General features: G+C 47.7%; 43 protein-coding genes and 1 tRNA gene (1 of these 44 only partly in view). 34 read left to right on the top strand and 10 right to left on the bottom strand.

Annotation, left to right across the window (positions count from 1 at the left end; translation table 11 throughout):
• Positions 1-357 precede the first annotated feature (357 nt).
• The 7 genes from DW896_RS15965 (at position 358) to DW896_RS15935 (ending at position 6,462) form a co-directional block, all read left to right on the top strand.
• Positions 358-804, top strand: a complete 447-nt coding sequence (locus DW896_RS15965; RefSeq protein ID WP_005828652.1) for a hypothetical protein — start codon at positions 358-360, stop codon at positions 802-804.
• Between the two features lie 199 nt (positions 805-1,003).
• Positions 1,004-1,816 (top strand): MotA/TolQ/ExbB proton channel family protein, encoded by an 813-nt coding sequence (locus tag DW896_RS15960; RefSeq protein WP_005828650.1) that lies wholly within the window; start codon positions 1,004-1,006, stop codon positions 1,814-1,816.
• 93 nt (positions 1,817-1,909) lie between these two features.
• Complete coding sequence (locus tag DW896_RS15955; RefSeq protein WP_005828648.1) at positions 1,910-2,515, top strand: biopolymer transporter ExbD; 606 nt, start codon at positions 1,910-1,912, stop codon at positions 2,513-2,515.
• A gap of 39 nt (positions 2,516-2,554) precedes the next feature.
• Positions 2,555-3,205 carry a biopolymer transporter ExbD gene (locus DW896_RS15950; protein ID WP_005828642.1) on the top strand — a complete coding sequence of 217 codons (651 nt, stop codon included), beginning with the start codon at positions 2,555-2,557 and terminating at the stop codon, positions 3,203-3,205.
• A gap of 28 nt (positions 3,206-3,233) precedes the next feature.
• Complete coding sequence (locus DW896_RS15945) at positions 3,234-4,049, top strand: energy transducer TonB (protein WP_005828639.1); 816 nt, start codon at positions 3,234-3,236, stop codon at positions 4,047-4,049.
• An 11-nt stretch (positions 4,050-4,060) separates the two neighbouring features.
• Positions 4,061-5,011, top strand: coding sequence for a PstS family phosphate ABC transporter substrate-binding protein (locus DW896_RS15940; RefSeq protein ID WP_005828635.1), 951 nt, complete (start codon positions 4,061-4,063; stop codon positions 5,009-5,011).
• Positions 5,012-5,016: 5 nt separating this feature from the next.
• On the top strand, positions 5,017-6,462 hold the full coding sequence (locus DW896_RS15935) for a lipopolysaccharide assembly protein LapB (RefSeq protein WP_009037282.1): 1,446 nt from the start codon (positions 5,017-5,019) through the stop codon (positions 6,460-6,462).
• Positions 6,463-6,509: 47 nt separating this feature from the next.
• Here DW896_RS15935 and DW896_RS15930 read toward each other — a convergent pair whose 3' ends face one another.
• Positions 6,510-7,433 (bottom strand): AraC family transcriptional regulator, encoded by a 924-nt coding sequence (locus DW896_RS15930; protein WP_119993546.1) that lies wholly within the window; start codon positions 7,431-7,433, stop codon positions 6,510-6,512.
• Between the two features lie 246 nt (positions 7,434-7,679).
• Between DW896_RS15930 and DW896_RS15925 the strand changes: the two genes are divergently transcribed.
• Genes DW896_RS15925 through DW896_RS15905 form a run of 5 tightly spaced genes read left to right on the top strand, consistent with a single transcriptional unit; the run spans position 7,680 to position 11,941 of the window.
• Positions 7,680-8,531 (top strand): ATP-binding cassette domain-containing protein, encoded by an 852-nt coding sequence (locus DW896_RS15925; RefSeq protein ID WP_005828621.1) that lies wholly within the window; start codon positions 7,680-7,682, stop codon positions 8,529-8,531.
• Positions 8,531-9,361 (top strand): hypothetical protein, encoded by an 831-nt coding sequence (locus tag DW896_RS15920; RefSeq protein ID WP_117713902.1) that lies wholly within the window; start codon positions 8,531-8,533, stop codon positions 9,359-9,361. Before DW896_RS15925 ends, DW896_RS15920 begins: the two co-directional genes overlap by 1 nt.
• A 2-nt stretch (positions 9,362-9,363) precedes the next feature.
• Complete coding sequence (locus DW896_RS15915) at positions 9,364-9,732, top strand: GntR family transcriptional regulator (RefSeq protein WP_005828614.1); 369 nt, start codon at positions 9,364-9,366, stop codon at positions 9,730-9,732.
• Between the two features lie 12 nt (positions 9,733-9,744).
• Positions 9,745-10,578: a hypothetical protein gene (locus DW896_RS15910; RefSeq protein WP_005828612.1), complete on the top strand. Its 834-nt coding sequence runs from the start codon at positions 9,745-9,747 to the stop codon at positions 10,576-10,578.
• Between the two features lie 52 nt (positions 10,579-10,630).
• Complete coding sequence (locus DW896_RS15905) at positions 10,631-11,941, top strand: anaerobic C4-dicarboxylate transporter family protein (protein WP_008665936.1); 1,311 nt, start codon at positions 10,631-10,633, stop codon at positions 11,939-11,941.
• Between the two features lie 641 nt (positions 11,942-12,582).
• On the opposite strand, the gene DW896_RS15900 is transcribed toward DW896_RS15905, so the two are convergent.
• A tRNA-Met gene (locus tag DW896_RS15900) sits at positions 12,583-12,655 on the bottom strand.
• Between the two features lie 238 nt (positions 12,656-12,893).
• Here DW896_RS15900 and DW896_RS15895 point away from each other — a divergent pair.
• From DW896_RS15895 to DW896_RS15880, 4 genes are all read left to right on the top strand, one after another.
• Positions 12,894-13,478: a TetR/AcrR family transcriptional regulator gene (locus DW896_RS15895; protein ID WP_005828604.1), complete on the top strand. Its 585-nt coding sequence runs from the start codon at positions 12,894-12,896 to the stop codon at positions 13,476-13,478.
• A gap of 31 nt (positions 13,479-13,509) precedes the next feature.
• Entirely contained in the window at positions 13,510-14,256 is a 747-nt protein-coding gene (gene fabG, locus DW896_RS15890) for a 3-oxoacyl-[acyl-carrier-protein] reductase (RefSeq protein WP_005828602.1), read from the top strand.
• 92 nt (positions 14,257-14,348) lie between these two features.
• Positions 14,349-15,020 carry an RluA family pseudouridine synthase gene (locus DW896_RS15885; RefSeq protein WP_005828600.1) on the top strand — a complete coding sequence of 224 codons (672 nt, stop codon included), beginning with the start codon at positions 14,349-14,351 and terminating at the stop codon, positions 15,018-15,020.
• A 10-nt stretch (positions 15,021-15,030) separates the two neighbouring features.
• The gene (locus DW896_RS15880) at positions 15,031-17,568 is read left to right on the top strand and encodes a prolyl oligopeptidase family serine peptidase (RefSeq protein ID WP_057253232.1); all 2,538 of its coding nucleotides are present in this window, start codon (positions 15,031-15,033) and stop codon (positions 17,566-17,568) included.
• Between the two features lie 93 nt (positions 17,569-17,661).
• On the opposite strand, the gene DW896_RS15875 is transcribed toward DW896_RS15880, so the two are convergent.
• Positions 17,662-17,844, bottom strand: a complete 183-nt coding sequence (locus DW896_RS15875; RefSeq protein WP_005828596.1) for a hypothetical protein — start codon at positions 17,842-17,844, stop codon at positions 17,662-17,664.
• A 222-nt stretch (positions 17,845-18,066) separates the two neighbouring features.
• A complete protein-coding gene (locus DW896_RS15870; RefSeq protein WP_117599216.1) occupies positions 18,067-19,494 on the bottom strand; it encodes a sigma-54 dependent transcriptional regulator in 1,428 nt (475 codons plus the stop codon).
• A gap of 93 nt (positions 19,495-19,587) precedes the next feature.
• Here DW896_RS15870 and DW896_RS15865 point away from each other — a divergent pair, with 93 nt between their 5' ends.
• The 9 genes from DW896_RS15865 to DW896_RS15820 all read left to right on the top strand — a co-directional run bounded on the left by DW896_RS15865 (position 19,588) and on the right by DW896_RS15820 (position 35,192).
• The gene (locus DW896_RS15865; RefSeq protein ID WP_117966295.1) at positions 19,588-20,427 is read left to right on the top strand and encodes a peptidylprolyl isomerase; all 840 of its coding nucleotides are present in this window, start codon (positions 19,588-19,590) and stop codon (positions 20,425-20,427) included.
• A gap of 24 nt (positions 20,428-20,451) precedes the next feature.
• Entirely contained in the window at positions 20,452-21,690 is a 1,239-nt protein-coding gene (locus tag DW896_RS15860; RefSeq protein ID WP_119993544.1) for a pitrilysin family protein, read from the top strand.
• Between the two features lies 1 nt (position 21,691).
• A complete protein-coding gene (locus DW896_RS15855; protein WP_119993541.1) occupies positions 21,692-23,035 on the top strand; it encodes an MATE family efflux transporter in 1,344 nt (447 codons plus the stop codon).
• Positions 23,036-23,039: 4 nt separating this feature from the next.
• On the top strand, positions 23,040-25,334 hold the full coding sequence (locus DW896_RS15850) for a hybrid sensor histidine kinase/response regulator (RefSeq protein ID WP_118264520.1): 2,295 nt from the start codon (positions 23,040-23,042) through the stop codon (positions 25,332-25,334).
• 107 nt (positions 25,335-25,441) lie between these two features.
• Positions 25,442-29,992 carry a translocation/assembly module TamB domain-containing protein gene (locus DW896_RS15845; protein ID WP_117588695.1) on the top strand — a complete coding sequence of 1,517 codons (4,551 nt, stop codon included), beginning with the start codon at positions 25,442-25,444 and terminating at the stop codon, positions 29,990-29,992.
• Positions 29,993-30,001: 9 nt separating this feature from the next.
• Positions 30,002-32,356, top strand: a complete 2,355-nt coding sequence (locus DW896_RS15840) for a BamA/TamA family outer membrane protein (protein WP_009037264.1) — start codon at positions 30,002-30,004, stop codon at positions 32,354-32,356.
• A gap of 126 nt (positions 32,357-32,482) precedes the next feature.
• A complete protein-coding gene (locus DW896_RS15835; protein ID WP_005828584.1) occupies positions 32,483-33,394 on the top strand; it encodes a nucleotidyltransferase in 912 nt (303 codons plus the stop codon).
• A gap of 453 nt (positions 33,395-33,847) precedes the next feature.
• Positions 33,848-34,180 carry a DUF3795 domain-containing protein gene (locus DW896_RS15825; RefSeq protein ID WP_034528899.1) on the top strand — a complete coding sequence of 111 codons (333 nt, stop codon included), beginning with the start codon at positions 33,848-33,850 and terminating at the stop codon, positions 34,178-34,180.
• Between the two features lie 235 nt (positions 34,181-34,415).
• Positions 34,416-35,192 carry a class I SAM-dependent methyltransferase gene (locus DW896_RS15820; RefSeq protein WP_034528898.1) on the top strand — a complete coding sequence of 259 codons (777 nt, stop codon included), beginning with the start codon at positions 34,416-34,418 and terminating at the stop codon, positions 35,190-35,192.
• Between the two features lie 74 nt (positions 35,193-35,266).
• Here DW896_RS15820 and DW896_RS15815 read toward each other — a convergent pair whose 3' ends face one another.
• Positions 35,267-36,115, bottom strand: a complete 849-nt coding sequence (locus DW896_RS15815; RefSeq protein WP_005828555.1) for an AraC family transcriptional regulator — start codon at positions 36,113-36,115, stop codon at positions 35,267-35,269.
• A gap of 220 nt (positions 36,116-36,335) precedes the next feature.
• Here DW896_RS15815 and DW896_RS15810 point away from each other — a divergent pair, with 220 nt between their 5' ends.
• The 9 genes from DW896_RS15810 to rodA all read left to right on the top strand — a co-directional run bounded on the left by DW896_RS15810 (position 36,336) and on the right by rodA (position 49,673).
• Positions 36,336-37,829 (top strand): ATP-binding protein, encoded by a 1,494-nt coding sequence (locus tag DW896_RS15810; protein ID WP_005828554.1) that lies wholly within the window; start codon positions 36,336-36,338, stop codon positions 37,827-37,829.
• A 104-nt stretch (positions 37,830-37,933) separates the two neighbouring features.
• Positions 37,934-39,895 carry a ribosomal protection-like ABC-F family protein gene (abc-f, locus tag DW896_RS15805; protein ID WP_009037260.1) on the top strand — a complete coding sequence of 654 codons (1,962 nt, stop codon included), beginning with the start codon at positions 37,934-37,936 and terminating at the stop codon, positions 39,893-39,895.
• Between the two features lie 20 nt (positions 39,896-39,915).
• Positions 39,916-41,952, top strand: coding sequence for a M13 family metallopeptidase (locus DW896_RS15800; RefSeq protein WP_009037259.1), 2,037 nt, complete (start codon positions 39,916-39,918; stop codon positions 41,950-41,952).
• Positions 41,953-42,112: 160 nt separating this feature from the next.
• Positions 42,113-43,636, top strand: coding sequence for a bifunctional phosphoribosylaminoimidazolecarboxamide formyltransferase/IMP cyclohydrolase (purH, locus tag DW896_RS15795; protein WP_009037258.1), 1,524 nt, complete (start codon positions 42,113-42,115; stop codon positions 43,634-43,636).
• A gap of 122 nt (positions 43,637-43,758) precedes the next feature.
• Positions 43,759-44,781: a rod shape-determining protein gene (locus tag DW896_RS15790; RefSeq protein WP_005828544.1), complete on the top strand. Its 1,023-nt coding sequence runs from the start codon at positions 43,759-43,761 to the stop codon at positions 44,779-44,781.
• Positions 44,781-45,626, top strand: coding sequence for a rod shape-determining protein MreC (gene mreC, locus DW896_RS15785; RefSeq protein WP_005828542.1), 846 nt, complete (start codon positions 44,781-44,783; stop codon positions 45,624-45,626). The genes DW896_RS15790 and mreC overlap by 1 nt, the downstream gene beginning before the upstream one ends.
• 106 nt (positions 45,627-45,732) lie before the next feature.
• Positions 45,733-46,236, top strand: a complete 504-nt coding sequence (gene mreD / locus DW896_RS15780; RefSeq protein WP_005828540.1) for a rod shape-determining protein MreD — start codon at positions 45,733-45,735, stop codon at positions 46,234-46,236.
• Positions 46,237-46,255: 19 nt separating this feature from the next.
• A complete protein-coding gene (gene mrdA, locus DW896_RS15775) occupies positions 46,256-48,124 on the top strand; it encodes a penicillin-binding protein 2 (protein ID WP_034525656.1) in 1,869 nt (622 codons plus the stop codon).
• Between the two features lie 91 nt (positions 48,125-48,215).
• A complete protein-coding gene (rodA, locus tag DW896_RS15770) occupies positions 48,216-49,673 on the top strand; it encodes a rod shape-determining protein RodA (protein WP_009037257.1) in 1,458 nt (485 codons plus the stop codon).
• 317 nt (positions 49,674-49,990) lie between these two features.
• Here the strand turns inward: rodA and DW896_RS15765 are convergent, their stop codons facing one another.
• From DW896_RS15765 to DW896_RS15745, 5 genes are all read right to left on the bottom strand, one after another.
• Positions 49,991-50,476 carry a gliding motility lipoprotein GldH gene (locus tag DW896_RS15765; protein WP_009037256.1) on the bottom strand — a complete coding sequence of 162 codons (486 nt, stop codon included), beginning with the start codon at positions 50,474-50,476 and terminating at the stop codon, positions 49,991-49,993.
• A complete protein-coding gene (ricT, locus tag DW896_RS15760) occupies positions 50,454-51,830 on the bottom strand; it encodes a regulatory iron-sulfur-containing complex subunit RicT (RefSeq protein ID WP_009037255.1) in 1,377 nt (458 codons plus the stop codon). Before ricT ends, DW896_RS15765 begins: the two co-directional genes overlap by 23 nt.
• Before the next feature lie 65 nt (positions 51,831-51,895).
• Positions 51,896-53,023: a DNA polymerase III subunit delta' gene (gene holB, locus DW896_RS15755; RefSeq protein WP_009037254.1), complete on the bottom strand. Its 1,128-nt coding sequence runs from the start codon at positions 53,021-53,023 to the stop codon at positions 51,896-51,898.
• Positions 53,024-53,095: 72 nt separating this feature from the next.
• Entirely contained in the window at positions 53,096-54,049 is a 954-nt protein-coding gene (metF, locus tag DW896_RS15750; protein WP_016274213.1) for a methylenetetrahydrofolate reductase [NAD(P)H], read from the bottom strand.
• 91 nt (positions 54,050-54,140) lie between these two features.
• Positions 54,141-54,869, bottom strand: the 3' end of a protein-coding gene (locus DW896_RS15745; RefSeq protein ID WP_034525653.1) for a fimbrillin family protein. Its footprint extends 1,179 nt past the window's final position; 729 of the gene's 1,908 nt are visible here — the last part of the coding sequence; the start codon falls outside the window, past its right edge; it ends in the stop codon at positions 54,141-54,143.

Raw genomic sequence — 54,869 nt, 5'->3', positions numbered from 1 at the left:
AAGCCTCCGTGTCTGATAAGGATACGGAGGCTTTGTTCGTTTTATATACCTCTCCTCTAACATTCCGTTTCTACCGCTAATCACTATACCTTATTATATATAATTATTCATCATATATTCATCAGATTAATTCCCGAATTAAGGTGCTAAATGAATGATTAAAAACTTTTAAATCAGTATTTTATATCCTATTTCCACTTTCGTATTTCATATATTCTTCGTACCTTTACAGTGTATTAAAAGGTATAGTAAATCCTTTAATCAGTGAACAATTTAATCTTTTTACAAAAGAAAGTAACATAGCTGTAAAACAAATAAGAGAGACATCTGTTATTTATTGTAGAATCATTAGACGACATGAAAACAACTGTAAAGACATTCTGGATATGCATGCTACTGATGTTGACTTGCAGCATTAGCGGTAAAGCCATTGACCTGGTGCAGGTGGATGACAGAATGGCCGGAACTGCTGAAGTTTCCGCTTCTTTATCTTCATGTTCTTCTACTTCCGACAATAGTATTGACAAGAAGAATTCATTGTTCACGAATACCAAGTTCGCATGGACTACGGATGTCGAACTGGGAAACAAACCGGTTTCCGAAACTTACTCTTCTCATCAACAGCGTTTGCGCAGGGTGATTGAAGACAATCTTTTCCTCAGAAACATTCTTTTGATGTTATCCAACCACGAGAATCTACTCGTGCAAGGCCGCTCTAAATTATACTACTCAGATAAAGACCCGTACTATGCATTGACGGGCAGTGATTACTATATTTATACGCTTCGGCGGATTTTGATTTAGCCAACTTTTCTTCTTATTGATTTCCCCCTTTTTCTCCTTATTGTCTTGAAGAGACTGAAGGCAGGTGACCTTTAGTGTACATATATGTTAGTTAAGGTTGCAAGGATGATTACGCCCTGTCGGTTCGTAAGCGGGAAGTCGTATCCCTATGCTTTATTTTCAAAACTCTATTTAAATACCAACAATTAAACTTTTCATCATGGAAACTACTCAAAAAAAAGCAGCCTCTTTTAAAGGCATCAGATCCGCCGGTTGGGTAATCGTAATCTGTTTTATCATCGCCGTGCTTATTTTTCACTTTGTGTTGGGAAATCCCTCCAACTTTATGAACAACGACCCGAACAACCATCCGTTGCCGGGTAACTTCCTCGGTACCATCTATAAAGGTGGATTCATTGTTCCTGTAATTCAAACGCTTTTGCTGACTGTCATCGCACTGAGTATTGAACGTTATATTGCCATTGGCGCTGCCTTTGGTAAGGGGTCATTGGTGAAATTCGTAGCTAACATCAAAGCAGCCTTGGCTGAAGGTGATATGAAGAAGGCACAACAAATCTGCGATTCACAACGTGGTTCTGTAGCCAATGTGGTAAATGCCACTTTGAAGAAGTATGCCGAGATGGAGAATGACACAGAGCTGTCCAAAGACCAGAAACTGCTTGCCATCCAGAAGGAATTGGAAGAAGCCACTGCGCTGGAACTGCCGATGATGGAGCAGAATCTTCCTATTATTGGTACCATCACGACTTTAGGTACATTGATGGGATTGCTCGGTACAGTTATCGGTATGATCCGTTCATTTGCCGCCCTTGCAGCCGGAGGTTCAGCCGACTCCATGGCTCTGTCGCAAGGTATTTCTGAGGCTTTGATTAATACTGCCTTCGGTATCTTGACCGGTGCATTGGCCGTTATCTCCTACAACTATTATACAAACAAGATTGACAAGTTGACTTACAGCCTCGATGAGGTTGGTTTCTCCATCGTGCAGACTTTTGCAGCTACCCATAAATAGTTGACTGCTGATAGTTGGAGCTGCGCTGTGACGTAGGCTTCTATTATCTATTCAACGAATGAATTCTCAATTTTAATTTTCAATGAAACGATTATGGGCAGAGCGAAAATAAAAAAGAAAAGTACGTTCATCGATATGACGGCGATGAGTGACGTAACTGTACTGCTGCTGACCTTCTTCATGCTGACTTCTACGTTCGTGAAGAAAGAGCCGGTACAAGTAACGACTCCCGCCTCTGTATCCGAGATTAAGATTCCGGAGACAAATGTACTCCAGATATTGGTCGATCCGAGCGGAAAAGTATTTATGAGTCTGGACAAGCAGTCCGACTTGCGCGAAGTGCTGGAAGCTATGGGGCAGGAGTATGGAGTGACTTTCACTCCGGAGGAAACTAAAAAATTCATGCTGGCGTCTACCTTTGGTGTGCCGATGAAGAGTATGAAGAAATACCTCGACTTGCCGCAAGACCAGCAAGATGCTGTATTGAAGAATGAGGGGATACCGACAGACAGTATTGACAATCAGTTCAAGGCCTGGGTACGCAACGCCCGTGCAGTGAACAGTGATTTGCGCATTGCCATCAAGGCAGATGCCAATACTCCTTATTCCGTAATAAAAAATGTGATGAACTCACTTCAGGACCTCAGAGAGAACCGGTACAACCTGATTACTTCTCTGAAGACCACAAGTGAGGAGTGACAAGCTACGAGTTACAAGTAGAACAAGAAAGGAAACATTATGGCTGAAATACAAGAAAGCGGCAACAAGAAAGGTGGAAAAAGCAAGCAGAAGAAAATGACTGTCAGGGTGGACTTTACACCTATGGTGGACATGAACATGTTGCTGATTACCTTCTTTATGCTTTGTACCTCACTGAGCAAACCTCAGACCATGGAGATAAGCATGCCGAGCAATGACAAGACCATCACCGAGGAGCAGCAGACCAAAGTCAAGGCTTCCCAAGCCATCACGCTGTTGCTGGGGGATGACAACAAGTTGTATTATTACGAAGGGGAACCTAACTACAAGGACTATACTTCACTGAAGGAAACTACCTATCAGGCGGATGGTCTGCGGGCAATGCTTCTGCAACGTAATAGAGTTGCTGTGAACGAGGTGAACAGACTGAAGCAGCAGAAACTGGATCTTAAGATATCAGAGGATGACTACCGGAAACAGCTTTCCGAGATAAAAAGCGGAAAGGATACGCCGACAGTCATCATCAAGGCTACCGATAAGTCTTCGTACAAGAATCTGATTGATGCTCTCGATGAAATGCAGATATGTAATATAGGTAAGTATGTGATAACGGATATTGCCGAAGCCGACGAGTTCTTGATGAAGAACTACGAAAGCAAGGGCGAATTGTCCCAGAACATTGCTGAATGATGTGTAACACCCAAAGAAAGGAAAGAATATGGCTAAAGTAGATTTAAGCTCCCAAGCATGGTGTGACCTCGTGTTCAGTGGTAAGAACAAAGCATATGGAGCCTATAAGATGCGTGAGACCTCTCCCAGACGGCACAACATTGCCGTGATACTGGTAATTGTAATTGCATTGATAGGTTTCAGTATCCCTACGCTGATAAAGATGGCTACCCCCAAACAGAAAGAGGTGATGACCGAAGTGACTACCCTTTCGCAGCTGGAAGAACCGGAAGTGAAGCAGGAAGAGATGAAGCGGATAGAGCCCGTGGCCCCACCGCCGCCTGCATTGAAAAGCTCCATTAAGTTTACCGCTCCCGTCATCAAAAAGGATGAGGAAGTGAGGGACGAGGATGAAATAAAAAGCCAGACAGAACTGACGGAAACGAAAGTTGCCATCTCCATTGCCGACGTGAAAGGTAATGACGAGGAACACGGCAAGGACATCGCCGACTTGAAACAAGTGGTGACGCAGGCCGAACCGGAACCTGAAAAGGTTTTCGATATGGTAGAGCAGATGCCCCAGTTCCCCGGTGGTCAGGCCGAGATGATGCAGTTCATCAGCAAGAATATGAAGTATCCGACCATTGCCCAGGAAAACGGTACGCAAGGGCGTGTAACCTGCCAGTTTGTGGTAGGTGCCGACGGCAAGGTGCGTGATGTGAAAGTGCTGAGAGGTGTAGACCCCTATCTGGATAAAGAAGCTGTCCGTGTGATTATGTCCATGCCCAAATGGATTCCCGGCAAGCAGAATGGTAAGGCCGTATCGGTGAAATATACGATACCGGTGATGTTTAGATTACAATAAGTGTGTGTGTTATGAAAACGGTGAAACAACTTCAGCTTTCAGGCTTGCTGGTGCTGCTGACTCTGCTGTCTGCCTGCCAAAGCAAGCCCAAGGACGGACAAACGGATACGTATACCTCCGGTGTGATTGCAATTGCTGCGGACGAAAGTTTCCAGCCTATTGTGCAGGAAGAAATTGACGTGTTCGAAGGACTGTTCCCCTTGGCAGGAATTGTGCCCCGTTATGTGACGGAAGTCGATGCCGTCAACCTCTTGCTCAAGGACAGTCTGCGGTTGGCAATAACCAGTCGCAGACTGACTCCCGAAGAGATGAATTCCTTCAATAGCCGGAAGTTTTTTCCGCAGGAGATAAAGATTGCTACGGACGGGCTGGCATTGATAACCCATCTTGGCAATCCGGATTCATTGATTAGTGTGAAGGACATCCGCCGCATCCTGACGGGTGATGCGAAGCAGTGGAAAGATATCTATCCGGCTTCCCGTCTGGGGGATATCAGTCTTGTGTTTGACAACAAGAACTCCAGTACCGTACGTTTTGCTGTCGATTCCATCTGTAAGGGTGTACCGCTTTCCAGTCAGTTGAAAGCGTTGAAAACCAATAGGGAGGTGATTGACTACGTGGCCCGCACGCCTGATGCCATCGGTATTATCGGCGTGAACTGGCTGAGCGACCGGAATGACAGTACGGGGCTCTCTTTCAGTAAAGAGGTGCGGCTGATGTCCGTCAGTGCTGCTGACAAGGCCATGCCGGACAACAGTTACAAACCCTATCAGGCGTATTTGTATTACGGTGATTATCCGTTGGCACGCAGCATCTATGCCTTGTTGAATGATCCGCGGAGCGCACTTCCGTGGGGATTTGCCTCTTTCCTCGCTTCCGACCGGGGACAGCGGATTATATTGAAGTCGGGATTGGTCCCCGCCACCCAACCGGTGCGCGTGGTGAACGTCAAGGATGAATAACTAAAATGAATGCTAACATGAAACGTAGATTTGTATTTTGTTTGGGAGCGATGCTGTTTGCAGGTACGCTCGCCGCACAAACGCCGGTGCCCGAATGGCAGGCGGGGGTGGATAAAGTAAAAAGTCTGATAAAGACGAATCCGGAGCAGGCTTCCGACGCAGCCGGAGAACTGCTGAAGGGCAAGAACAAGAAAAATGTGGAGCTTGTGACTTCCGTGGCCCGTGCCTATCTGGATGTAGGACAGCTGAAAGAGGCGGAAACCTATCTGGAGATGGCAAGAAAGGCCGACAACAAGGCTCCGGCAGTTTCTGTACTCGAGGGTGACATCGCTTTTGCCCGGAAAGATATCGGAAAGGCATGCCAGCTTTATGAGCAAGCCATCTATTTTGATTCGAATTATAAGGATGCGTATCTGAAATATGCGCAGGCATACAAGTCTGCCAGTCCTTCGCAGGCCATAGAGAAGCTGAACCAGCTGAAGGCCATAGCTCCGGATTGCCTGGAAGCAGACAAGGAGCTGGCGGAAGTGTATTACGCCACCAACCGTTTTGGCAAGGCTGCCGACACCTATGCCAAGTTCATCGATACTCCCGTGGCTACGGAAGATGACATCCTGAAATATGCTTTTGCACTATTCCTGAACCACGACTTCGAGAAATCCTTGGCGGTGGCGCAGAAAGGTTTGCAGAAGAATGCCCGCCATGCCGCATTCAACCGGCTTGTGATGTACAACAATGTCGACCTCAAGCGTTATGACGAGGCAGAGAAGGCTGCCGATGCTTTCTTCAATGCTTCGGATAATGCCGATTATTCATGCTTGGATTACCGCTATCACGGTGCTCTGTTGAGTGCTCTGAAGAAATATGACCAGGCCATTGAGGAATATGGTAAGGCATTGGAGAAGGATGAGAGTCAGGTGGATTTGTGGCGTGAGATTGCCGATGCTTATGAATTGAAAAACGACTATACCCAAGCCATTGCTGCTTATAAAAAGTACTATGACTCGCTGGCACAAGATAAAAAGACGTCCGAAAACTTATTCCAGTTAGGGCGTCTGTACTACGGAGAGGGTACGTCCTCGGACACTCTCTCCGTTCAGTCTGCCGACCGCATGGCGGCATTGCAGGCTGCCGACTCTGTGTTCGCACTTGTTGCCGAACAAGCTCCCGACAGTTATTTGGGAGATATGTGGCGCGCCCGCACACACTCTGCCATGGACCCCGAAACTACAGAGGGATTGGCGAAACCTTATTACGAGAAGGTGGTGGACGTACTGCTTGCCAAAAACGAACCGAGGTACAACTCTGCATTGATAGAGTGTTACAGTTATCTGGGCTACTACTATCTGTTGAAGAGTGACTATGCTACTTCGAAAGAGTACTGGAATAAAATTCTGGCTATCGACCCCACCAATGCCACAGCAAACAAGGCATTGGACGGCATCAAATAGCAATAATTTTAGTTGTTTGTCGTGTCGGGAGGAGTGGAGAGTGATTCTTAGCTCCTCCTTTTTTGTTGCAGGGTCCCCCTTGGAGGCAGTGATTGCTTGCGGTAGTCCGTGGGTGAAGTGCCTAAGTGTGTCTTCACATACTTCCCGAAAAAGGAGATGTTGGGGAAATCCTGATGCTCGGAAATCTCCTTGATAGACTTATTGGAATACTTCAGAAAATATTTGATGTCTTCGACCACATAATCGTTTATCCACTCGAAGGCTGTCTTTCCGCTGACCTTTTTGCAGACGGTGGAAAGATATTTGGGAGTAACACACAGCTTACCCGCATAATAGGAAATAGAACGTTTTTTCACCTCGGTGCAGGCCAGCAGGTCGAGGAATCTCTTGAATAGAATGTTGCTCCGCTTCACCATTTGGCTTTCGGGAGGGGTGCTCAACTGGTTTAAATCTGCCAGCAGCTCATACAGCATGGTGCGTATCAGCGACCTGATGACTTCTTTGTAGTAGGACTGCTCCGCTTGTTTCATTCGGGCACGTATCACCTTATAGTATAAATCGAACAGTTGCACTCTGTCCTTGTCAATGCGTACTACCGGATTCTGGCTGATATAGAAAGCCTTGTTCCATATGTCACTACTTTTATGAAGGTACTTCTGTGTAATCTGGGTCGACAGACAGAACATGGCGCCCTTGAAGTCGGAACTGGTTGTGCAATTGCTCAGAATCATATTGGGCATACAAATCAGCATCTCACCGGGGTAGATAGCATATTTTTGGGTATTGATGTTTATCTGCAGTCTTCCTTTTACACAGACCACATAGATGTTTGCATTCAACTTGAAATACTTGTTGAAAAGCAAGTTCTTGAAATCTCCAAGTATAGCAATATCGTTGTCGGTATAGTCCGTACTTGTATATTCTGCTATATTGTATGTGTTAAGTTGGTAAATCTTTTCTTCGTTTTTCATATTCATGTCTTTAGCTCCTTTGCAAATGTAAAGCAAGTGGCAGGAAATATAGAGTCCTAAATGGATACAGAAGTGTCCTAATCTTCTTGCGTGTGAGGCTAATTTCGAACCAAAGAATAGAATTGTTCCTTTTTCTGAGCATTTTTTTTCTTGAAACGCTTGTCGTATTGAAAAGAATGTCTACTTTTGCGGTGTACTATTATACTAATACACATAAACAATAAGATATTTAATTCATCCAAGCGTATGTTACAAGTAGAAAACATTTCATTTAGTTATCGCAAGGGGCGGAAAGAAGTCCTGAGCGATTTTTCACTTTCGCTGGAAGCCGGCCGGGTTTACGGTCTGTTGGGTAAGAACGGAGCCGGCAAGTCTACGTTGCTCTATCTGATGAGCGGTTTGTTGGCTCCCAAACGTGGGAGAGTGATGTATCATGATACCGACATGCGCCGCCGGTTGCCCGTCACGTTGCAGGACATGTTTCTGGTACCCGAGGAGTTCGAGCTGCCTCCTATTTCCTTGGTCAGCTATATTGAACTGAACAGTAAGTTCTATCCCCGTTTCAGCAAGGAAGACATGGTGAAGTACCTACATTTCTTCGAGATGGATATGGATGCTGATTTGGGAGCCTTGTCCATGGGGCAGAAAAAGAAAATCTTCATGAGTTTTGCGCTGGCCACCAATACTTCCCTGCTGCTGATGGATGAGCCTACCAATGGACTGGATATTCCGGGAAAGAGCCAGTTCCGCAAATTTCTGGCTTCGGGTATGTCGGACGACAAGACGATTGTCATTTCCACCCATCAGGTGCGTGACATTGACAAAGTACTGGACCATGTGCTGATTATGGACAACAGCCGCGTATTGCTGGACGAATCCACTGCCAGCATTTGCAGTAAGCTGTTCTTCTTGGAGAGTGACGACCGGGAGTTGGCTGCGACTGCCTTGTACACGCTTCCCTCCGTACAAGGCAATTTCTTGATGCTGCCCAATACGGAAGGTGAGGAATCGGAGATTAATCTTGAACTGCTGTTTGGCGCCGTACTTGCAGAGCCTGGGAAGATAGCGGAAATGTTTCACACTAAAACAAATGAATAATGATACGCGATACCTTTTTTAGTTTGCATCGCTTTGTGAACGTATGCCGCAAAGAGATGGTGGAGAATTGGAAGACCTATATACTCCGCTCGGTGATGGTCTACGGAATGTTGGCCATAGTCTTTGTCTGGAATGGATACTATCAGTATCACAATCTGGAAGCGGGAGCTGTGGGCATGGACCCTATCTGGGAGTTTGAGTCCAGATTCTTTCTTTGGGGACTTGTCATTTGGGGATGCATTAGCGCCTCGTTTGCCATGGAAAGGATGAAAAGCAAGACGAGTCGTACCGTTGTGCTCATGACACCTGCCACCATGTTCGAGAAATTCTTTGCCCGCTGGCTGGTGGCTACCTGCGGCTTTATCTTGGTCTTTCTGATAGCTTTCAAGCTGGCGGACTTGACAAGAGTCGTCTTCTATCTTCTGGCCTACCCGGAGCTGCATGTCGTTCACTCCTTTCCGTTGTGGGAATTCTGCTGTAACACGAACCGTTTCTATGAGACGATAGGAAGCGGACCGGCTGTGGTGGGTATATTCCTGAGCTGCTACTTTTTTCTACAGTCTTTCTTCCTGCTGGGCAGTACGGTCTGGCCCAAAAATGCACTTATCAAGACTTTTGCGGCCGGTGTCTGCATCTTCGTTTCATATATCCTGATAGCTGTATTGTGTCTGGAAACCATTCTACCCAATAATTTTTTTATGACCGAGCCTTATATCAACAGGGAAGCATCGAGTGACTGGCTGATTTTTATAACTTCGTTTTTCGCCCTTTTCAACTGGGTGCTTGCCTATTTCCGTTTCAAGGAGTCCGAAATCATTAATCGCTGGTAACTATGAACTTTAAGGAAAGCAAAGCCATCTACCTGCAAATAGCAGACCGCATTTGCGACGAGGTACTTCTCGGGCAATATCAGGAGGAAGAACGTATTCCTTCGGTACGGGAATATGCGGCTGTGGTAGAGGTCAACGCCAATACGGTGATGCGTTCGTACGACTACTTGCAGACGCAAGGAGTGATTTACAACAAGCGGGGTATCGGCTATTTTGTGTCGGTAGGTGCACGTAAGCTGATTCTTTCGTTGAGGAAAGAGTATTTTCTGAAGGAGGAAGTGGATTATTTCTTCAAGCAGATTTTCACGCTGGGCATCTCTGCCGAGGAGTTGTCCGGGATGTATCAGGAGTTTATCAAGAAACAAAAATAAAAGAAGACAGTTATGAAACGAACGACTTATATAATGATAGGAATGCTGGTTACCGGTGTGGCAATGGTATGCGGACTCATGTTCTATGTGGTGGACCGCAATGTCACTCAGAAAGATAATTTTATGGAAATCGGCGGAGAACGGAAAACGGTGCAGCTGCCCTCGTGCAGGGTGTTGAAGCTGACACAGCCTCCGGTGGTGTGGAAACAGAAAAAAGAAGGTATTGTGGAGGCAGAGCGTATGTTCTCGTTCGGGGAAGTGCCGTTGGAGGTAACTGCCGGAGACTCTTTGCAGCAGGGCAGTTTCTCCTATGCAGGGGATATGGAGGCTTTTATGTCGATGACTTCCGTTGGCGATACCCTGCTCGTCACCTTTGACTTTCCGGAGGATAAGCTGGAACAGCATCTTCAGAATGACATTTGGATAAGGGTTCGTTCAGAAGGGATGGAATTGCGGTTGCCTGCGGAGGTACAAGCGGTTGTGGTAGATGTGGAAGATATGGAAGCCAATTTCTACGGACTCCGTTGCGATACGCTCTCTTTCCGCACGCGATACCTTGCCCGGCTGGAAGATTGCCATGTCACTGCGCTTGCGGCGCAGGCGCAGAGCTTGCATTTCAACAGCGGCACAGTGCGCAACCTTTATCTGAATCTGGACGAGATAGCCGATTGGGATGTCAATACCGGTTCCTTCCATATCGATACGGAGCATCTGTCCGGCAGCCGCTATCATCGTTGTCTTTTACAGAAGAATGAATGCCGCCGGGTGTTCTGGACACCGTTAAAGGATGATGCCTCTTTGAGTGTGGAGTTAAAACAAGCAGTTAAAATAGAAGTAGGTGAGTAGCCATAATACGAAATGACTTATCTTTGCACATGAATCAAAAAGTGTAGAGTATATGGCCTTGCAATTGGCATTCGTATTGGTAGCTATCATTATAGGCGCCCGCTTGGGCGGCATTGGACTGGGTGTAATGGGAGGGATAGGTCTGGCAATTCTGACGTTTGGTTTCGGATTGCAGCCTACATCACCTCCCATTGACGTTATGTTGATGATAGCCGCCGTCATTTCTGCCGCATCCTGCATGCAGGCGGCTGGCGGACTGGATTATATGGTAAAGCTGGCAGAACGGTTGTTGCGGAAGAATCCTTCGCAGGTCACCATCTTGAGCCCTATTGTGACCTATTTGTTTACTTTTGTTGCCGGCACGGGACATGTGGCATATTCGGTGCTTCCCGTGATTGCCGAGGTTGCCACGGAGACCAAGATTCGTCCCGAGAGGCCACTGGGCATTGCGGTGATTGCTTCGCAGCAGGCTATTACGGCAAGTCCCATTTCGGCTGCCACCGTCGCACTGCTTGGGTTGCTGGCGGGATTTGATGTCACCTTGTTCGATATTCTGAAAATAACGATTCCTGCTACCATTATCGGGGTACTTGTGGGCGCCTTGTTCTCCATGAAGGTGGGCAAGGAGCTGGCAGACGACCCGGAGTACAGAAAGAGGTTGACCGAAGGCTATCTTGATGTCAAGAAGGTGGAGATAAAGGATATACACAATAAACGGCATGCCGTCTTGTCCGTGCTTATCTTTATCCTTGCCACTGTTTTTATCGTGTTCTTTGGTTCGTTCGACAGTTTGCGTCCTGCCTTCGTGATAGACGGCGAGACGGTGAGACTCGGCATGTCCGCCATTATCGAAATCGTGATGCTCTCTGCCGCCGCCCTCATCTTGCTGCTGACTCGCACCGACGGCATGAAGGCAACGCAAGGTTCCGTCTTCCCGGCAGGCATGCAGGCGGTGATTGCCATATTCGGCATTGCCTGGATGGGAGATACTTTTCTTCAGGGAAACATGCTTCAGTTGACCCAGTCCATCGAGGGAGTGGTGAGGCAAATGCCGTGGCTGTTCGGGATAGCCTTGTTTGCCATGTCGATTCTGCTTTATAGCCAGGCCGCCACTGTGCGCGCACTGATGCCTTTGGGCATCGCTTTGGGCATTTCGCCTATGATACTGGTTGCTCTGTTCCCCGCTGTAAACGGTTACTTCTTTATTCCCAATTATCCCACCGTAGTGGCAGCCATCAATTTCGACCGTACCGGGACTACCCGTATCGGCAAGTATGTGCTGAACCACTCGTTCATGCTTCCCGGACTTGTTTCGACTGGCGTTGCCATCGGGCTGGGGTTGCTTTTCATCAGGATATTCTAAGGGAAACCGCTGCTTTCAATCCGTTGTATATAGGGCTTTGTTTACTTGTGTATAGGGGAGTGTTCCCTTTTACTCATTGCCTTATCAGCGCCTAATGGTCGTGCGGCGATCTGCTGACGGCTGTTAAGCGGGTTGTTGATGGCCGTTAGGCGATTGCATCATGGCCGTTGCATACTGTTGATTCCTTATGTCCGACGTAATAAATACCTTCATTCTCTGAATAAAGCACAGAGGAAAACAGTATTGAAGTCTTGGCTTTGTGTGGCTGTACGCATTTGTTCTGATTGCATTTGAAGGGGGAGGAGATGGAATTAATACCGTGTTTGCAGGATATTGATTTCGTGCAGGTACGATATAAATAAGATGTGATACAAGAAATTAATAACTTGTGTTACTTTATGTTAGCTTCTTGTGTGTCAGTATTTCTGTTTGTGAAACGGTGTGGAAGCAAATTTTGCTTCCACACTTTTGAGTTGCTTCCACCGCATCTGTAATGCCGATGAATAAAGGGATGTGGAGAGGAGGTGGAAGTGTGGAAGCAATTTGCACAAACATTATTTGCGCAAACATTTTTTTCTGTCCTTGATGGGAATTAAAAAAATGAGGATAAACGGTCTTTAAACCTTTTATCCTCATTGTAGTTGCGGAGATCCGACTCGAACGAATGACCTTTGGGTTATGAGCCCAACGAGCTACCAACTGCTCCACTCCGCGATGTTATCGTTTTGTGGGTGCAAAGGTACGGCTTTTTATTTAATATGCAAATAAAATGCATGATATTTTTGAGGTTAAGTGGATTTTAATGAGTAATATGTTGATAAATAGAACGATAATAAGCCTACTTTTTTTCTTCCTTTTTAGGGCTGTTCATTAATAAAATGAATGTTTTCTTGTAAGATATGCGGAAATGTCTTACTTTTGCTCAAATAATAAAGCAATGTGCAATTAATCTATGACCGTATCGAAGACAAAAGCTAAATTAGTGGACGTTGCCCGTCAGCTGTTTGCAAAGATGGGCGTTGAGAATACCACGATGAATGATATTGCCCTCGCTTCGAAGAAAGGTAGGAGAACGCTCTATACCTATTTTAAGAGCAAGGAAGATATCTACTTGGCTGTTGTCGAGTCGGAGCTGGATATTCTTTCGGATATGATGAAGCACGTGGTAGAGAAAGATATTCAGCCGGACGAGAAACTGATGGAGATGATTTACACCCATCTGGATGCGGTAAAAGAGGTTGTCTTTCGAAATGGTACTCTTCGTGCCAATTTCTTTCGGGATATTTGGAGAGTGGAGAAAGTGCGCAAACGTTTCGATGCTACAGAGACCCAGCTTTTCAAGGAGGTTCTGCGTGAAGGTATGGAGAAGGGCGTTTTCCAGATAGATGACTTGGATATGACTGCCGAGATTGTGCATTACAGTGTCAAAGGTATTGAAACACCTTATATTCGCGGTCATATAGGAGCCAATCTGGATGATGCGGTACGCGATACTTACGTGACCCGTCTGGTACTTGGTGCATTGGGAAAGAAGTAAGAATACATTTTATAAATAATTTTAAAATAATATGGGATTATTAGATGGAAAAACAGCCATTGTGACAGGTGCTGCACGCGGCATCGGCAAGGCTATCGCTTTGAAGTTCGCTCAAGAAGGAGCAAACATCGCATTCACTGACTTGGTGATTGATGAAAATGCCGAGGCTACGGCAAAAGAATTGGAAGCTTTGGGAGTAAAGGCAAAAGCTTATGCCTCCAATGCAGCAAATTTTGAAGACACTGCCAATGTAGTGGCAGAAATCCATAAGGACTTTGGACGTATTGATATTCTGGTAAACAATGCCGGTATTACACGTGACGGTCTGATGATGCGTATGAGCGAACAGCAATGGGATATGGTTATCAATGTCAACCTGAAATCGGCATTTAACTTTATCCATGCCTGCACACCCATCATGATGCGCCAGAAGGCGGGTAGCATTATCAATATGGCATCTGTGGTAGGTGTTCACGGCAATGCCGGCCAGGCCAACTATTCTGCTTCCAAAGCCGGTATGATTGCTTTGGCCAAGTCTATCGCTCAGGAGCTGGGTTCTCGTGGAATCCGTGCCAATGCCATTGCTCCGGGCTTCATCATGACAGCCATGACCGACGCCTTGTCTGAAGAGGTGAAGGCTGAATGGTGCAAGAAGATTCCTTTGCGTCGTGGCGGCACACCCGAAGACGTGGCAAATATCGCTACTTTCCTGGCTTCTGATATGTCTTCTTATGTATCCGGTCAGGTTATTCAGGTAGATGGTGGGATGAATATGTAATTTAATGATTAATGATTAGTGATTAATGTTTAATGAGAAGTTGGGTGTTAGTCATTAATCATTAATCACTAATCATTAAACATTAACAACCGATGACTGTCGTATACGAAGACAATCATATCATTATAGTCAACAAGACCGCTTCCGAGATAGTTCAGGGAGACAAAACGGGTGATACACCGCTTTCGGAAACTGTAAAGCAGTACCTGAAAGAGAAGTACAGCAAGCCTGGAAATGTCTTTATCGGTGTCGCTCACCGGCTGGACCGCCCCGTGAGCGGTCTTGTTGTTTTTGCCAAGACCAGTAAGGCACTGTCGCGTCTGAACGAGATGTTCAAGAATAGCGAGGTGAAGAAGACTTACTGGGCAGTAGTGAAGAACTTGCCCCGCGAGGAAGAGGGGGAATTGGTGAACTATCTGGTGCGAAATGAGAAACAGAACAAGAGTTATGCATACGACAAGGAGGTGCCGGGCAGCAAGAAAGCGATTTTGCATTACCGGCTCATCGGGCGGTCGCAGAACTATTATCTGTTGGAAATAGATTTGAAAACCGGACGCCATCACCAGATACGTTGTCAGTTGGCAAAGATGGGCTGTCCCATCAAGGGAGATTTGAAGTATGGTTCGCCCCGCTCCAATCCCGACGGCAGCATCTGTCTGCATGCGCGGTATATCCGTTTTGTGCATCCGGTGTCCAAAGAACTGATAGAAGTGGAGGCGCCCGTTCCTCCCGGAAATTTATGGAATGGTTTTGAAACGATTTAATCTTACAGTAATGAAGAAAATCACAGTTTTGTCGGGTTTGCTGCTCCTTGCGGGATTGGCTGCCCAAGCTCAGGAAAGAGTTGCTGAGTATAACGTGCGTCCGGCCGTTACGGTGCGCACTCCCCTCCAGGGCGATAGTATCAACTTCAAGGGAGACAAGTTTACTACCGGCAATCTTCTGAAGACGAAGGTCAGTCTCGACTTCGACGGAGGTCGGTACGAACGTATGGTTGCTGATACGGCTGGATATGTAACTGTGGCAAAGGCGGACAAGGACAATCTGTTCTATCTGTTTGCTACCAATCTGCGTGCGGAGCGTTTCATGAAGGGCAAGCTGAATGTATATTCTCCTGCCCGTTTTGAGGTGTTTGTAAACGGTGAATCCAAGCAAGTCAAGGAGACAGCGGAGGACAGCTTGTCGCAGGTCCGTCCTACGGCTGTCAGTTTGCGTATGGACCCCGAAGCGGATTATGAGATTGTCATCAAGTTGCTTTCAAGCGCGGACGACAAGATGCAGCCGATGCTGAAATGCGAATTTGAAAAGGAAAAGGACTTTGCCGATGTAGCCTGCCGGATGGCACCGGACATGAAGAGACGTTTCTCTTTGTTCAACACCAATTTCGGCTCCCGAGCGAGCAGGGTTTCTCTTTCGCCCAACGGCAAGTATCTGCTGACCCGCTATTCGGACAATTACGACGTGAAGCGTTCCAGGACCCGTTGTGAGCTGACCGAGGTAAAGACCGGCCGGGTGATATTGCCCAATGCCAATGAAAAGATGAACTGGATGCCCAACAGCAACAAGCTCTATTATACGGTTATGGGCGAGGAGCAGAATGACCTGGTTGTGTTCGATCCCGCCACGATGCGTGAGGAAGTGCTGCTGAAGAATGTTCCCGAAGGATATTTCAGCTGGTCTCCTACAGAAGACTATCTTATCTATATGCTCACGGACGAGGGCGAAAAGGTGAGTGGCCCGTTGAAACGTCTCTTGCATCCGGACGACCGTATCCCCAATTCTCGTGACCGCTATTATCTCATGAAATACGATGTGGCGACGGGACTTTCCGAGCGCCTGACCTACGGTAGTCACAACGTCTATCTGAATGATATTTCCCCGGATGGCAAGAAACTGTTGTGCAGCACTTCCAAGCCGGACATCACTCGATGCCCTTTCTCCCTCTCTTCTCTTTTCGAGATTGATTTGACCACCTTGCAGGCAGATACGCTGGTCGCCTGGGATGCTTATCTGGGAAGTGCTTCTTACTCTCCGGACGGGAAGCAGCTTCTGGTGACGGGCAGTCCGTCTGCTTTCGGAGGCATTGGCAAGAATTGCGGTGAACATCCCATAGCCAATGACTTTGATACCCAAGCATTCATTATGGATTTGGCTACAAAGAAAGTGCAGGCTATCACGCGCGATTTCAATCCTACGGTGTCTCCCGTGCAGTGGAACCGTGTGGACGGATGTATCTATTTCGATACGACTGATGGGGATTGCAGGCATATCTACCGTTATGTTCCGAAGACGGGCGGCTTTGAAATGCTTCCGCTTGAAGAAGATGTGATTACTTCCTTCACGCTGGCGGATGACAATCCGGTTGTGGCTGCCTATGTGGGCGGAGGAAACACCAGCACGGGCGTAGCTTATACGTACGACACGAAGAAAAAAGTTTCCACCCTGCTTGCCAATCCCATGAAGCCCATCCTCGATAAGATTGAGCTGGGACAGATGGAAGAGTGGAACTTTACAGCTTCGGACGGTACGGAGATAAAGGGAATGGTTTGTCTGCCGCCGTCTTTTGACCCGAACAAGAAGTATCCGCTTATCGTATACTATTATGGAGGAACGACTCCTACAACCCGCGGTATAACTTCCCCGTACTGTGCACAGTTGTTTGCGTCACGTGACTATGTGGTTTATGTTATCCAGCCCAGTGGTGCCATCGGGTACGGCCAGGAGTTCTCTGCACGCCATGTCAATGCATGGGGTGAGCGTACGGCCGATGAGATCATTGAAGGTACGAAGAAATTCTGTGCAGCCCATCCGTTTGTCAACGATAAACGTATCGGATGCCTGGGTGCCTCTTATGGAGGATTCATGACGATGTATCTGCAGACTAAGACGGACATGTTCGCTGCCGCTGCCTCGCATGCTGGCATCAGCAATGTGACGAGCTATTGGGGCGAGGGTTATTGGGGATATTCCTATAACTCTGTTGCGGCAGCCGATAGCTATCCTTGGAATAATCCCGATTTGTTTACGAAGCATGGAGCATTGTTCAATGCGGACAAGATTAATACCCCTCTGTTGTTGCTGCATGGCACGGTAGATACGAACGTGCCTATCGGTGAAAGTATCCAGTTGTATAATGCGTTGAAGATATTGGGCAAGCCGGTGGAATTTATTACCGTGGATGGTGAAAACCATTTTGTACTTGATTATGCAAAACGTGAATTGTGGCACAATTCAATTATGGCTTGGTTTGCCCGCTGGTTGCAGGATAGTCCGGCATGGTGGAATGACCTTTATCCGGAAAGACATTGGTGATTTCTTAGTTGACAACTATCAACTATCAATTAAAAAAGCCGTTTCCCAGAATAGACAAGGAGGAAACGGCTTTTTGTTGTAGTGTGCTTACTGTTATTGGGCCACTTTTGCTGTGTCTTGGACGTTCTCGGCTTTCTGCAAAGTATCCGTTACCACAGTGTCGTTAGACAAGGTTGTTGTCTTACTCGGCTGTTCTACCGGAGCCTTAGCTTGAGCCAAGAACGTTCCGCCACAAACAAACATAAACAGGGCTGCTACTAATACTAATTTTTTCATAATTCATTTGCTTTTAGGTTGCTATATCTTATTGTTAAGTCTAAGTGCTTGTTTGTTGTAGCGCTTGTTGCTTGTACTTAATACAAGTCAAATGGTGTGCCAAAAGAATTATTTGTTGGGTAATGCTTTGATAACTAGATGTATATGTTTTTATGCAAAGTGTAGTATAATGTGGAAAAGTGGGGAATGTGTGGAGAGGAGTGTGGAATTATTCCACATCTTTTAGTCGGATATGTTATAAAGCTTCAACTTGTTGTACAGCGTTTTGCGGTCAATGCCCAACAGTTGTGCAGCGCGGCTCTTGTTGTTTCCCGTCTGCCGTAGGGCTTCGATGATTTGACGTTTCTCTGCCTCCTCATTGCGGAGAGGGATGCCGATGATGGCCGATGCAGGTTCTTTCAGTTCACTTAGTTCGTTGATAGTAATGAATTTGCCTTGTGCCAGCAGGGTTGCACGACGTACCATATTCTTCATTTGTCGCAGATTGCCAGGCCAGGGGTATTCCAATAAGGCGCGGGATGCTTTGTCATCAAAGCCGGTCAGTTGCTTGTCCATTTCGCGGTTGGCCTGGTCCAGAAAGAAATTGGCAAAGAGCAAGATGTCTTCACGGCGGTCTTTGAGTTGCGGCATGCGCAGGGTGAATTCATTGATACGGTGATATAAATCCTCACGGAACGTTCCTTTTTCGATGGCTTGCTCCAGATTTTCGTTGGTGGCGGATACCAGACGTATGTCCACGCTTATCTCTTTGTTTGAACCAACCGGACGTATCTTGCGTTCTTGCAAAGCACGCAGCAGTTGTATTTGCACTTCATAGCTCAGATTGCCTATCTCATCCAGGAAGATGGTACCGCCGTTGGCTTCGACGAAAGCGCCCGTTTTGTCGGTCAGTGCGCCGGTAAAGGCGCCCTTTATATGCCCGAAGAATTCCGAAGCGGCCAATTCTTTGGGGATAGAACCGCAATCGATGGCTACAAACGGCCGGTCGGCACGCTTGCTGAGCTGGTGGATGCGATGGGCTACGTATTCTTTGCCCGTTCCGCTGGCACCATTGATGAGTACGGACATATTGGTAGGTGAAACCAGTTTCACATAATTGTAGAGTTGTTTGGCTGCGTCGCTCTCTCCTTCGAGGAAGTCGGAGGAAGACAATGAGCCTTCTGCACTCTTCTGAGACTGATTTTTCATCTTGTCGGAATGCATCGTCTGTTTGGGCGAGACGGATGGTCTGTTTGGGGTAAACGCGTCATCTGTTCGGGACGGATGCATCATCTGTTTCAAAGCGGAGGATGATGCATTCAAGGCTTCGCCTATTTTTTTCAGTAATTCGTCCGGATTCACAGGCTTGGCAATGTAATCGCAGGCTCCCAGTTTCATGGCTTGGACGGCCGACTGTATGTCAGCGTATCCCGTCATGATGATAAGCGGTATTTGCAGGCCGTGTTCGCCCAGCCATTTCAATAAGTCAATGCCATCCTTGTCGGGCAGGCGTAGGTCAGACAAAATCAAGTCCACGGTTTCCGACTCAATATGTTTTTGAGCACGGGCAATGCTGCTGGTGGAGGTTACTTGGAAACCTTTTTTGCCGAGCCATGTTTTTAGCATCATGCCGTAAGTAATATCATCTTCTACAATTAATATGGATGTCATTGCTTTTGCCTTTTATCTCTTTTATGTAGGCAAAGGTAAGTGCTTTTGTCTGATTTTAGTATATTTGCAAACTTAAATTAAATAAAAAACAAAATGAAAAGGAATCTAATTGTATTATTAACTATACTGGTTTGCGGTTTGACTGCTTGCAAGCCGGGACAAAAGAAAGAGGAAAATATGGAAAAAGAAACGAAGCTAAAGATTGAAACAAGTGCGGGTGACATCACCGTGAAACTGTATAATGAAACCCCGAAACATCGTGATAACTTTATTAAGCTGGTGAAAGACGGCACGTATGAAGGTACGCTGTTCCACCGTGTCATCAAGGACTTTATGATACAAGCAGGTGACCCGGAATCGAAAAAGGCTCCAAAAGGCAAGATGCTGGGGGCAGGCGACGTAGGTTATACTGTTCCTGCCGAATTTGTTTATCCGAAGTATTTTCACAAAAAAGGTGCTTTGTCGGCTGCACGCCAGGGTGATGAGGTGAATCCCGACAAGGCATCATCCGGCTGCCAGTTCTACATTGTGACTGGAAAAGTGTATAATGACTCTACCTTGCTGGGGATGGAACAGCAGATGAATCAGATGCGCCTGAACAATGCTTTCAATGCATTGGCCCAGAAGCATATGAAGGAAATCTACAAGATGCGTAAGAATAATGACCAGGACGGTCTGATGGATTTGCAAGATTCTTTGATTGCGCAGGCAGAGGCTCAGGTTGCCAAGGAACCGGAGTTCAAGTTTACTCCCGAGCAGGTGAAGGCTTATACTACCATGGGTGGTACTCCGCATTTGGACGGTGCATATACCGTATTCGGTGAAGTGCTGGAAGGTATGGATATAGTTGATAAAATACAGAAGGTCAAGACTGATCGTAACGACCGTCCTGAAGAGGATGTGGTTATTAAAAAAGTGACAGTGATAGATTGATGATAGATTCTGTCATTCTATTTTATGAAGATAAACAAAAAGATATTTGACAACGGTCTGCGGTTGGTGCACAATGAAGATACCAGCACGCAGATGGTTGCCTTGAATATTGTTTATGACGTAGGTGCCCGTGACGAGCATCCCGAGCATACGGGCTTTGCCCATTTGTTTGAGCATCTGATGTTTGGAGGTTCGGTGCATATTCCTGATTATGACGCTCCTTTGCAACTGGCAGGTGGGGAGAATAATGCATGGACCAATAATGATATTACCAATTACTACCTGACGGTTCCAAAATCGAATGTGGAAATCGGCTTCTGGCTGGAGTCCGACCGTATGCTGGAACTGGCATTCAGTGAGCAAAGTCTTGAGGTGCAGCGTGCAGTGGTGATGGAGGAGTTCAAGCAACGTTGTCTGAACCAGCCGTATGGTGATGTGGGGCATCTGCTTCGTCCTTTGGCTTATCAAACGCATCCTTATCGCTGGCCTACTATCGGGAAAGACCTCTCTCACATTGCCAATGCCACGCTGGATGAGGTAAAGGAATTCTTTTTCCGTTTTTATGCACCTAATAATGCAGTTCTGGCCGTTACCGGAAATATTTCGTGGGAAGAAACGATTAGGCTGACTGAAAAATGGTTTGCTCCTATTCCCCGTAGGAATGTGCCTGTAAGACAATTACCGCAAGAAGTTGTACAGACGGCGGAACGCCGGCAGACGGTGGAACGGAATGTTCCTCTGGATGCTTTGTTCATGGCTTATCACATGTGCAGCCGTGAGGATGCCGATTATTATGCCTTCGATATTCTGTCGGATATTCTGAGCAATGGACGTTCCAGTCGCTTGACCCGCAGGCTAGTGCAGGAGCAGAAGTTCTTTTCCAGTCTCGATGCCTATATCTCCGGTACACGGGATGCCGGCCTGCTGCATATCAGTGGAAAACCATCTGCAGGCGTATCTTTGGAACAAGCCGAGGCTGCTGTCCGGAAAGAGTTGGAAGAGTTGAAATCCGGGTTTGTTGGAGAACAAGAATTGGAGAAAGTAAAGAACAAGTTTGAGTCTACACAGATATTCGGCAACATCAATTATCTGAATGTTGCCACGAATCTTGCCTGGTTTGAACTGACCGGACAGGCAGAAGACATAGACCGTGAAGTGGACAATTACCGCTCTGTGACGGCAGAACAGCTTCATAGGGTCGCCCAACAGACCTTCCGCGATGAAAACGGGATTGTGCTTTATTACCAAAAAGAAAACCTTTAGTATGAAAAAATTATTTGATACGTATAAGCAGCACTATAAAGCATTGCTTCTCCTGGGGCTACCCATTGTGGTGGGGCAGTTGGGAGTCATTGTGCTTGGTTTTGCCGATACGCTGATGATTGGGCATCACAGCACGGAGGAACTGGGTGCCGCTTCTTTCGTAAACAATCTGTTTACTCTTTGCATTATTTTCAGTACGGGCTTCAGCTACGGGCTGACACCGGTTGTAGGGGGCTTCTACGGTAACCGCCGCTTTGCCGAGGCAGGGCAGGCGTTGCGGTGTAGCCTGGTTGCCAATGTGCTGGTGGCTTTGTTGCTGACTCTTGTCATGGCTGTTCTCTATTTCAATGTGGAGCGGCTGGGACAGCCCGAAGAATTACTGCCTCTGATTAAGCCTTATTATCTAGTGCTGCTTGCTTCACTGGTTTTTGTCATGTTGTTCAACGGCTTTAAACAGTTTACGGATGGCATCACCGACACCAAGACGGCCATGTGGATTCTGCTTGGAGGGAATGCGCTTAACATCGTAGGAAACTATATTCTGATCAATGGAAAATTGGGTTTCCCGGAGATGGGATTGCTTGGTGCGGGTGTAAGTACCTTGTTCTCTCGCATTGTGATGGTCGTGGTCTTTGCGGTGATTGTGCTTCGTAGTCGCCGTTTTATCCGTTATAGACTCGGATTTATGAGGCTGGGATGGTCGACACCGATGTTCAGGAAACTCAATGCTTTGGGCTGGCCTGTCGGTATGCAGATGGGAATGGAGACCGCTTCCTTCAGCCTCAGTGTTGTCATGGTGGGGTGGCTGGGGACACTTGCTCTGGCATCACATCAGATAATGCTCACTATCTCTCAGTTCACCTTCATGATGTATTATGGCATGGGTGCTGCAGTTGCTGTGCGTGTCAGTAACTTTAAGGGGCAGGGCGACGGGCAAAATGTGCGCCGTTCGGCGTATGCTGGCCTTCACGTCATCTTATGCATGGAAGTGGTGCTGTTGAGTATTGTCTTTGCACTTCGCGGTCAGGTCGGAGGATGGTTTACAGATAATATGGAAGTGTCCGGTATGGTAGCCGCTCTCTTCTTTCCGTTCCTGATTTACCAGTTCGGTGACGGATTGCAGATTAATTTTGCCAATGCCCTGCGTGGTATCTCGGATGTGAAACCGATGATGATTATTGCATTTATATCCTATTTTGTTATATCTTTGCCCGTAGGGTACCTCTGCGGTTTCATCTTCGGCTGGGGACTGACGGGGGTCTGGATGGCTTTCCCGTTTGGACTGACCAGTGCAGGGGTGATGCTGTGGCTGAGATTCCGTAGACAGACCAGGGAAAGGATTTGATAATATGAACAGTGTCTCCAAAGTAAAGATTGCCGTAGGCTACACTTTGTTGCTGGCGGTATTGTTTTTTTCCTTGTTCTTCGTACACCGGGAGATGGAGAACCTTATTCTTACCGATGACCGCGATGTACAATGGACAGACAGCGTACTAGCTTTGATACGCGAGAAGGATACCAATACGATAAGAATGCTGCGTACGCTGAGTGAGGCGAATGACAGCATGGTATCTACCAGTGACATTGAGCAGATAATTGCCCAGCAGGACTCGGTAGTGACCCAGCAACGTGTGCAGCACCGTATCATTACACATCGGGATACCGTCGTGACACGCCCTCGAAAGAAGGGTTTTTTCCGTCGTTTGGGTGAAGTGTTTGTCCCCCCAAAGAAAGATACGGCTATCCAGGTAAAGACCTCCCTCGAATTTGCGACGGATACGGTGATTGAACCTTATAATCCGGCCGATTCTTTGCATGAGAAACTGCGTGCTGTGGCCCAGCAGAAAAAAGCTGTAAACACTGTTATACAACGACGTAAACGCTATCTGCAACGCTTGGACCATATGCTGACCGCTCGTATTGACAGCTTGCTGAAAGATTACGAGACGGAAACTCTGCTGCGTGCACGGACGGAAGCCGAGTATCAACAGGCGGTCCGACGCCGTTCGGCCAAGATTATCAGTGGTATTGCCGTAGGTGCGGTGTTGCTTTCCGCTTTTTTTCTTATTATCATCGGCCGCGACATAACCCGAAGCAACCGGTACCGCCGTGAGTTGGAAGAGGCCCGCCGTCGTGCCGAAGATTTACTTGCTGTCCGTGAAAAACTGATGCTTGCCATTACCCATGATTTCAAAGCTCCGCTCGGTTCTATCATGGGCTATGCCGACTTGCTTTCCCGTCTGACGGTGGATGAGCGCCAGCGGTTCTATCTGGACAATATGAAAACCTCATCGGAGCATCTGCTGAAGTTGGTCGTTGATTTGCTCGACTTCCATCGTCTTGATTTGAACAAGGCCGAAGTCAACCGGGTCACCTTTCATCCTTCCCGCCTGCTTGAAGAGATACACGTCAGTTTTGAACCGCTTACGGCTGCCAAAGGGCTGGCGCTTCATTGCGACACTGCCCCGGAGCTGGACGGTACCTATATTTGCGACCCTTTGCGTCTGCGCCAGATTATCAACAATTTGCTGTCCAATGCCGTGAAGTTTACGGACCAAGGCAGTATTACCATGACTGCCCGTTACGAGGACCGTCGACTGGTAGTTGCCATTGCTGATACGGGTAGAGGTATGGAACCTGCCGACCGTGAGCGTATCTTCCAGGAGTTTACCCGCTTACCGGGTGCTCAGGGTAAAGAGGGGTTCGGACTCGGACTTTCCATCGTCCGTATGCTGGTACAGTTGCTTGAAGGCACGATTGATGTAGACAGTGTGCCAGGCAAGGGAAGCACTTTCACCATATATATTCCTATCTATCCCGTAAGGAGTGAAGGACGGAGAATGAAGGATGAAGAATCGGGATGTGTTACCACGCCGAATGGCAATTCTTCATTCCCCGTTCCTCATTCTTCACTGAAGAATGTCCTCCTTATTGATGATGACCGTATTCAGCTTACCCTTACTGCCGCCATGCTTCAGCAGAGTGGTATAAATTCTGTCTCTTGTTTACAACTGGATGAACTGCTGGATGCCTTGCGCACTGCAACCTTTGATGTTCTGCTTACTGATGTGCAGATGCCTGCTATTAATGGTTTTGATTTACTGAAACTGCTGCGTGCTTCGAACATACCGCAGGCACAGTCTGTTCCGGTGATTGCTGTCACTGCTCGCAGTGACATGCAGCGTGAGGAATTTACGGCGCATGGCTTTGCCGGATGCCTGCATAAGCCGTTTACCGTCAGTGAATTGCTGCATGAATTGAATGTGGAGGACAAAGGGAAGGAGGTTACGGAAGTTTCGGAAGCTTCGGCTTGCCCGGGGTATAAATTCTCTTCGCTCACCGTTTTTTCGGTCGATGACCCCGAGGCTGCAAAGTCCATTCTGGAAAGTTTTGTGGCTGAAACCCGTCTCAATGCGGAGCGTTTGCAGAAGGCTGTGGAGAATGAGGATGTGGACGAGATGGCTGCTGTCTCCCACAAAATGATTCCCCTCTTTACGTTGATTGGAGCTACGGAACTGGTTGCATTGCTGAAACTGTTGGAAACTTCTCATGGAGTGCCTTTTACCGGAGAGTTGAAAGAACACGCCCTTGCCGCCCTCGTTTTGATAGAGGATGTCATTACTCAGGCAACAGCTTTTCCGTAATGGGGGAACAGAGAAGAATACATGATTTTTCTCTATCGGGAACCAAATGTCGAAAGAAATTGTTTACTTTGTAGGACTTTTAAATACGATGAAAGATTGACGTTCCGATGAGAAGAAAATGGTTGAGAATAGCACTGTGGGTGCTGCTTACTCCTATTATACTGTTTATAATATTGATGATACTGCTCTATGTGCCTCCCGTACAGAATTTGATACGGAAGCAGGCTACAGCAATTGCATCAGATGCTACGGGTATGGACATATCCGTGGAGCGGATTGACCTTCGCTTTCCTTTGAATTTGTTGGTCCGCGGTGTATTGGTGGTACAGCCTGCCGACAGTGCTGTTGATGTGCAGCATCCCGATACCTTGCTGAATCTTGGAAGTTTGAACGTACGGGTACAGGCATGGCCTTTACTCAAAGGGAAAGTGGAGGTGGATGACATTACCTTGAAACAAGTTGCTGTCAACTCCTCCAATTTAATGGAAGGTATGTGCATCAAAGGAGTACTGGGGCATTTCTTTTTCGAAAGCCATGGCATAGACCTTACAAAAGAAGATGCCATCCTCAATAATATAGAATTGAGCGATACCCATGTGCAGGTGATGCTTGCAGATACCACTGAGACTCCCAAGGACACTACTGACACTGCGTTAAACTGGAAAGTCACACTCCATACTCTGAAGTTGAAGAACGTCTCGGTCGATTTACAGATGCCATTGGACTCCATGGGGCTGAAAGCCCATATAGGAGATGCTGAGATTGCGGACGCTGCTGCCGACCTGAAACACCAGTTCTATGGCTGGAGAAAATTCCTGCTGACTGGAACTTCTGTCAATTATGATACCGGCGGCCCGGGGAGTGCGATAGGCTTCGACCCCTCGCACATTGCTCTTCGCGACATTCGTATGGGCATTGATTCTGTGATGTACTACGGTAGAGATATGAATGCCGTTATCCGGGAATTTTCCATGTATGAGCGTTCCGGTTTAAGTGTGACTTCCCTGACCGGGCGGTTATTTGCCGACTCTACCGTTATCCGTATCCCTTCTTTGAAGTTGCTGACACCTCATAGTGAGATGAACTTTACGGCACAGACTTACTGGGAACTGATAAATATACCTACCACCGGTCGTCTGACAGCCCGTTTCAATGCCCGTATCGGCAAACAGGATGTACTGCTTTTTGCCGGTGGCCTGCCGGAAACTTTCAAGGAAGCCTATCCGTTCCGTCCGTTGGTGATTCATGCCGGTACGGAAGGAAACCTGAAGCAGATGCAGATTTCCCGTTTTACGGCTGAGCTGCCCGGAGCCTTTTCGTTGAATGGGGGAGGAGAATTCTGGAACCTGACCGACAGTGTGAAACGCAATGGAAACATGGACTTCGAGATGCATACGCAGAACTTGAACTTCTTGACCGGACTAGCTGACATTGCTCCCGATGGCTCCATCATCGTGCCGGACAGTATGCACCTTGCGGCACGTGTCGGTATGGAGGGGACGCAGTGCACTGCCGCCTTGAAACTGCTGGAGAAGGAAGGCGTCTTGAATCTGGACGCTGCCTATAACCTTGCTACGGAAGCCTACCATGCCGACCTTGCCATCAACAACTTGCAGGTGCATCACTTCCTGCCCAAGGACTCTATCTATACTCTTACGGCAAAGATGTCCGCTAAAGGACAAGGGGTGGATGTGGCATCACGAAAGACTGTGGCTGCTTTGAATGCCTCTTTGGAAAAACTACAGTATGGGCATTGGGACATTTCCGGTGTGGAGGCGCATGCCGGACTCAAGTCATCCGTTGCTACCGTCCGTCTTGCCAGCGATAATGTTCTTCTCAAGATGCAGGGAAATGCGGATATGCGTCTTGACCGCAGCTATTTGGATGGCGCTTTGGATTTGAATGTGGAAGAGGTGAATCTGCATAAGCTGGGTTTGGTGCCCCGACCGTTGAAACACCCGTTTGCCTTTACAATGGGAGCGGAGGCACGTCATGATTCTCTCAAGTTGAGGCTTGACGCCGGTGACTTGAATCTGCGTTTCCGCGCCCACAGCACGTTGAAGAAGTTGATGGAACAGTCGGATAAATTTGTCTCTATCCTGACAAAGCAGATTGATGAACGGCGTTTGGACCATGCCGCTTTGCGCCAAGTCCTTCCTTCAGCAGGCATGCATCTGGAAGCCGGTAACCAGAATCCCGTCAGCTATTTCCTGGCTGCAAAGGGTATTTCCTATAATGATTTCAAACTGAGCTTCGGATTTACTCCGCAAGTCGGCATCAATGGGCGTACAGCTGTTCACGGATTGCGCATGGACTCCTTGCAGCTCGATACGATATTTTTTACAGTGAAGCAGGATACTGCTCGGATGAAGTTGCAAGGTGGTGTCATAAACGGTCCCAAGAACCCGCAGTTTGTGTTTCGCAGCACATTGACGGGGGAAGTCCGTAATGAAGATGCGGAGCTGACTGTGGATTATGTGGATGGAAAAGGGCAGACTGGTGTGCTGTTCGGTATTAACGCCCGTCCGTTGACCGAAGGACATGGTCGCGGTGATGGTGTGCTGCTGAACCTTATTCCTGCCGAGCCGATTATCGCTTTCCGTAAATTCCACTTTGCGGACAATAGTAACTGGATTTATCTGCATAAGAATATGCGCGTCTATGCCAATATTGATATGGACAGCGACGATGGTCTGTGTTTCCGTATGCAATCCGACAAGAATGATACCCTTTCCTTGCAGAATATAAACGTAGAATTGAGCCGATTGCGCCTGGATGAACTTACGGAGGTACTTCCTTATATGCCTCGGCTTACGGGATTGTTCTCCGCCGAAGCAAATTATATACAGACTGCCACTTCCCTGCAGGTGTCCGCCGAAGCCAATGTAGAGAAACTGACCTACGAACGCCAACCGGTTGGAGATATAGGTCTGGGGGCTACCTGGTTGCCGGGCGACAAGAATACGCACTATTTGAATACCTATTTTACACATGATAACGAAGAAGTGATGATCGCCGACGGTATCTTGACGCAGAAAAACGGAAAGGATACTCTGGAAGTGTCCACTCGTTTCGAGCATTTCCCATTGAAGATGGCCAATGCATTCATCCCTGACCAAATGGTGGCCTTTACCGGAGATATTGATGGAGGGCTTTATATTTATGGTTCGCTGGACAAGCCTCAAATGCATGGTGATATTGTTTTGGACAGTGTGTCTGTCTATGCACGCCAGGCGGGAGCACGTTACTGGTTCGACAACCGTCCGGTACAGATAAAGGACAATCAGTTGATATTCGATAAGTTTGCCATTTATACCACCAGCAAGAATCCGTTTACGATTGACGGTAAGGTTGATTTCCGGAATATGGAGCGTCCTACTGCCAACCTCAATCTGCTGGCAGAGAACTATACGTTGCTGGATGCACCGCGTACCCGCGAAAGTCTGGTATATGGAAAGGTGTTCGTTGATTTGCATGCCACGGTGAAGGGACCGCTTGACGGGCTCACGATGCGTGGAAACATGAATCTGCTGGGCAATACCAACGTAACCTACGTGTTGACCGATTCCCCTTTAACGGTGGAAGACCGTCTCAGTGGGCTGGTTACCTTTACCTCATTCACCGATACGACGTCGGTAAAGGCGGATGAAGTTCCTGCCATGTCGTTGGGAGGATTGGAAATGTATATGTCCGTCCATATTGACGATGCTGTCCGTCTTCGTGCCGACTTGAGTCCCGACCGCAGCAAATACATCGAACTGGAAGGTGGCGGTGATTTGAATATGCAGTATACTCCCCAAGGGGATATGAGCCTTACCGGACGCTATACCCTTTCGGGTGGCGTCATGAAATATTCGCTGCCTATCATCCCCTTGAAGGAGTTTCAGTTCAATCCCGGCAGTTATGTGGATTGGCGAGGGAATATTATGAATCCTACGCTAAGCCTAAAGGCTACGGAACGTATGCGTGCTTCTGTGGCCGACGGTGACGGGGACGGTTCGCGCATGGTGAACTTCGATGTTTCCATTTCCATCAAGAACAGGCTTGACGCTCCCGATTTGATATTCGATATTTCGGCGCCCGAAGATGCCGCAGTAGAGAATGAGCTGCAGGCAATGGGTGCAGAAGAGCGTAGCAAGCAGGCCATTGCCATGCTTGCCACGGGTATTTACCTGAACAGTGGTGCCAAAGGAGGAGGTTTGTCAATGGGAGCCGCCTTGAACTCAGTGCTTCAGAGCCAGATAAACTCCTTGGCGGGAGGTATAAAAGGGGCCAATATCAGTGTAGGTGTGGAAGACCGTACCTCTGCTGAAACGGGTGACACGCAGAAAGACTTCAGTTTTCGTTATTCCCAGCGTTTCTTCAACGACCGCGTACAGATAGTCATCGGTGGAAAAGTGTCCACCGGGGCCAATGCCACGAACGATGCGGAATCATTCATTGACAATATATCGCTGGAATACCGTCTTGATGCGTCGGGTACTCGATATGTCCGTGTATTCCATAATAAAAACTACGAAAGCATACTCGACGGTGAGATAACCGAAACGGGTGTCGGCCTTGTGCTGCGCCGGAAGATGGACCGATTGAGTGAACTCTTCATCTTCAGGAAGAAAAAGATAAAACCGGAGGCTGAAAATAGCGATATGAAAAAGTAGGAATGTGATATGAAACGACTGATATTATATATTGCAGGATTGATATTTCTGGCAGGTTGCTCCACCACGAAGCACTTGCCCGAGGGGGAGATACTCTATACCGGCCAAAAGCCGATGATTGTATTGAACCGCAGTGAAACGTCTGTTGGTGAGATTGCTATGGAAGAGGTGGAAGCCGCCCTTGCTACGGCACCGAACAATTCGTTGCTGGGAAGCTCTACTATCCGCTATCCCTTTCCTTTCGGACTGTGGATTTACAATGGTTTCCAGAAGTATGAGAAGGGATTCGGAAAGTGGATATTCAATAAATTTGCCGCCACTCCGGTGCTTATGTCTACGGTGAATCCCGATATACGCCAGAAGGCGGCGGTTAACTTGCTGCGCGATTATGGCTATTTCAACGGAAGCGTCAGCTACAAGACATTTATCGACCCGAAGGACTCGCTGAAGGCAAAGTTGCAATATACGGTGAACATGCGTAACCCCTACTTTATAGATACGGTATATTATCGTGGTTTCAGCGAGCGTACCACTCGCATTATGGAGCTGGGACGCCGACGTTCCCTTATCAGTTCGGGAGAACAATTCAATGTGGCTGATTTGGATGGGGAGCGTACCCGTATCAGTACCCTGCTGCGTAATGTGGGCTGTTATTATTTCCGTCCCGACTACCTAACCTATCAGGCCGATACCATGATGGTTCCCAATGGGCATGTCCAGATGCGCTTGATTCCCGTTCCCGGTATGCCAAAGGTAGCCGAGAAGCAGTTCCGTGTGGGGCGTAAATCCGTCTATCTTCTTGGAAAGCAGGGGCAGGAACCCAATGACAGCATGGATTACAAAGGCTTGACCATACATTACTACAACAAACCTCCGGTACGTCCCAACATGCTTTACCGTTGGTTGAACTATCAAGGTTATCGGCGGAAACGTCAGATACAGGACAGCGCAGGTATTGCCCGCCAGCGTTCTATGCAGAGTTTGTATAGTTTGTACCGTCAGACCCGTATTCAGGAGCGTCTGGCAAGCGTCGGTATTTTCCGTTATGCGGAGATGCAGTATATACCGCGTGATACGGCGTTTGTGTCTGATACATTGGATGTGAGGGTCATTGCCGCGCTCGATAAACCCTACGATGCGGAGTTGGATTTTAATGTCACCATGAAGAGCAATAACCAGACGGGACCGGGTGCCGCTTTTACGGTGACGAAGAACAATGTCTTCGGTGGCGGTGAAAGCTGGAATGTGAAGTTGAACGGTTCGTACGAATGGCAGACGGGCAAGGCAAGTTCTTCCTTGATGAACAGTTATGAACTGGGTATCTCCACTTCGCTTATCTTTCCGCGCGTGGTGTTTCCTAGGATGGGCGACCGTGAGTATGACTTCCCGGCTACAACGACTTTCCGTTTATATGCCGACCAGATGAACCGTGCCAAGTATTATAAGCTGTTGGCTTTTGGCGGTAATGTCACTTATGACTTCCAGCCCAAATCGACTTCCAGGCACAGTATAACTCCTTTCCGGTTGACATTCAATGTACTGCGCAATCCTACTGCCGCTTTCGATACGTTGCGTGCCGAGAATCCGGCACTCTACGTTAGTTTGCGCGACCAGTTCATTCCTGCCATGGAGTACACCTATACTTATGACAACGCTTCCGTGCGCGGCAAGCGTAACCCCATCTGGTGGCAGACCACCGTTGCGTCGGCCGGTAACCTGACTTCTGCCGTCTACCGTATTTTCGGCAAGCCGTTCAGTGAGGAAGGAAAGAAGCTTTTCGGGGTACCTTTTGCACAGTTCTTGAAGCTGAACTCGGAATTCAGGTACCATTACCGGATAGACAAGAACCAGATGATAGCCTCGCGTATTGCCGGAGGGGTGATATGGTCGTATGGCAACGCTACGACCGCACCTTATACGGAACAGTTCTATATCGGCGGTGCCAACAGTGTGCGCGCCTTTTCTGCACGCAGTATAGGTCCGGGCGGCTATCCTCCCGAGACGGATAGGAAATATACCTATATCAACCACGTGGGTGATATTCGCATAGAAGCCAATATCGAGTATCGCTTCCGTATGATTGCCGACTTGCATGGAGCGGTGTTTCTGGATGCCGGCAATGTATGGCTGATGCGTAAAGATGAAAACCGCCCGAATGGTGAATTTACGTTGAAGAATTTCCCGAAACAGATTGCTTTGGGCACGGGATTTGGCTTGCGTTACGATTTGGACTTTCTTGTTTTTCGTCTGGACTTGGGTATCGGGCTGCATGATCCGTATGATACCGGGAAGTCGGGGTATTATAATATTCCCAAGTTCAAGGACAGCATGGCGTTGCATTTTGCCATCGGTTATCCGTTCTAAATGTACCTTTTTGAACGGATAGTGGTAAAGAATGAACTAAAACTCCCTTCTGTCAGCCATAAATTTTTGTACATTTGCAGCCGTTATCAACTGTGATATACTAACCTTTTTAAATAATAACTAAATATGAAACCAACTTTATTCTTATTGGCAGCCGGCATGGGCAGCCGTTATGGTGGCTTGAAACAATTGGACGGACTAGGCCCGAATGGCGAAACTATCATGGATTATTCTATTTACGATGCCATCAATGCCGGTTTTGGAAAGCTCGTTTTCGTAATTCGTAAAGATTTTGAGCAGGATTTCCGCGACAAGATTATTTCCAAATACGAAGGCCATATCCCCTGCGAACTGGTATTCCAGTCCATCGATGACCTTCCCGAAGGCTTCACCTGCCCCGAAGGCCGTACCAAACCTTGGGGAACCAACCATGCTGTAATGATGGGTGCCGATGTAATAAAGGAACCGTTTGCTGTTATCAACTGCGACGATTTCTACGGTCGTGATTCCTTCCAGGTAATGGGCAAATTTCTTGCAGCCCTTCCCGAAGGTTCCAAAAATGTATATTCCATGGTAGGCTTCCGCATCGGTAATACATTGAGCGAAAGCGGTACCGTATCCCGTGGTTTGTGCGGAACGGATGCAAACAACTTGTTGACTTCTGTAGTAGAGCGTACCAAGATTCAGCGTATGGACGGCGAGGTGAAGTACATCGATGATAACGGTGAATGGACTGCCACTCCCGAGACGACTCCGGTCAGCATGAACTTCTGGGGCTTTACTCCCGATTACTTTGCTTACAGTGCAGAGTTTTTCAAGAGCTTCCTGAGCGACCCGAAGAATATGGAGAATCTGAAAAGCGAATTCTTCATCCCGCTGATGGTGGATAAGCTGATTAACAATGGCACTGCTACCTGCGAAGTGCTCGATACAACCAGCAAGTGGTTCGGTGTGACTTATCCCGAAGACCGTCAGAGTGTAGTCGACAAGATTCAGGCTTTGGTGGATGCGGGTGAGTATCCTGCGAAGCTGTTCTAAAGTAAGACGGAAGGATAACTTGATTCGCATTAATTTATTTGGGTAAAAGAACAAAAGGACAAATATGGGGAAGGCGTTTGCCAGAGCTATATTTGTTCTTCTGTTTTCTGTTCACGAGGTGTCTGGTGCAAGCATACTGAAATGTTGGAACAGAACCCTGCATTGGGCTCACCGATATTGGAACCTTTGAAATCAGATTACTCCAAGTATGTCCGGAACAGCGTAGGGAATTGGTTAAATGATGCAAGTAAGACGCAATCCGGATTTGTAAGGAAGCTTTGCAGGCGTTGGGAAAGTGAAACGAAAGAGACCAAGTATATCGTTAAGAAAGCGCTGAGGACTGTCGGTAAATGAGTGTCTGTTCCAAGGTATGGGGTGAGTTTTGGGCTTACTGAATCGATGTGCGGGAAAAAGGGCATTATATCCTCAAACATAAATCGTTATAACCAAGTGATGAAACAATTAATTGCATGTTGCGGGTTGGATTGCGAAAATTGCGCCGCCCGTATAGCCACTGTCAATAATGACGATGAGCTGAGAGAGAAAACTGCCAAAGAGTGGAGTGTGCTGAACAATACGCCGGAAATTACGCCGGAAACCATCCATTGTATGGGGTGCCGTGCAGACGGGGTGAAGTTTGCCTATTGCAGCGATTATTGTGCTATCCGCAAATGTGTGTACGAAAAAGGTTTCAATACTTGTGGCGACTGTAAGGAACTGGATACTTGCCAGGTGGTAGGTGCGGTTCTTCAGCATGCGCCCGGTGCAAGGGAAAATCTTTATTAACCGTAAAATCTTTGATTAAATAAAATATTGCGTATCTTTGCAGTATGACAAAGACATTTAAATCGGATTTGGTTTTGTAAACAATCTGTGTTCCCTGCACAGATTGTCCCCCCTTCGTTTACTCTCGGATAACTTCTTTCGAGAGTGTTTTTTTATTGTTATAATTCAAGTTTAATCCGCATATTATGCTGAAGGTATTGTGATACTTTCCGTATATGCAAAATATAGTAAGAAAATGAGTAACGAAAATAAAACTATCCACGATTTCGAACTTAATTTAATCTGTGACTTTTTCTCCAATATGGAACGACAAGGCCCTGGCAGTCCTGAAGCGACGTTGAAGGCATTGAGCTTTGTAGACGGTCTTACCGATGAATCCTTTATTGCCGATATCGGCTGTGGAACGGGTGGCCAGACAATGGTAGTAGCTGGCCATGTGCCGGGGCGGATTACAGGAATTGACCTTTTTCCCGGCTTTATTGATATCTTCAACCGTAATGCAAGGCAGTTAGGCTTGCAGGACAGAGTAAAAGGAATTGTCGGTTCAATGGATGCCCTTCCTTTCGGTGAGGAGGAGCTGGATATGATTTGGTGTGAAGGTGCTATCTATAACATTGGCTTTGAACGTGGCTTGAAGGAGTGGCGTAAGTATCTGAAACCGGGAGGGTATATTGCCGTCTCCGAGAGTTCATGGTTTACGGACGAACGCCCTGCGGAAATCAATGACTTCTGGATGGACGCTTACTCTGAAATGGATACACTTCCCAATCAGGTGACCAAGTTGTACAAGGCGGGTTATCTCCCCGTTGCTACATTCATTCTGCCGGAGAATTGCTGGACAGAGCATTACTTTGCTTCAAAGGTTGCGGCCCAGGAGATTTTCCGTAAGAAATATGCCGGTAATAAAATTGCCGAAGAGTTCAGCTCACTCCAAATGATTGAGGATGAACTATACGGCAAATATAAGGAATTCTACGGTTATGTGTTTTTTATTGCTAAGAAGGTAGATTGATGGCAGACTTCTCTTATTGAGGAATGCGGGTATTCTCATGGCAGAATATCCGCATTTTGTGTTTTGAGTGGATTTTATTGTTTTGAGGATGTGCGGAACTTCTGAGGAGGTATTCCCGTATGACGTTTAAAGAATTTGTTGAAGAAGGCCGCATTATTAAAACCTAGACTCACGGCTATATCCTTTATCGGAGTGTTGGCGGTACAAAGTTGTGCTTTGGCATCCATGATGATAGTATTGTTGATGATTTCCATGGCTGTATGTCCTGATTCCTTTTTGACAAGGCGGCAAAGAGCTGCCGGTCTCATATTCATTTTCAATGCATAATAGGACACTTGATGCTCCCGGACATAGTCTGTGTGTACCAATCGGATAAAAATGCGGTATTGGTTGAAATGCCTGCTGCCCGGAGTCTCTTTTATTCTAGGGCGTTCCGGACAGAGTTCGGATATACCTTGTAACAGATAGGTCAGTAGAGTTTGCAATGAAACTAGACTTGAGGGGCTTTCTGTTCTTTGGTAGAGGTGTGACAAATAGGTCATGAACTCGGCATAAAGCTGGAAGTCCGTTTTCGATAGAGGAAAAATATAGTGTTTGCCTATAATGTGAAACTTATCCATCATGACCTTGCCGGCCCCTGAACTCTGGATAAGTTGTTGGGAAAATATGACGACATATATTTCAGCATCGTCTGACGTGTGTAGCAATTGTACGAAGGTCTCGGGAGGAATAACTAGGAGGGTGTTAGCTTCAACCCTGAATTGAGTATGGTTTATGATGGTTTTCAGAACTCCTTTGGTGCATAGAGCGAAGATACTGGCCTTGGTGTGGTATGGCTTTTCCACTAGCGGATTCAGTTCATTGGTTGTGATATGATTGCAGGCAATGAACTCGGCATTTATATTGAATTCGGATATATTCATGTTGGAGATTTTAAGACACAAAAATGGGGGATAATAATGTATAAATGACAGAGATAACAGTTAAAATCAATATTACGCTCAATTTGTCTCTGTTAAATAAGGTAAAGTTGTGAATAATAGAATATATACATGCTAAAACGGAATATTGATTTATAAGGGTTTGTTTGTGGCATAAGCATTTTAGCCCGAACTTTGCTCCTTGTATGATAAAACAATTCTGATGAATCCGAATGTTCCTCAAGAAGTACGTATAATAAATGCCATCTCCGAGCAGTTGTTCAACTCATGGCCCGTCAGCATTATTATGATTGATTTGGAAGATTGTATCTGGCGTCTGAATCAGCAGGTGATGAATGAACTCCATTTGAATGAGTATGTGATAGGGCGGCGTATCACTGACTTATTGGAAGTGGTATGTGATAAAAAGAATGTGTTAGAAGACCTTTTGCTGCAACTTCGGGAGAGGGATGTGCGGATTATTCCCTTAGATATCAATTGCTTTATACGTGAATTGAAGAGTGGTATCAGTTTTCTGATACAAGGTGCTATGGTGGGAATTCATGAAGATGGACAATTGGTGAGGATTGTACTCTATTTCAGGAATGTGTTGGAAGAACGGACACAGAAGCATTTGCTGAATATTGCGCTGAGCCGCACCCAGATATTTCAATGGTCTTTCGACATGGAACATAATCTGATGATTATAGAACCGCGTTATTTTGAATATTTGGGGATTCCTACGCGTGACTATACGCTGACGCCTGAGGAATTCGCATTTCTGATTCATCCGGACGACCGGAAGGGAGTGTTTGATGCTTTGGCTTTACAGTTGCATGGTAATTTGTACGAACGCCCAGTGGAATACCGTCTACGGAGGGGAGACGGCAAGTGGGAGTGGTTTGAGGCGCAATCTACCTATGTGGGGCAATTGACGGATTTGCCGTTCCGTATCATCGGTATTTGCATGAGTACGCAGAAATACAAGGATACGGAGAATAAATTGAACGAGGCTTTGCAGAAAGCGCAACGTAGCGATGAGTTGAAGAGCGTATTTCTTGCTAATATGAGCCACGAGATACGTACGCCACTAAATGCCATTGTGGGCTTCTCTACACTACTGGCTTGTGGGGATGCCGACTTGTCGCGGCAGGAGATTATGGAATTTACGTCTTTGATTGAAAAGAACAGCCAGTTGTTAATGGTGTTGATTTCAGATATTCTGGATTTGTCCAAGATAGAATCGAACACGATGGAATTCCATTTTGAGAAGGTTTCTTTAAATGGCATATTGGAAAGCATTTACAGTGCGCAGAAGATGAATCTTCGGAAAGGAGTGGAGTTACTGCTAGACCTTCCGGACCGGGCGGCAGTTATCTATACAGATCCTACGCGTTTGGGGCAAGTTGTCAACAATCTTATCAATAATGCGGTGAAGTTCACTGCTGAAGGACGCATAACCATAGGGTATAGGCTGAAGGACTTTGCTACATTGGAAGTCTTTGTGGAAGATACGGGAACCGGCATGTCGGAAGAAGTTCTGGCGCACATTTTTGAACGTTTCTATAAGGGAGATGCTTTTGTGCAGGGCACGGGATTGGGATTGGCCATTTGCAGGACTATCGTTGAAAGGTTTCATGGAAAAATAGAAGTGGCCTCAACTCTTGGCAAGGGGAGCCGCTTTGCAATTGTCCTTCCGCAGGAAATGCGGGAGTAGTGTTCTCTTTCTTGGATATTTGATGTAATTATGTGAGCGTATGATATTGTATAACGTTGAAAATCGCTACCTTTGCAGTCTTGAACGATAAATTCATTGACACTATGATATCTGTAGAAGGACTGAAGGTAGAATTTAATGCCACTCCTCTGTTCGAAGACGTCTCTTATGTTATCAATAAGAAAGACCGTATAGCTCTTGTCGGCAAGAATGGTGCCGGTAAGTCCACCATGCTCAAGATATTGGCTGGCATTCAGCAGCCCACTGCCGGCGTTGTTGCCGTTCCCCGTGAATGTACTATCGGGTATTTGCCCCAAGTGATGATACTCAGTGACAAGCGCACCGTAATGCAGGAGGCTGAACTTGCCTTCGAGCATATTTTTGAGATGCAGGCGGGCATCGAACGCATGAATCGGCAACTTGCCGAACGTACCGATTACGACAGCGAGGATTACCAGAAACTGATTGACCGCTTCACTCACGAAAACGAACGTTTTCTGATGATGGGCGGCACCAACTACCGTGCCGAAATAGAGCGCACGCTCCAAGGGCTGGGCTTCAGCCGCGAGGACTTTGACCGCTCTACAAGCGAGTTTTCCGGTGGTTGGCGTATGCGTATAGAGCTTGCCAAGCTGTTGCTTCGCCGTCCGGATGTGTTGCTGCTCGACGAGCCTACCAACCACCTTGACATCGAGAGTATCCAGTGGTTGGAGAACTTCCTTTCCACCCGTGCCAATGCGGTGGTGCTTGTCAGCCACGACCGCGCCTTTTTGAACAATGTCACTACGCGTACCATCGAAATAACTTGTGGACGCATTTACGACTATAAAGTGAAATACGATGAGTTCGTGGTGCTTCGCAAGGAGCGCCGGGAGCAGCAACTGCGTGCTTACGAGAATCAGCAGAAGCAGATACAAGATACGGAAGACTTTATCGAGCGTTTCCGGTACAAAGCTACCAAGGCTGTGCAGGTGCAAAGTCGCATCAAGCAACTTGAAAAGATAGAACGTATCGAGGTGGATGAGGAAGACAACTCCTCTTTGCGCCTGAAGTTTGTTTGCAGCAGCCGTAGCGGTAATTATCCCGTCATCTGCGAGGATATGGAGAAATCCTACGGTGAGCACATTGTTTTCCATGATGTGAATTTGACCATCAACCGAGGAGAGAAGGTTGCTTTTGTCGGTAAGAACGGCGAAGGAAAGTCTACGCTTGTAAAGTGTATTATGGGTGAGATTACGGATTATACCGGAAAACTTACACTGGGACATAATGTGCAGATTGGATATTTTGCCCAGAACCAGGCACAACTTTTGGATGAGAACCTAACTGTATTCGATACGATTGACCACGTGGCCGTAGGGGATATCCGCCTCAAAATTCGTGATATTCTGGGTGCTTTCATGTTCGGCGGTGAGGCTTCGGATAAAAGGGTGAAGGTGCTCAGCGGTGGAGAGCGTACCCGGCTTGCCATGATAAAACTGCTGTTGGAGCCGGTGAATTTCCTGATTCTCGACGAACCTACGAATCATCTTGACATGCGTTCCAAAGATGTGTTGAAGGAGGCTATCCGCGATTTTGACGGAACGGTGATAATAGTCAGCCATGACCGTGATTTTCTGGACGGACTTGCGACTAAAGTGTACGAGTTTGGTGGCGGACTGGTGAAGGAACATCTGGGAGGAATTTATGATTTCCTGCAAAAGAAGCAGATAGAGAGCCTGAATGAGTTACAGAAATCCCCTTCACTTTCCGCTTCGCCCACTGCCGGTAAGGCGGCATCAGGAAATGCTGGTGCAGAACCGGTTCAACCCTCGGCAGCCAAACTCTCTTATGAGGAGCAGAAGGAGCTTAATAAGAAGCTCAAGAAACTGGAACGTCGCGTTGCCGATTGTGAAGCGGAGATAGAGCAGACGGAGGCTGCCATTGCCATTCTTGAGGCCAGGATGGCCACACCGGAAGGTGCTTCGGACATGTCGCTTTATGAGCAGCACCAAAAACTGAAAGAGCAGCTTGACCGCGTGATGGAAGAGTGGGACGCGGCTACTGTAGAGTTGGAGAATCACTAACTATTATATTTTATATGTTTATGAAAGCAAATCATTTGTTACCCATTGCAGCATTCTGTCTGATGACGGCTTCCTGCAACACCGGCAAGCAGCAGGCTGAACTTACAGCAGGCATCCAGCTCGCCAATCTTGACACAACGGCTCTACCCGGAACTGACTTTTACCAATACGCATGTGGCGGTTGGATGAAGAACAATCCGATTCCTGCTGAATACTCACAGTACGGTTCTTTTACTATCCTTGCAGAAAACAACCGCAAGCAGATTCAAGGACTGATTGAAGAGCTTGCCGCCACCCAGCACGAAGCCGGCAGCGTGGCACAAAAAATCGGTGACTTGTACAAAATCGTGATGGACAGCGTGAAGCTGAACAAGGACGGTGTAGCCCCCATCAAGGCTGAACTCGACCAGCTGGCTGCTTTGAAGGACAAGAAGGAGCTTTATGCCTTGCTGGGCGATATGCAGAAGAAGGGTATCATCGCCTACAACGTGCTGTATGTTGGCGCTGACGAAATGAACAGTAGCATGAATGCTGTACAGACCTATCAGACCGGGCTGAGCATGGGCGAACGTGAATACTATCTGGAGAATGATGAGGCTACTGCCAAAATTCGTGATGCTTTCCGTACACATGTACAGAAGATGTATCAGTTGGCTGGTTTCGACGAGGCTACTGCCAAGAAAGGTATGGAGGTGGTGATGGATGTGGAAACACGTCTTGCCAAGGCTTTCCGCTCTCGTACGGAGTTGCGTGACCCGCATGCCAATTATAACAAGATGAGCATGGAAGAGTTGAAGAAGAATTATCCTACTTTCGATTGGGATGCTTATTTGTCTGCCATGGGCTTGAAGGATGTGAAGGAAATCATCGTAGGCCAGCCCGCTTCACTGAAAGCTGCTGCCGATATTCTGGATACGCTGCCCATTGAACAGCAGAGCCTTTATCTGCAATGGAAATTGATTGATTCTGCCGCAAGCTTGCTGAACGATGCTATGGCAGAACAGAACTTCGACTTCTACAGCCGCACCATGAGCGGTACACAAGAGATGCAGCCCCGCTGGAAGAGAGCGGTAAGCACTGTAAGCGGCGCGCTGGGCGAAGCTGTAGGTCAGATGTACGTGGAGAAATATTTCCCTGCTGCTGCCAAGGAGCGTATGGTGACTTTGGTGAAGAACTTGCAGGAAAGCCTGGGCGAACGTATCCAGAATCTTGCTTGGATGGGTGATTCCACTAAGGTGAAAGCTCTGGAGAAACTGGCTACCTTCCATGTGAAGATTGGTTATCCCGACACTTGGAAAGACTACTCCACACTGGAAATCAAAAACGACTCTTACTGGGCAAACATGGAACGTGCCAACGAGTGGAGCCATGCCGAAATGATAGCCAAGGCCGGCAAGCCGGTGGATAAGGACGAATGGCTGATGACTCCGCAGACCGTCAACGCTTACTATAACCCGACTACGAACGAAATCTGTTTCCCCGCCGGTATCCTGCAATATCCTTTCTTCGATATGAATGCGGATGATGCCTTCAACTATGGTGCCATCGGTGTGGTAATCGGTCATGAGATGACTCACGGATTCGACGACCAGGGTCGCCAGTACGACAAGGACGGTAACCTGAAAGACTGGTGGACTGCTGAAGATGCCAAGAACTTTGACGAGCGTGCTCAGGTGATGGTGAACTTCTTCGATAGCATCGAGGTTGCTCCGGGCGTATATGCCAACGGACGCATGACATTGGGTGAGAATATTGCCGACCACGGTGGTCTGCAGGTTTCTTATCAGGCATTCAAGAAAGCTACGGCTGCCAATCCGCTGCCGGTGCTGGATGGTCTTACTCCCGAACAACGTTTCTTCCTGGCATACGCAGGTGTATGGGCCAATGATATCCGTCCCGAAGAAGTGCTGAACCGCACGAAGAGTGATGTGCACTCATTGGGCGAATGGCGCGTAAACGGTGCATTGCCGCAAATCGGTGCTTGGTATGAGGCATTCAACGTGACAGAAAAAGACCCGATGTTCTTGCCGGTAGAAAAACGTGTATCTATTTGGTAAACCAACAAAATAACCCTTAAAAAAAGGCGGCAGACTGGAAACAGATGCCGCCTTTTTTAATTATACCTAATTTATTGTGTATGAATGTATGTATGAATAAACAAAATTTGTAACTTTGCGCATCAAATACTAATATACGCATACTTTAATACGCAAATCCATGTCTGAAACAAAAAGAATCAAAACAGCTCTGGTATCTGTTTACCATAAGGAAGGTTTGGACGAAATCATTACCAAACTGCATGAAGAAGGTGTAGAGTTCCTCTCAACCGGTGGAACCCGTCAGTTTATAGAATCCCTGGGTTATCCCTGCAAGGCAGTGGAAGACCTCACTACATACCCTTCCATCCTGGGCGGACGCGTGAAGACTTTGCATCCGAAGGTTTTTGGAGGTATTCTTTGCCGCCGCGGATTGGAGCAAGACATGCAACAGATTGAAAAATATGAAATCCCCGAAATAGACCTCGTCATTGTTGACCTCTATCCGTTTGAGGCTACCGTTGCCAGTGGTGCCGAAGAACCTGCCATCATCGAAAAGATTGACATAGGCGGTATCTCTCTGATTCGTGCCGCAGCCAAGAACTATAACGACGTGGTTATCATCGCTTCGCAAGCACAATATCAGCCGTTCCGCGACATGCTGATGGAACACGGAGCCACTACTACCATCGAAGAACGCCGTTGGTTTGCCAAAGAGGCTTTCGGAGTGTCTTCACACTATGATTCTGCCATCTTCAACTATTTCGATGGCGAGGAAGGTTCCGCTTTCCGTTGCTCTGCCAACAGCCAGAAGACTTTACGCTATGGCGAGAATCCGCATCAGAAAGGTTATTTCTATGGCAATATTGATGCTATGTTCGACCAGATTCACGGTAAGGAAATCTCTTATAACAACCTGCTCGACATCAATGCTGCCGTTGACTTGATTGACGAATTCAAGGATACGACTTTCGCTATCCTGAAGCATAATAATGCTTGTGGACTGGCTTCACGTCCCACTGTGCTCGAAGCATGGAACGATGCGCTTGCCGGTGACCCGGTATCCGCTTTTGGTGGTGTGCTCATCACTAATGCCGTGATTGACAAGGCTGCTGCCGAAGAAATCAATAAAATTTTCTTTGAGGTGATTATCGCTCCCGATTATGATGTGGATGCGTTGGAAATCCTCGGTCAGAAGAAGAACCGTATTATCCTGGTCCGCAAGCCGGCAGCTTTGCCTAAGAAGCAGTTCCGTTCTTTGCTGAATGGCGTATTGGTTCAGGACCGCGACCTTAAGGTGGAAACTCCAGAAGAATTGAAGACTGTAACTACGAAGGCTCCCACTGCACAGGAAATTGAGGATATGCTCTTTGCAAACAAGATTGTGAAGAACAGTAAGTCGAATGCCATTGTGCTGGCAAAAGGAAAGCAGTTGTTGGCAAGTGGTGTAGGTCAGACCAGCCGTGTGGATGCTTTGAAGCAGGCTATCGAGAAAGCCAAAAACTTCGGTTTCGACTTGAATGGCGCTGTAATGGCAAGTGACGCATTCTTCCCTTTCCCCGACTGCGTGGAAATTGCCGGCAATGAAGGCGTAACAGCCGTCATCCAGCCGGGTGGAAGCATCAAGGATGAACTCTCGTTTGAATATTGCAACGAGCATGGCATTGCCATGGTGACTACGGGATTCCGTCACTTTAAACACTAATTCGGATTTACGATTTGACGATTTACGATTTACGATTGAAGTTACATCGTAAGTCTGAATCTCAAATTGTAAACAAGAGGAATATCAATCGTAAATCGTAAATAGTTAAATCGTAAATATTAATGGGATTATTCTCCTTTACACAAGAAATAGCGATGGACCTTGGCACAGCCAATACCATCATCACCACGAATGGCAAGATTGTGGTGGATGAGCCTTCGGTGGTGGCTTTGGACCGTCGTACCGATAAGATGATTGCCGTGGGTGACAAGGCAAAGATGATGCACGAAAAGACCCACGAAAACATACGTACCATCCGTCCGTTGCGCGATGGTGTGATTGCCGACTTCTATGCCTGCGAGCAGATGATACGTGGACTTATCAAGATGGTGAACAACCGTAACCGTCTTTTCTCTCCGTCACTCCGCATGGTGATTGGTGTTCCTTCGGGCAGTACCGAAGTGGAGCTGCGTGCCGTGCGCGACTCTGCCGAGCATGCCGGCGGGCGCGACGTTTATTTGATTTTCGAGCCGATGGCTGCTGCCATCGGTATCGGTATCGATGTAGAGGCTCCCGAAGGCAACATGATTGTTGACATAGGTGGTGGTTCTACGGAAATTGCCGTAATCTCTTTGGGAGGTATCGTAAGTAACAATTCCATCCGCATTGCCGGTGACGACCTGACTGCCGATATTCAGGAATACATGAGCCGCCAGCACAACGTGAAGGTCAGCGAGCGTATGGCTGAGCGTATTAAGATTAATGTGGGTGCTGCCTTGACGGAACTCGGTGAGGATGCTCCTGAAGACTATATCGTTCATGGTCCGAACCGCATCACGGCATTGCCCATGGAAGTGCCGGTATGCTATCAGGAAGTGGCGCATTGCTTGGAGAAGTCTATCTCTAAGATTGAGACAGCCATCTTGAGCGCATTGGAAAATACGCCTCCCGAATTGTATGCCGACATCGTTCACAACGGTATCTATCTTGCCGGTGGCGGTGCATTGCTTCGTGGACTGGATAAGCGTCTGACTGATAAAATAAACATACCGTTCCACATTGCGGAAGACCCCTTGCATGCCGTTGCCAAAGGTACGGGCGTGGCATTGAAGAACGTTGACCGCTTCTCATTCTTGATGCGGTAATGCGAAATTTATTAAACTTTCTCATTAAATATAATTACTGGTTCCTCTTTCTTCTGTTAGAGGTTGCCAGTTTTATTTTATTATTTCGCTTTAATCATTACCAGCAGAGTGTGTATTTCACCTCTGCCAATGGCGTGGCGGGGAAGGTTTATGAAATATCGGGTGGCATCACTTCCTATTTCCACTTGAAGACGGCCAACGAAGACCTGCTCGACCGCAACATGTGGCTGGAGCAGCGGCTTTCGTTTCTGGAAAATGTCCTGAAGGAGAAAGGATTGGACTCCGCCAGGTTGTACAGCATGGAACGGCTTGCTCCTACGGAGTATCAGATATTCAAGGCGAATGTCATAAAGAACAGCTTGAACAAGGCTGACAATTATATCACTTTAGACCGTGGAACAACAGAAGGTATCCGTCCTGAGATGGGAGTTGTAGATGCCAATGGCGTGGTGGGTATTGTGTATAAGACCTCTCCCCATTACTCGTTGGTCATTCCGTTGCTGAACAGCAAGTCGAGCATCAGCTGTAAGATTGTGGGCAGTGATTATTTCGGTTATTTGAAGTGGGAGGGAGGTAATTCCCGTTTTGCCTATCTGAAGGATTTGCCCCGGCATGCTGAATTCAATCTGGGAGATACAGTAGTGACCAGCGGCTATTCCACCGTGTTTCCAGAAGGTGTCATGGTGGGGACGGTGGATGACATGTCTGACTCGCACGACGGGCTTTCGTATCTGTTGAAGATAAAGCTGGCTACGGACTTTGGAAAGGTGAGCAATGTGCGCGTCATTTCCCGCAACGGGCAGGATGAACAAAAGGCATTGGAGTCGAGGGCAGACGAGAAGTGACTAAGAAATTAGGGATTAGGGGTTAAGGATTAGGGATTAATCATCTTTATATCTTATAACTTATACACTCAATAACTTGTAACTCGTAACTTATAACTCATTAGCGTTGTTAATTAATTATCTGCATAAAATAGGATGGTTCATAGGCTTGGTACTGTTGCAGGTGCTGATATTGAACAATGTGCATATTGCAGGATATGCCACTCCATTTCTGTATATCTACTTGATACTGAAGTTTGAGTCGGACACTCCCCGCAATGCGTTGATGTTGTGGGCATTCTTTTTAGGGCTGGCTGTCGACGTCTTTTCCGACACACCGGGGATGAACGCTGCCGCTACGGTGTTGCTAGCTTTCTTGCGCCCCACTTTCCTGCGGCTGTTCGTGCCTCGTGACACGCTGGATACACTGGTTCCGGCCATCCGTACAATGGGGATTCTTCCTTTCCTGAAATATCTGGTTGTGAGTGTGCTGATACATCACGGCTTGTTGCTTACCCTCGAATTCTTCTCTTTTGCCCATATTGGTACGCTGTTGTTGAGAATTGCGGCAAGTACCCTGCTTACTGTGACCTGCATTATGGCTGTTGAGGGAATAAGAAAGAAAGGATAAAGGGATTAAGGATTAGGAATTGATGAAAGACTATACACTGGAAAAGCGGAAATATGTAATTGGAGCGGCGGCTATTGTCATCGTTCTTATTTACGTGTTCCGGCTGTTCGACCTGCAAATCATGACTGATGACTACAAGAAAAACGCGGACAGCAACGCTTTTCTGAACAAGATACAATATCCATCACGGGGGGCTATCTACGACCGTAACGGTAAGTTGCTCGTGTTTAACCAGCCTGCCTATGATATTACGTTTGTGCCTCGGGAGGTGACGCAGCTGGATACACTCGACCTTTGCAGTGCCTTGAACATTACCCGTGAACAGTTTGACAAACGGATGAAGGACGTCAAGAACCGCTGGATGAACCCCGGTTATTCCAAATACACCCATCAGGTGTTCATGACGCAGCTTTCTGCCGAAGAGTGCGGTGTGTTTCAGGAGAAGCTGTTCAAATTTCCAGGTTTCTATATTCAGCGGCGTACTATCCGCCAATATACCTATAACTCTGCCGGCCATTTGCTGGGAGACATCGGCGAAGTGTCCAAGAAAGACATTGAGAACGATGACTATTATATTCGCGGAGACTATATAGGCAAGCAAGGCATCGAGAAATCCTATGAAAAGTATCTGCGTGGAGAGAAGGGGGTGGAGATTCTGCTTCGTGACGCTCACGGGCGCATCCAGGGACACTACATGGACGGACAGTTGGACCGTTCCTCCGTACCCGGCAAGAACCTGACGTTGGGCATCGACATTGACCTCCAGATGTTGGGCGAACGGCTGCTTCAACACAAAATCGGTGCCATTGTGGCCATCGAACCGGCTACGGGTGAGATACTATGTATGGTTTCCTCGCCTACCTTTGACCCTCATCTGATGATAGGGCGCCAGCGGGGAAAGAACCACCGTCTGCTGCAGATGGACAAGCGGAAGCCTTTGCTGAACCGTGCCATCATGGGAGCTTATCCGCCGGGCTCCACCTTCAAGACGGCGCAGGCGCTGACCTTCCTTCAGGAAGGGATTATCCACGAAGATTATCCGACTTTCCCTTGTGCGCATGGCTTCAATCATAAAGGCCTTCATGTGGGATGTCACGGACATGGTTCGCCTCTGTCGCTGATTCCTGCCATCGCTACCTCTTGTAATTCCTATTTCTGTTGGGGATTGTATCGCATGTTCGGTGATAAAAAATACGGTTCGCCGCAGAATGCCATTACCGTATGGAAAGACCACATGGTATCGCAGGGCTTCGGCTATCGGCTCGGTACCGACCTCCCCGGCGAACAGCGTGGACTGATACCGAATGCAAAGTTCTACGACAAGCCCTATCGGGGTTCGTGGAACGGTCTGACGGTGATTAGTATCTCCATCGGGCAGGGAGAGATTCTTGCCACCCCGTTGCAGATAGCCAATCTGGGTGCCACCATTGCCAACCGGGGGCATTTCATTACTCCGCACATCGTGAAGGAGATAGAAGACAATGAACTGGACAGCATCTATCGCAATCCCCGTTATCCCACCATCGACCGCGAATATTATGAAATGGTGGTGAAAGGCATGCGTGCCGCTGTAGACGGAAGTACGGGTAGCGCCACTTGCCGCATGGCGGGAGCCATCCTGCCGGGTGTGGAGGTCTGCGGAAAGACGGGCACGGCACAGAACCGCGGCAAGGACCATTCTGTCTTTATGGGCTTTGCCCCGATGGACAACCCTAAGATAGCCATTGCCGTCTATGTGGAGAACGGTGGTTTCGGTGCCACGTATGGCGTACCTATCGGTGCCATGATGATGGACCAGTATCTGCATGGAAAGCTGTCGCCCGAGAATGAGATACGGGCGGAAGAATTCAGTAACCGGGTGATACTTTACGGAGATGAGGAGAGATGATGATGAGGGGTTGGGGATTAAGGATTAGGGGTTAGGGATGAACGGTGAGTGACTTCAATAGTAAATAGTAAATCGTAAAATCGTAAATAAATTGGTGACAAGGAGAGATAGCATATGGAAATCATTGGACTGGGTGACGATTGTCGTTTACCTGCTGCTGATTGTATTCGGCTGGTTCAGTGTCTGTGGGGCGAGTTATGATTATGGTGACCGTGACTTTCTGGACTTCTCTACGCGTGCCGGCAAGCAGTTTGTCTGGATTATATGTTCCTTCGGGCTGGGGTTTGTGCTGCTGATGCTGGATGATTCCCTCTATGACATGTTCTCCTACCTTATATATATAGGGCTGATGCTGTTGCTGATTGTCACGATATTCATTGCGCCCGACACGAAAGGGTCGCGGTCGTGGCTCATCCTGGGGCCGGTCAGTTTGCAGCCGGCGGAGTTTGCCAAGTTTGCCACGGCGCTGGCGCTTGCCAAGTATATGAGCGCCTACTCGTTTACGATGAAGAATTGGAAAAGCTCCCTTATGTTGGCTTTCCTGATTCTCTTCCCCATGTTGCTGATTATCCTACAGCGGGAGACGGGTTCGGCATTGGTGTACTCTGCATTTTTCCTGATGCTTTATCGGGAGGGAATGCCGGGCGTGGTACTGTTCTCGGGTATATGTGCAGTGGCCTACTTTGTGGTGGGCATCCGTTTTGATGCGGTGATGATTGCCGATACACCGACGCCTATCGGAGAATTTGCCGTACTGCTGATGGTACTGCTCTTTGCCGGAGGTATGGTGTGGGTTTATAAAAAGCGCTGGGAACCCACACGGAATATTATCGGCGGTTCGCTGGGAGTGCTGCTCGTGGCTTATCTGATTTCGGAATACGTGGTACCCTTCAACTTGGTGTGGGTGCAGTGGGGGCTTTGTGCACTTGTTGTCGGGTATCTTGTCTTTCTTTCTTTAAGCGAGCGCCATTTATCTTATTTTCTGATTGGGCTGTTTGCTTTGGGTTCGATAGGTTTCCTCTACTCCAGCGACTACTTCTTCAATAAAGTGCTGGAGCCCCATCAACAGATACGTATCAAGGTGGTGCTTGGTATGGAAGAGGACCTTGCTGGTGCCGGCTATAACGTGAACCAGTCGAAGATAGCCATCGGCTCCGGGGGGCTGACCGGCAAAGGTTTCTTGAATGGTACGCAGACAAAGCTGAAGTATGTGCCGGAGCAAGATACGGACTTCATTTTTTGCACCGTGGGTGAGGAGGAAGGATTCGTAGGGTCTACGGCTGTACTGTTACTGTTCCTTATTCTTATTTTACGGCTGATTGTCGTGGCCGAGCGGCAGCAATCTCCCTTTGGCCGGGTGTATGGTTATTCTGTGCTTAGTATATTCTTGTTCCATCTATTCATCAATATAGGCATGGTGCTGGGGCTGACCCCCGTCATCGGTATCCCGTTGCCTTTCTTCAGTTACGGAGGTTCTTCTCTCTGGGGATTCACAATCCTGCTGTTTATCTTTCTGCGGATTGATGCGGGACGTAATCGTCGAATTTAGTTATGACCGTTTCCTTGTGGGACATACGAATGGACTTGATTATCATTACATTGCATTTACACATTGTTTACATCGTAATGTAACGGCCGTTACACCGCATTGTAACGTCCTTTACGCTGTATCGTAACGACTTTTACGCTATATTGTAACGCCCTTTACATGCTGGTGTAACGGTCGTTACATCCTGGCGTAAAAGACGTTACGCTATGAGGTAAGAGGGCAAGTTATGATACCCCGCCCGTTTCCGCTTCAAGGAGACGTGAGTGGGAGACTGAGGTGGTTGTTAGAAGAAGGTAATAAAGAACAATAGGGAGTTCCTATCTCTTCAGTTTGATGCCGATGTCATTGATTCCTTGCAGCCTTTCGTCCGGTAGCGTATAGGCCACTTTAAAGAGGTAGGTGCCGGGTTTGCCGATTCGAACGCTTCCTGCGGAGACGGCAGTCTGATAGAGACCTCCCCAGCCGTCACCTTTCCAGATTCCTTCTTTGTCCGCGAGGATTAGCTGTATGGTGTCCGTGGGTGACGGAATGGAATCTGCGGTGGTGTAGCAGATGGATAGAGGTAGATTCTGATAGGGGTAGTTGCTTCGGTTACGAACTTCCAAAGACAGTTTGTAGTAGGTCAGTGAGTCGGTGACCTTCACGTCGAAAGAGAGCGTGTCTTCGCGCAGCCAGCCTTCGGTGGGAAGGGATTGGAAGGAATGGTATACAGTCTGTTTGTCGCAAGCGCTCAGCAGGCTTGCGACAAACAGTAGTATGATACCTTTCAGGCAGAGATTCCTATTCTTGAGCCGGTTTGTCATTTTGGGCAGGTCTTTCACCTTGAGGTTTGGGCTTATTGTTACGGGGCGGACGACGGTTGTTATTGTTCCGTTGTTGACGTTCGCCTTGTTGCTGTTCACCTTGTTTGGGTGCTTGCCGGTCTTGTTTCTGTCTCGGTTGCCGGTCTTGCCTGGATTGTTCTCTCTGGTTGTTGGATTGCGGAGCACCCTGCTGCTCACCTCCTTGCGGACGACCGTTTCCACTCTTTTTCTTTCTCTTGTTACGGCTGTTGTTGCTGTTCTCGCCACCGTTGCCGTCACTGCCACTCTTGCCTTTCCGGTTGCGGTCAAAGCGAGTGAGACTCTCTTGTTCCAGCAAGTCCACCGGCTTTTTGGGTTCGGAACGATGGGTTTCTTCTATCAGGCTGTCGGGCTTGATGCCACGTCTGTTCAAACCGATAATCTCGAAGGCGCGTCTGCCGCTGATGGTCACCAGGTTGGCGGGGATGTTCTTGTCGCTTGAGTAGGTTATCTGGTTGCTCAGAATGTCGGCTTTGAAGAAGAAGAACTCACCGTCTTTGGTCTCTAAGGTAATCTCGCGTGAGGGCAGGCGTTTCTGTGCTTCCACGTAGCAGTCTACTTCGTAGTTGAGGCAGCACTTCAGTTTGGCGCATTGTCCGGCAAGCTTCTGCGGATTCAGTGAAATGTCCTGGAAGCGCGCCGCGCTGGTGGATACCGATACGAAGGAGGTCATCCAGGTGGCGCAGCACAGCTCGCGTCCGCAGGGACCGATACCGCCGATGCGTCCGGCTTCCTGGCGGGCACCAATCTGTTTCATCTCGATACGCACGCGGAAAGCGTCGGCAAGTACCTTGATGAGCTGGCGGAAGTCCACCCGTTCGTCGGCTATGTAGTAGAAGATGGCCTTGTTGCCGTCTCCCTGATATTCCACGTCTCCAATCTTCATGTTGAGGTTGAGGTCCAGGGCTATCTGACGCGAGCGTATCATGGTGGAGTGTTCACGGGCTTTTGCCTCGTTGTACTTCTCCATATCCACAGGCTTCGCCTTGCGGTAGATGCGTTTGATGTCTGCCTCAGACTTGATATTGGCTTTCTTCATTTGCAGCGGCACGAGACGTCCGGTCAGGGTCACCACACCGATATCATGTCCGGGGGTGGCTTCTACGGCTACGATGTCGCCTTTCTCCAGAGGTATCTTGTTGCTGTTGCGGAAATATCCCTTGCGGGTATTCTTGAACTGAACCTCTACCAGCTCGCTCTCATCGGCATTGCCCGGAATGTCTGCCAGCCAGTCGTAGGTGTTCAGTTGCTTGTCCTGCCTGCCGCAACTCTTGCAGCAGAGACCTCCGCTTCCGTTATGTAGTTTAAATTCCATCATCTATTTATTTACTATTTACTATTTACGATTTGATACTTTGCATTTCATTATTTTGCCACTTTTCATTGTTTCAATAAAACAATCATTTTGAGAGAGAAGTCGAAAAACACCATGCGGGCGTTTACGTTCTGCTCGATGTGGCGTTGCGCTTCACTTAGTTCGTCCATGATACCCATGACGTTCCGTTCGTTGACAAAGGGGGCGAAACGGGTGGCGAAGTTCTGTTCGGGCAGCGTCATGTAGTTCATCTCCTTGCGGTGCAGGTTGTAGATGAAGTTCTCGCGGGTCATGCGCTGGCAGTAGTCCAGGAAGTTCTTCTGCCGTTCGCGTCCCATGGCAGCAAGCTGCTCGCTCCATTGTTTCATTTCCCGTATCTTGCGCTGGTAGGAGAGTCGCATCAGGCTGACAAAGAGGTTGAAGAACAGTTCGTTCTCTTCGTTCAGATGGATGGTCTCCAATGCTTTGATGAAGTCTCCGTTTGCCAGGTGGGCTATCGTCTCGCTGTCGCGGGGCTGCACTCCGTACTTCTGCTGCAGGGCTTCGGCTATGTCGGCTTCTTCAATCTTGGGAATGTTGAAGCGCTGCGTGCGGCTGAGGATGGTGGGCAGTATCATTTCCGGAGCTTCGGAGATGAGGAGGAATATCGTTTTCTCGGGTGGCTCTTCCAGCAGTTTCAGCAGCTTGTTGGCGCATACTTCATGCAGCTTTTCGGGTAGCCATACGATGGTGACTTTGTAACCTCCTTCACTGGATTTCAGACTCAGCTTGCGGGTTATCTCGTCGCTTTCCTTGGCATAGATGATGGCTTGTCCGTTTTCGGCATCCATCTCGTTCAGCCAATGGTTCAGTCCGAAGTAGGGGCTGTTCTGCAGCAGGTGCCGCCAGTTGGCGATATAGTCGTCGCAGACTTCCTTTTTCCCTTTGGCACTCTTGACGATAGGGTATACGAAGTGTACGTCCGGGTGCACCAGCTTGTTCCATTTCACGCAGGAGGGACAAGTACCGCAGGCATCGGTTTCCGTCCGGTTGGGACAGCAGATGTAGCGGGCATAGGCAAGTGCCAATGGGAGTTTTCCTACTCCGGCAGGGCCACAGAAAAGTTGTGCGTGGGGAATACGTCCTTCCTGCACTTCTTGTATCAGCCTTTGTTTGGCTGCCTCTTGGCCTATTATGTCCTTGAAACTGAACACGGGTTAATTAGTTATAAGTTATTACTTGTGACACTGCCAGTTGTCAATTGTCAACTGTTGATTGTCCATTGTTTAGTAGATTTGTTTGGCTACTTCCTTGATGCTGTCTGTAGCTCCTACCGAGTAGAAGTGGAGGCTTGGGACGCCATGGGCTATCAGCTCTTTGCACTGCTGCACGCACCATTCGATACCCACTTGCTGAGCTTCCGCATCGGTGTTGCACTTCAGAACCTCTTGGGTCAGTTCCTCGGGCAAATCTACTTTGAACGTCTTGGGTATCATGCTGAGTTGTGACAACTTCTTGAAGGGCTTGATGCCCGGGATAATCGGGATGGTGACACCGGCTTGACGGGCACGTTCCACGAAGTCGAAATATTTCCGGTTGTCGTAGAAGAGCTGGGTCACGGCATACTCTGCACCCATTTCCATTTTCTTCTTTAGCCAGTAGATGTCTGTATCCATGTTGGGGGCTTCTTCATGCTTTTCCGGATAGCACGCCACACCGTATGAAAACGGGGTATTGGTAACTTTCATCTCGGAGCCGTCCACAAAAATACCTTTATTGAAGTTGTTGATTTGCTCTTGTAGTTCGACGGCGTGGTGGTAACCGTTGCCCACGGGGATAAAAGAGGATTCGTGCTTTGCCTTGTCGCCACGAAGCACCAGCAGGTCGGTGATGCCGAGGAATTGCAGGTCGAGCAGCACGTACTCCGTCTCCTCGCGGGTGAAGCCGCTGCAAAGGATGTGCGGCACCATGGTGATGTTGTACTTGTTCTGGATGGCAGCAGCTACGGCTACGGTGCCGGGGCGGCGGCGCAGGCGGTTTCGCTGGAACAATCCGTTGCCGAGGTCTTTGTACACGTACTCGCTGCGGTGCGTGGTGATGTTGATGTATTTGGGGTCGAATTCCCGTAACGTATCTATGGTTTGATACAGCTTTTCGATGCCCGTACCTTTCAGTGGTGGCAATATTTCAAAGGAAAAAGCTGTTTTTTCGTTACTGTTTATCAGGTCGATTACTCTCATTTCTCTTTCGTTATCTTTGTCCGATTGGCAAAAATCTTGCACATTGGGAACAAAAATACAAAAAAGAAATGAGAAATGCCGAAATTGCCGGCTATTCTTTTATACAGCGGATGGAAAGAGCTTTATAGTAGGGCTTACCGGTGACATGGGCAGCGCTTGATACAAACTCGTCGCTTTCGCCGAGAAAATAAATGGTGCTTTCCGAAAGGGTATGCTTTGTATGATCCCAACTCCAAAAGGCGGTCATTTTATTGGGGCTGTTGTGTCCTTTGTTGTACCACATTCCTACCGGGAAAGCATTGAACCGGGTATGGTTGTTGACGGGGGCAACTTCACCGGATACCATTGCCTGCCATTCTCCTGCTTTTAGTATGGAGGCATCGTTGCCGGTGTAGTTTTTCAGCTGTTCCCAGTCTGCATCCGATGGAATTTTCCAGCCCTCGGGAGCCAGCTCTCCTGCCAGTATGGATTCTCCATTGTAAAAATAAATGTCATATTTGTCCGGCTTGTAATATCCGGCTTTGTCTGTTCCCAAGTCACTCTGTTTTTTCAAGGGAGCTCCGTCACGGTAGGTGGTGGCATGGAGCTCTTTACCCATCCAGTATTGGGCTCCAATCTTGACAATGGGGTATTCGGTAGACACTCCTTTTCTGATGTCTCGAAGGGTGTAGCATGCCACATTCACTTTGATGGCGTTTTCCGGTTTATCCAGAAGTAGCTTATGGTTATTGTCTATATAGAGCTTGTCTATGCCGGTATATTCCCCTTTAGTGTAGGTAAATCCATAGTCGTCTGTATTCCAGCTTATTCTTCCTCCGCA

The organism is Bacteroides sp. AM41-16 (assembly GCF_003603495.1).
GTDB classification, from domain to species: Bacteria; Bacteroidota; Bacteroidia; order Bacteroidales; family Bacteroidaceae; genus Bacteroides; species Bacteroides uniformis.
This window is presented reverse-complemented; position numbering and strand designations above follow the sequence as displayed.

What these genes read in the sequence shown, in the direction of transcription:
- DW896_RS15965 (WP_005828652.1), top strand. Translation starts at nt 358, where the DNA reads ATGAAAACAACTGTAAAGACATTCTGGATATGCATGCTACTGATGTTG.
- DW896_RS15960 (WP_005828650.1), top strand. Translation starts at nt 1,004, where the DNA reads ATGGAAACTACTCAAAAAAAAGCAGCCTCTTTTAAAGGCATCAGATCC.
- DW896_RS15955 (WP_005828648.1), top strand. Translation starts at nt 1,910, where the DNA reads ATGGGCAGAGCGAAAATAAAAAAGAAAAGTACGTTCATCGATATGACG.
- DW896_RS15950 (WP_005828642.1), top strand. Translation starts at nt 2,555, where the DNA reads ATGGCTGAAATACAAGAAAGCGGCAACAAGAAAGGTGGAAAAAGCAAG.
- DW896_RS15945 (WP_005828639.1), top strand. Translation starts at nt 3,234, where the DNA reads ATGGCTAAAGTAGATTTAAGCTCCCAAGCATGGTGTGACCTCGTGTTC.
- DW896_RS15940 (WP_005828635.1), top strand. Translation starts at nt 4,061, where the DNA reads ATGAAAACGGTGAAACAACTTCAGCTTTCAGGCTTGCTGGTGCTGCTG.
- DW896_RS15935 (WP_009037282.1), top strand. Translation starts at nt 5,017, where the DNA reads ATGAATGCTAACATGAAACGTAGATTTGTATTTTGTTTGGGAGCGATG.
- DW896_RS15930 (WP_119993546.1), bottom strand. Translation starts at nt 7,433, where the DNA reads ATGAAAAACGAAGAAAAGATTTACCAACTTAACACATACAATATAGCA.
- DW896_RS15925 (WP_005828621.1), top strand. Translation starts at nt 7,680, where the DNA reads ATGTTACAAGTAGAAAACATTTCATTTAGTTATCGCAAGGGGCGGAAA.
- DW896_RS15920 (WP_117713902.1), top strand. Translation starts at nt 8,531, where the DNA reads ATGATACGCGATACCTTTTTTAGTTTGCATCGCTTTGTGAACGTATGC.
- DW896_RS15915 (WP_005828614.1), top strand. Translation starts at nt 9,364, where the DNA reads ATGAACTTTAAGGAAAGCAAAGCCATCTACCTGCAAATAGCAGACCGC.
- DW896_RS15910 (WP_005828612.1), top strand. Translation starts at nt 9,745, where the DNA reads ATGAAACGAACGACTTATATAATGATAGGAATGCTGGTTACCGGTGTG.
- DW896_RS15905 (WP_008665936.1), top strand. Translation starts at nt 10,631, where the DNA reads ATGGCCTTGCAATTGGCATTCGTATTGGTAGCTATCATTATAGGCGCC.
- DW896_RS15895 (WP_005828604.1), top strand. Translation starts at nt 12,894, where the DNA reads ATGACCGTATCGAAGACAAAAGCTAAATTAGTGGACGTTGCCCGTCAG.
- fabG (WP_005828602.1), top strand. Translation starts at nt 13,510, where the DNA reads ATGGGATTATTAGATGGAAAAACAGCCATTGTGACAGGTGCTGCACGC.
- DW896_RS15885 (WP_005828600.1), top strand. Translation starts at nt 14,349, where the DNA reads ATGACTGTCGTATACGAAGACAATCATATCATTATAGTCAACAAGACC.
- DW896_RS15880 (WP_057253232.1), top strand. Translation starts at nt 15,031, where the DNA reads ATGAAGAAAATCACAGTTTTGTCGGGTTTGCTGCTCCTTGCGGGATTG.
- DW896_RS15875 (WP_005828596.1), bottom strand. Translation starts at nt 17,844, where the DNA reads ATGAAAAAATTAGTATTAGTAGCAGCCCTGTTTATGTTTGTTTGTGGC.
- DW896_RS15870 (WP_117599216.1), bottom strand. Translation starts at nt 19,494, where the DNA reads ATGACATCCATATTAATTGTAGAAGATGATATTACTTACGGCATGATG.
- DW896_RS15865 (WP_117966295.1), top strand. Translation starts at nt 19,588, where the DNA reads ATGAAAAGGAATCTAATTGTATTATTAACTATACTGGTTTGCGGTTTG.
- DW896_RS15860 (WP_119993544.1), top strand. Translation starts at nt 20,452, where the DNA reads ATGAAGATAAACAAAAAGATATTTGACAACGGTCTGCGGTTGGTGCAC.
- DW896_RS15855 (WP_119993541.1), top strand. Translation starts at nt 21,692, where the DNA reads ATGAAAAAATTATTTGATACGTATAAGCAGCACTATAAAGCATTGCTT.
- DW896_RS15850 (WP_118264520.1), top strand. Translation starts at nt 23,040, where the DNA reads ATGAACAGTGTCTCCAAAGTAAAGATTGCCGTAGGCTACACTTTGTTG.
- DW896_RS15845 (WP_117588695.1), top strand. Translation starts at nt 25,442, where the DNA reads ATGAGAAGAAAATGGTTGAGAATAGCACTGTGGGTGCTGCTTACTCCT.
- DW896_RS15840 (WP_009037264.1), top strand. Translation starts at nt 30,002, where the DNA reads ATGAAACGACTGATATTATATATTGCAGGATTGATATTTCTGGCAGGT.
- DW896_RS15835 (WP_005828584.1), top strand. Translation starts at nt 32,483, where the DNA reads ATGAAACCAACTTTATTCTTATTGGCAGCCGGCATGGGCAGCCGTTAT.
- DW896_RS15825 (WP_034528899.1), top strand. Translation starts at nt 33,848, where the DNA reads ATGAAACAATTAATTGCATGTTGCGGGTTGGATTGCGAAAATTGCGCC.
- DW896_RS15820 (WP_034528898.1), top strand. Translation starts at nt 34,416, where the DNA reads ATGAGTAACGAAAATAAAACTATCCACGATTTCGAACTTAATTTAATC.
- DW896_RS15815 (WP_005828555.1), bottom strand. Translation starts at nt 36,115, where the DNA reads ATGAATATATCCGAATTCAATATAAATGCCGAGTTCATTGCCTGCAAT.
- DW896_RS15810 (WP_005828554.1), top strand. Translation starts at nt 36,336, where the DNA reads ATGAATCCGAATGTTCCTCAAGAAGTACGTATAATAAATGCCATCTCC.
- abc-f (WP_009037260.1), top strand. Translation starts at nt 37,934, where the DNA reads ATGATATCTGTAGAAGGACTGAAGGTAGAATTTAATGCCACTCCTCTG.
- DW896_RS15800 (WP_009037259.1), top strand. Translation starts at nt 39,916, where the DNA reads ATGAAAGCAAATCATTTGTTACCCATTGCAGCATTCTGTCTGATGACG.
- purH (WP_009037258.1), top strand. Translation starts at nt 42,113, where the DNA reads ATGTCTGAAACAAAAAGAATCAAAACAGCTCTGGTATCTGTTTACCAT.
- DW896_RS15790 (WP_005828544.1), top strand. Translation starts at nt 43,759, where the DNA reads ATGGGATTATTCTCCTTTACACAAGAAATAGCGATGGACCTTGGCACA.
- mreC (WP_005828542.1), top strand. Translation starts at nt 44,781, where the DNA reads ATGCGAAATTTATTAAACTTTCTCATTAAATATAATTACTGGTTCCTC.
- DW896_RS15765 (WP_009037256.1), bottom strand. Translation starts at nt 50,476, where the DNA reads ATGACAAACCGGCTCAAGAATAGGAATCTCTGCCTGAAAGGTATCATA.
- ricT (WP_009037255.1), bottom strand. Translation starts at nt 51,830, where the DNA reads ATGGAATTTAAACTACATAACGGAAGCGGAGGTCTCTGCTGCAAGAGT.
- metF (WP_016274213.1), bottom strand. Translation starts at nt 54,049, where the DNA reads ATGAGAGTAATCGACCTGATAAACAGTAACGAAAAAACAGCTTTTTCC.